The sequence below is a fragment of the Sphingomonas sp. UNC305MFCol5.2 genome (assembly GCF_000712135.1).
GTDB lineage: Bacteria > Pseudomonadota > Alphaproteobacteria > Sphingomonadales > Sphingomonadaceae > Sphingomonas.
The window spans coordinates 226,835-282,168 of record NZ_JOOE01000004.1; the positions used below are offsets into that span (position 1 = coordinate 226,835).

55 protein-coding genes (2 of these 55 running past the window's edge) are annotated in these 55,334 nt (G+C 65.8%); 27 read left to right on the forward strand and 28 right to left on the reverse strand.

The window, feature by feature from the left end:
- On the reverse strand, positions 1–1,033 hold the 5' portion of the coding sequence (locus tag BR78_RS0117175) for a DUF3419 family protein (RefSeq protein ID WP_025587058.1). The gene continues 212 nt to the left of window position 1, outside the view; the window shows 1,033 of its 1,245 coding nt (coding positions 1–1,033); its start codon is at positions 1,031–1,033; its stop codon lies beyond the left edge, outside the window.
- Positions 1,034–1,220: 187 nt separating this feature from the next.
- Positions 1,221–1,490, reverse strand: coding sequence for a hypothetical protein (locus tag BR78_RS0117180; RefSeq protein WP_025587056.1), 270 nt, complete (start codon positions 1,488–1,490; stop codon positions 1,221–1,223).
- A gap of 62 nt (positions 1,491–1,552) precedes the next feature.
- On the opposite strand from BR78_RS0117180, the gene rpiB reads away from it, so the two are divergent.
- The 5 genes from rpiB to BR78_RS0117205 all read left to right on the forward strand — a co-directional run bounded on the left by rpiB (position 1,553) and on the right by BR78_RS0117205 (position 4,798).
- Positions 1,553–2,005, forward strand: coding sequence for a ribose 5-phosphate isomerase B (gene rpiB, locus BR78_RS0117185; protein ID WP_025587054.1), 453 nt, complete (start codon positions 1,553–1,555; stop codon positions 2,003–2,005).
- Positions 2,002–3,312 (forward strand): serine hydroxymethyltransferase, encoded by a 1,311-nt coding sequence (gene glyA, locus BR78_RS0117190; RefSeq protein WP_025587053.1) that lies wholly within the window; start codon positions 2,002–2,004, stop codon positions 3,310–3,312. The genes rpiB and glyA overlap by 4 nt, the downstream gene beginning before the upstream one ends.
- Entirely contained in the window at positions 3,313–3,774 is a 462-nt protein-coding gene (gene nrdR, locus BR78_RS0117195) for a transcriptional regulator NrdR (RefSeq protein ID WP_025587051.1), read from the forward strand.
- On the forward strand, positions 3,771–4,490 hold the full coding sequence (locus BR78_RS0117200; protein WP_025587049.1) for an RNA methyltransferase: 720 nt from the start codon (positions 3,771–3,773) through the stop codon (positions 4,488–4,490). Before nrdR ends, BR78_RS0117200 begins: the two co-directional genes overlap by 4 nt.
- 83 nt (positions 4,491–4,573) lie before the next feature.
- Positions 4,574–4,798: a hypothetical protein gene (locus BR78_RS0117205; protein ID WP_025587047.1), complete on the forward strand. Its 225-nt coding sequence runs from the start codon at positions 4,574–4,576 to the stop codon at positions 4,796–4,798.
- An 11-nt stretch (positions 4,799–4,809) separates the two neighbouring features.
- Here the strand turns inward: BR78_RS0117205 and BR78_RS0117210 are convergent, their stop codons facing one another.
- On the reverse strand, positions 4,810–5,112 hold the full coding sequence (locus BR78_RS0117210; protein ID WP_025587045.1) for a chorismate mutase: 303 nt from the start codon (positions 5,110–5,112) through the stop codon (positions 4,810–4,812).
- Positions 5,113–5,322: 210 nt separating this feature from the next.
- On the opposite strand from BR78_RS0117210, the gene rpsD reads away from it, so the two are divergent.
- Positions 5,323–5,937 (forward strand): 30S ribosomal protein S4, encoded by a 615-nt coding sequence (gene rpsD, locus BR78_RS0117215; protein WP_025587043.1) that lies wholly within the window; start codon positions 5,323–5,325, stop codon positions 5,935–5,937.
- Positions 5,938–6,147: 210 nt separating this feature from the next.
- Positions 6,148–6,423 (forward strand): DUF6916 family protein, encoded by a 276-nt coding sequence (locus BR78_RS0117220; protein ID WP_029724471.1) that lies wholly within the window; start codon positions 6,148–6,150, stop codon positions 6,421–6,423.
- On the opposite strand, the gene BR78_RS0117225 is transcribed toward BR78_RS0117220, so the two are convergent.
- The 4 genes from BR78_RS0117225 to BR78_RS0117240 are packed head-to-tail and all read right to left on the reverse strand — an operon-like array spanning position 6,420 to position 8,489.
- Positions 6,420–6,911 (reverse strand): GNAT family N-acetyltransferase, encoded by a 492-nt coding sequence (locus BR78_RS0117225; protein WP_231478299.1) that lies wholly within the window; start codon positions 6,909–6,911, stop codon positions 6,420–6,422. The two genes, BR78_RS0117220 and BR78_RS0117225, sit on opposite strands and share 4 nt — an antisense overlap.
- A 20-nt stretch (positions 6,912–6,931) precedes the next feature.
- Positions 6,932–7,456, reverse strand: a complete 525-nt coding sequence (locus BR78_RS0117230) for a phage tail protein (RefSeq protein WP_025587038.1) — start codon at positions 7,454–7,456, stop codon at positions 6,932–6,934.
- A gap of 11 nt (positions 7,457–7,467) precedes the next feature.
- Positions 7,468–7,971: a phage tail protein gene (locus BR78_RS0117235; RefSeq protein ID WP_025587036.1), complete on the reverse strand. Its 504-nt coding sequence runs from the start codon at positions 7,969–7,971 to the stop codon at positions 7,468–7,470.
- An 11-nt stretch (positions 7,972–7,982) separates the two neighbouring features.
- Positions 7,983–8,489: a phage tail protein gene (locus BR78_RS0117240; protein ID WP_025587034.1), complete on the reverse strand. Its 507-nt coding sequence runs from the start codon at positions 8,487–8,489 to the stop codon at positions 7,983–7,985.
- Positions 8,490–8,898: 409 nt separating this feature from the next.
- Here BR78_RS0117240 and BR78_RS0117245 point away from each other — a divergent pair, with 409 nt between their 5' ends.
- From BR78_RS0117245 to aguB, 3 genes are read left to right on the forward strand one after another with little or no spacing between them, the layout of a single operon-like run.
- Entirely contained in the window at positions 8,899–10,527 is a 1,629-nt protein-coding gene (locus BR78_RS0117245) for a M28 family metallopeptidase (RefSeq protein ID WP_029937217.1), read from the forward strand.
- Positions 10,528–10,537: 10 nt separating this feature from the next.
- On the forward strand, positions 10,538–11,512 hold the full coding sequence (locus BR78_RS0117250; RefSeq protein WP_029937218.1) for an agmatine deiminase family protein: 975 nt from the start codon (positions 10,538–10,540) through the stop codon (positions 11,510–11,512).
- 9 nt (positions 11,513–11,521) lie between these two features.
- Positions 11,522–12,370 carry an N-carbamoylputrescine amidase gene (gene aguB, locus BR78_RS0117255; RefSeq protein ID WP_029724476.1) on the forward strand — a complete coding sequence of 283 codons (849 nt, stop codon included), beginning with the start codon at positions 11,522–11,524 and terminating at the stop codon, positions 12,368–12,370.
- A 196-nt stretch (positions 12,371–12,566) separates the two neighbouring features.
- Here the strand turns inward: aguB and BR78_RS0117260 are convergent, their stop codons facing one another.
- The gene (locus BR78_RS0117260) at positions 12,567–13,535 is read right to left on the reverse strand and encodes a family 43 glycosylhydrolase (RefSeq protein ID WP_029724477.1); all 969 of its coding nucleotides are present in this window, start codon (positions 13,533–13,535) and stop codon (positions 12,567–12,569) included.
- 92 nt (positions 13,536–13,627) lie between these two features.
- Complete coding sequence (locus BR78_RS0117265) at positions 13,628–16,381, reverse strand: TonB-dependent receptor (RefSeq protein WP_081855858.1); 2,754 nt, start codon at positions 16,379–16,381, stop codon at positions 13,628–13,630.
- A gap of 466 nt (positions 16,382–16,847) precedes the next feature.
- Here BR78_RS0117265 and BR78_RS0117270 point away from each other — a divergent pair, with 466 nt between their 5' ends.
- Complete coding sequence (locus BR78_RS0117270) at positions 16,848–18,380, forward strand: glycoside hydrolase (protein ID WP_231478300.1); 1,533 nt, start codon at positions 16,848–16,850, stop codon at positions 18,378–18,380.
- A gap of 103 nt (positions 18,381–18,483) precedes the next feature.
- Here the strand turns inward: BR78_RS0117270 and BR78_RS0117275 are convergent, their stop codons facing one another.
- The 6 genes from BR78_RS0117275 to gyrB all read right to left on the reverse strand — a co-directional run bounded on the left by BR78_RS0117275 (position 18,484) and on the right by gyrB (position 27,689).
- A complete protein-coding gene (locus tag BR78_RS0117275) occupies positions 18,484–20,559 on the reverse strand; it encodes a TonB-dependent receptor plug domain-containing protein (RefSeq protein WP_051683398.1) in 2,076 nt (691 codons plus the stop codon).
- Positions 20,556–21,431 (reverse strand): hypothetical protein, encoded by an 876-nt coding sequence (locus BR78_RS21055; RefSeq protein WP_025587248.1) that lies wholly within the window; start codon positions 21,429–21,431, stop codon positions 20,556–20,558. The genes BR78_RS0117275 and BR78_RS21055 overlap by 4 nt, the downstream gene beginning before the upstream one ends.
- A gap of 103 nt (positions 21,432–21,534) precedes the next feature.
- The gene (locus tag BR78_RS0117285) at positions 21,535–23,229 is read right to left on the reverse strand and encodes a M56 family metallopeptidase (RefSeq protein WP_025587247.1); all 1,695 of its coding nucleotides are present in this window, start codon (positions 23,227–23,229) and stop codon (positions 21,535–21,537) included.
- Positions 23,230–23,231: 2 nt separating this feature from the next.
- Positions 23,232–23,615, reverse strand: a complete 384-nt coding sequence (locus tag BR78_RS0117290) for a BlaI/MecI/CopY family transcriptional regulator (protein ID WP_029727454.1) — start codon at positions 23,613–23,615, stop codon at positions 23,232–23,234.
- Positions 23,616–23,803: 188 nt separating this feature from the next.
- Positions 23,804–25,066 carry a PQQ-dependent sugar dehydrogenase gene (locus BR78_RS0117295; RefSeq protein ID WP_025587245.1) on the reverse strand — a complete coding sequence of 421 codons (1,263 nt, stop codon included), beginning with the start codon at positions 25,064–25,066 and terminating at the stop codon, positions 23,804–23,806.
- Positions 25,067–25,139: 73 nt separating this feature from the next.
- The gene (gyrB, locus tag BR78_RS0117300; RefSeq protein ID WP_025587243.1) at positions 25,140–27,689 is read right to left on the reverse strand and encodes a DNA topoisomerase (ATP-hydrolyzing) subunit B; all 2,550 of its coding nucleotides are present in this window, start codon (positions 27,687–27,689) and stop codon (positions 25,140–25,142) included.
- A gap of 357 nt (positions 27,690–28,046) precedes the next feature.
- Between gyrB and BR78_RS0117305 the strand changes: the two genes are divergently transcribed.
- Entirely contained in the window at positions 28,047–29,051 is a 1,005-nt protein-coding gene (locus BR78_RS0117305; RefSeq protein WP_049810753.1) for a hypothetical protein, read from the forward strand.
- Positions 29,052–29,153: 102 nt separating this feature from the next.
- On the opposite strand, the gene recF is transcribed toward BR78_RS0117305, so the two are convergent.
- Positions 29,154–30,236, reverse strand: coding sequence for a DNA replication/repair protein RecF (recF, locus tag BR78_RS0117310; protein ID WP_025587240.1), 1,083 nt, complete (start codon positions 30,234–30,236; stop codon positions 29,154–29,156).
- Positions 30,237–30,306: 70 nt separating this feature from the next.
- Between recF and BR78_RS0117315 the strand changes: the two genes are divergently transcribed.
- Both BR78_RS0117315 and BR78_RS0117320 read left to right on the forward strand, forming a co-directional pair.
- Entirely contained in the window at positions 30,307–31,110 is an 804-nt protein-coding gene (locus tag BR78_RS0117315) for a hypothetical protein (protein ID WP_025587238.1), read from the forward strand.
- Positions 31,110–31,808 (forward strand): hypothetical protein, encoded by a 699-nt coding sequence (locus tag BR78_RS0117320; protein ID WP_231478301.1) that lies wholly within the window; start codon positions 31,110–31,112, stop codon positions 31,806–31,808. Before BR78_RS0117315 ends, BR78_RS0117320 begins: the two co-directional genes overlap by 1 nt.
- A 3-nt stretch (positions 31,809–31,811) precedes the next feature.
- Here BR78_RS0117320 and BR78_RS0117325 read toward each other — a convergent pair whose 3' ends face one another.
- Positions 31,812–32,573, reverse strand: a complete 762-nt coding sequence (locus tag BR78_RS0117325) for a Coq4 family protein (RefSeq protein ID WP_025587235.1) — start codon at positions 32,571–32,573, stop codon at positions 31,812–31,814.
- Between the two features lie 97 nt (positions 32,574–32,670).
- On the opposite strand from BR78_RS0117325, the gene BR78_RS0117330 reads away from it, so the two are divergent.
- Positions 32,671–33,015: a hypothetical protein gene (locus tag BR78_RS0117330; RefSeq protein WP_025587233.1), complete on the forward strand. Its 345-nt coding sequence runs from the start codon at positions 32,671–32,673 to the stop codon at positions 33,013–33,015.
- Positions 33,016–33,020: 5 nt separating this feature from the next.
- Here BR78_RS0117330 and BR78_RS21840 read toward each other — a convergent pair whose 3' ends face one another.
- The 4 genes from BR78_RS21840 to BR78_RS0117350 form a co-directional block, all read right to left on the reverse strand.
- Positions 33,021–33,182: a hypothetical protein gene (locus BR78_RS21840; protein ID WP_156022357.1), complete on the reverse strand. Its 162-nt coding sequence runs from the start codon at positions 33,180–33,182 to the stop codon at positions 33,021–33,023.
- Between the two features lie 93 nt (positions 33,183–33,275).
- Positions 33,276–34,388, reverse strand: coding sequence for a DNA polymerase III subunit beta (dnaN, locus tag BR78_RS0117340; RefSeq protein WP_025587231.1), 1,113 nt, complete (start codon positions 34,386–34,388; stop codon positions 33,276–33,278).
- A gap of 132 nt (positions 34,389–34,520) precedes the next feature.
- On the reverse strand, positions 34,521–35,174 hold the full coding sequence (locus BR78_RS0117345; RefSeq protein WP_025587229.1) for an outer membrane protein: 654 nt from the start codon (positions 35,172–35,174) through the stop codon (positions 34,521–34,523).
- Between the two features lie 174 nt (positions 35,175–35,348).
- Entirely contained in the window at positions 35,349–35,927 is a 579-nt protein-coding gene (locus BR78_RS0117350) for an outer membrane protein (RefSeq protein WP_025587227.1), read from the reverse strand.
- A gap of 157 nt (positions 35,928–36,084) precedes the next feature.
- On the opposite strand from BR78_RS0117350, the gene BR78_RS0117355 reads away from it, so the two are divergent.
- On the forward strand, positions 36,085–36,750 hold the full coding sequence (locus tag BR78_RS0117355) for a histidine phosphatase family protein (protein ID WP_025587225.1): 666 nt from the start codon (positions 36,085–36,087) through the stop codon (positions 36,748–36,750).
- The gene (locus BR78_RS0117360) at positions 36,747–37,205 is read left to right on the forward strand and encodes a hypothetical protein (protein WP_025587223.1); all 459 of its coding nucleotides are present in this window, start codon (positions 36,747–36,749) and stop codon (positions 37,203–37,205) included. Before BR78_RS0117355 ends, BR78_RS0117360 begins: the two co-directional genes overlap by 4 nt.
- 8 nt (positions 37,206–37,213) lie before the next feature.
- Here the strand turns inward: BR78_RS0117360 and BR78_RS0117365 are convergent, their stop codons facing one another.
- On the reverse strand, positions 37,214–38,113 hold the full coding sequence (locus BR78_RS0117365) for a LysR family transcriptional regulator (RefSeq protein WP_025587221.1): 900 nt from the start codon (positions 38,111–38,113) through the stop codon (positions 37,214–37,216).
- A 91-nt stretch (positions 38,114–38,204) separates the two neighbouring features.
- Here BR78_RS0117365 and BR78_RS0117370 point away from each other — a divergent pair, with 91 nt between their 5' ends.
- Positions 38,205–39,134, forward strand: a complete 930-nt coding sequence (locus BR78_RS0117370; protein ID WP_231478302.1) for an NAD-dependent epimerase/dehydratase family protein — start codon at positions 38,205–38,207, stop codon at positions 39,132–39,134.
- Positions 39,135–39,176: 42 nt separating this feature from the next.
- On the opposite strand, the gene BR78_RS0117375 is transcribed toward BR78_RS0117370, so the two are convergent.
- Positions 39,177–39,587, reverse strand: a complete 411-nt coding sequence (locus tag BR78_RS0117375; RefSeq protein ID WP_025587219.1) for a DUF4168 domain-containing protein — start codon at positions 39,585–39,587, stop codon at positions 39,177–39,179.
- A gap of 170 nt (positions 39,588–39,757) precedes the next feature.
- Here BR78_RS0117375 and rlmN point away from each other — a divergent pair, with 170 nt between their 5' ends.
- On the forward strand, positions 39,758–40,966 hold the full coding sequence (rlmN, locus tag BR78_RS0117380) for a 23S rRNA (adenine(2503)-C(2))-methyltransferase RlmN (RefSeq protein WP_025587217.1): 1,209 nt from the start codon (positions 39,758–39,760) through the stop codon (positions 40,964–40,966).
- Between the two features lie 7 nt (positions 40,967–40,973).
- Here rlmN and BR78_RS0117385 read toward each other — a convergent pair whose 3' ends face one another.
- Entirely contained in the window at positions 40,974–41,783 is an 810-nt protein-coding gene (locus BR78_RS0117385) for a hypothetical protein (protein WP_025587216.1), read from the reverse strand.
- A gap of 91 nt (positions 41,784–41,874) precedes the next feature.
- Between BR78_RS0117385 and BR78_RS0117390 the strand changes: the two genes are divergently transcribed.
- From BR78_RS0117390 to BR78_RS0117405, 4 genes are all read left to right on the forward strand, one after another.
- Complete coding sequence (locus tag BR78_RS0117390; RefSeq protein WP_025587215.1) at positions 41,875–42,633, forward strand: sulfite exporter TauE/SafE family protein; 759 nt, start codon at positions 41,875–41,877, stop codon at positions 42,631–42,633.
- A 160-nt stretch (positions 42,634–42,793) separates the two neighbouring features.
- Positions 42,794–43,507 carry a cytochrome b/b6 domain-containing protein gene (locus BR78_RS0117395; RefSeq protein WP_049810754.1) on the forward strand — a complete coding sequence of 238 codons (714 nt, stop codon included), beginning with the start codon at positions 42,794–42,796 and terminating at the stop codon, positions 43,505–43,507.
- Positions 43,504–44,235: a molybdopterin-binding protein gene (locus tag BR78_RS0117400; protein WP_025587212.1), complete on the forward strand. Its 732-nt coding sequence runs from the start codon at positions 43,504–43,506 to the stop codon at positions 44,233–44,235. Before BR78_RS0117395 ends, BR78_RS0117400 begins: the two co-directional genes overlap by 4 nt.
- Before the next feature lie 78 nt (positions 44,236–44,313).
- Positions 44,314–45,567 carry an SAM-dependent methyltransferase gene (locus tag BR78_RS0117405; RefSeq protein WP_025587210.1) on the forward strand — a complete coding sequence of 418 codons (1,254 nt, stop codon included), beginning with the start codon at positions 44,314–44,316 and terminating at the stop codon, positions 45,565–45,567.
- Here the strand turns inward: BR78_RS0117405 and BR78_RS0117410 are convergent.
- Positions 45,564–45,983 (reverse strand): DUF1801 domain-containing protein, encoded by a 420-nt coding sequence (locus BR78_RS0117410; protein ID WP_025587208.1) that lies wholly within the window; start codon positions 45,981–45,983, stop codon positions 45,564–45,566. The two genes, BR78_RS0117405 and BR78_RS0117410, sit on opposite strands and share 4 nt — an antisense overlap.
- Positions 45,984–46,078: 95 nt before the next feature.
- On the opposite strand from BR78_RS0117410, the gene BR78_RS0117415 reads away from it, so the two are divergent.
- Genes BR78_RS0117415 through BR78_RS0117430 form a run of 4 tightly spaced genes read left to right on the forward strand, consistent with a single transcriptional unit; the run spans position 46,079 to position 52,309 of the window.
- A complete protein-coding gene (locus BR78_RS0117415; protein WP_025587207.1) occupies positions 46,079–47,296 on the forward strand; it encodes an argininosuccinate synthase in 1,218 nt (405 codons plus the stop codon).
- Between the two features lie 34 nt (positions 47,297–47,330).
- Positions 47,331–49,064 carry a hypothetical protein gene (locus BR78_RS0117420; RefSeq protein ID WP_025587205.1) on the forward strand — a complete coding sequence of 578 codons (1,734 nt, stop codon included), beginning with the start codon at positions 47,331–47,333 and terminating at the stop codon, positions 49,062–49,064.
- Positions 49,061–50,614 (forward strand): hypothetical protein, encoded by a 1,554-nt coding sequence (locus BR78_RS0117425; RefSeq protein WP_029937222.1) that lies wholly within the window; start codon positions 49,061–49,063, stop codon positions 50,612–50,614. The genes BR78_RS0117420 and BR78_RS0117425 overlap by 4 nt, the downstream gene beginning before the upstream one ends.
- 9 nt (positions 50,615–50,623) lie before the next feature.
- On the forward strand, positions 50,624–52,309 hold the full coding sequence (locus BR78_RS0117430; RefSeq protein WP_231478303.1) for a hypothetical protein: 1,686 nt from the start codon (positions 50,624–50,626) through the stop codon (positions 52,307–52,309).
- A gap of 34 nt (positions 52,310–52,343) precedes the next feature.
- On the opposite strand, the gene BR78_RS0117435 is transcribed toward BR78_RS0117430, so the two are convergent.
- The 3 genes from BR78_RS0117435 to metC all read right to left on the reverse strand — a co-directional run.
- Positions 52,344–53,528, reverse strand: coding sequence for a GNAT family N-acetyltransferase (locus tag BR78_RS0117435; RefSeq protein ID WP_443027683.1), 1,185 nt, complete (start codon positions 53,526–53,528; stop codon positions 52,344–52,346).
- Positions 53,529–53,779: 251 nt separating this feature from the next.
- Positions 53,780–55,054 carry a mechanosensitive ion channel family protein gene (locus BR78_RS0117440; protein ID WP_029727443.1) on the reverse strand — a complete coding sequence of 425 codons (1,275 nt, stop codon included), beginning with the start codon at positions 55,052–55,054 and terminating at the stop codon, positions 53,780–53,782.
- Positions 55,054–55,334 carry the end of a cystathionine beta-lyase gene (metC, locus tag BR78_RS0117445; protein ID WP_029937225.1) on the reverse strand. Its footprint extends 904 nt past the window's final position, so only the last 281 of its 1,185 coding nucleotides appear in the window; its start codon lies off the right edge, out of view; it ends in the stop codon at positions 55,054–55,056. Before metC ends, BR78_RS0117440 begins: the two co-directional genes overlap by 1 nt.

A 55,334-nucleotide genomic window follows, 5' to 3' on the forward strand; every position in this document is an offset into this window, starting at 1 on the left:
TCCGGGTGAGCTGCGCGTCGGTCATCCAGTCCTGTGCGTCGAGCAATATGTAGCGGTCGAGCGACTGCGCCGGCATGTTTTCCAGATAGTCGGCATAGTTGGTGTGCCGGATCTCGACGCGATCGGCGCGCGCACGGACCGCGTCATAGTGCGCCTTCTGCAGATAGGGCGGCAGCGGCGCGTCTTCATGCTTGCCATAGCCGCGGCCGAACGCCTGCCAGGCGTAGAAATTATCCTTGATGTCGAAATCGCAGGCGAGCTTGCGCAGCCGGCTCTTGAGCGCACCGGTGATGCCCTGCGCGTCGTCGACCTTGAGCAGGTCGTACTGTGCGGGCGGGATGCCGAAGCCGAACAAAGCGGCGGGCTGATCGACCAGCCAGCGCAGAAACTTCTTCTCGAAGAAAGGGGCGTAGCGCGTCTCGAAGATCGCGCGCTGCTCCTCGATCGTCTGCGCCTTCAGAATCTCGCGCGGGTCGATCCGGTAGAGCCGCCCGAGGAAATGGACGAAGCCGATCAGATTGCCGAGCAGCCCGCGGCGATAAAAGCCCGTGGCAAAGCCCGAGATCCGGCGGCGGCCGCTCAGGTCACGGCCTTCCCAATAAGCGCGGGTCGTTTCATCGAGATGCGGGCGCAAATGGCGTTCGTACAGCGCAATATTCTCGGTGCGATCGGCATCGGCGAAGAACGCGCGGAAGCTGGCGTAGTCGGGAAGATGCAGCGCCGCCGCCTGCTTAAGCTTGTTGAGCGCGATGTGCGCGGGATTGAGATCGACCGCGGTGATTCGCTTCGGATCGGCGGTCAAATAGGAGAAGGCGTTGCAGCCGCCCGACGCGATCGTCACGACATGGCTGTCGGGAGTGATCTCCAGCGCCTCCATGTCGACAACCGGATCTTCCCAGATCTGGGCGTAGACGAGGCCGCGAAAGGCGAAAGTGAAGGCGCGTTCGAGCAGGCCCTCCTTGCTCAGATGCTCGTGGCGATGCACCGCACCGCGTACGGCGCCGTTCTTCGGCGTCTTGGCAAGAGTTCCCATGGCCGGACTCCAGATGTGCGCTGCCCGGACCGCCGGGCGAGGTCGCGCCCTGCTAGCCGGGACATGTGACATCCGCCGGTCAGTCAGGTCACCGTTTCGTGACGCCCTCGCCCGGTGCCTGGGTCGCGGCCGCGGTCGAAGGCCGTGCGCGGCGGCACCGGCTCCGCCCGCCGCCGCGTACGAGCGCCTAGCGGGTTGTGTTGTCGATCGCGTTGCCAGTGTCGCGGGCGCCTTTTGCAACCGTGTCGCCGACATCGTCCGCGGTGTTCTCGATGGCGCGACCTGCGCGGTCGGCACCGTTCTCGATCATGTCGCCGGTCCTGGCGGCGGCGTTCTCCAGGCTGTCGCCGGTATTCTCGACGGCGCTGGTCAGATTATCTTGTGTGCCTTCTGAGCATGCACCTAGGGCCAGGCCAAAAGCGAGCGCGGGCGCAAAAACGAGAATTGATTTACGCATTTCGGTCTCCAGGGGTTGTCTCAGTCTAGCCAGCACAGGTCCGAGGGCGTAGGGAGCGCGGCATGCCGCGCCGTATCGCCATCGCCTCGGATCATGCCGCCTTCGTCATGAAATCGGAACTCGCCATATGGTTGCGTGACGAGGGGCACGAAGTGCTCGATCTCGGCCCCGCCAACACCGACAGCGTCGATTATCCCGATTACGGCTATGCACTCGCCCGCGCGATCGAGCAGGGTGAGGCGGAGGCCGGCGTGGCGTTGTGCGGATCGGGGATCGGTATCTCGATCGCCGTCAATCGCAATCCCGCCGCGCGTTGCGCACTGGTTTCAGAGCCGCTCTCGGCGAGCCTTGCGCGCCAGCATAACGATGCCAATGTCGTGGCCCTGGGCGCGCGGCTGATCGGCCTCGAAATGGCGAAGGCTTGCGTCTCCGCCTTCCTCGAAACCGAATTCCTCGGCGATCGCCACCAGCGCCGCGTCGATAAACTCAGCGCACCGACAAGGAGCCCAGTATGAGTACCAACCCCCAGACGGCAGGGCTCCAGCCCGACGGCTTCTTCACCAAGGGCCTTTCCGAAGCCGATCCGGCGATCTTCGCCGGCGTCCGCCACGAACTCGATCGCGAGCAGCACCAGATCGAGTTGATCGCCAGCGAGAACATCGTCTCGAAGGCGGTGCTCGAGGCGCAGGGTTCGGTGTTCACCAACAAGTACGCGGAGGGTTATCCCGGCAAGCGTTACTATCAGGGCTGCCATCCTTCGGACGAAGTCGAGCAGCTGGCGATCGACCGCGCCAGGCAATTGTTCGGTTGCGATTTCGCCAACGTCCAGCCGCATTCGGGCGCGCAGGCCAACGGCGCGGTGATGCTGGCGCTTACCAAGCCGGGCGATACGATCATGGGGCTCAGCCTCGATTCGGGCGGGCACCTCACCCATGGCGCGCGTGCGGCGATGAGCGGCAAGTGGTTCAACGCGATCCAGTACGGCGTGCATCCCGATACGCATTTGATCGATTTCGACGAGGTCGAGGCCAAGGCCAAGGAGCACAAGCCGAAGCTGATCATCGCGGGCGGCTCGGCCTATCCGCGGATCATCGATTTCGCCCGCTTCCGCGCAATCGCCGACGAAGTCGGCGCGATCTTCATGGTCGACATGGCGCACTTCGCGGGCCTGGTCGCCGGCGGCGTCCACCCCACCCCGTTCGGCCACGCCCATGTCGTGACGACAACCACGCACAAGACGTTGCGCGGTCCGCGTGGCGGCGCGGTGTTCACCAATGACGAGGCGATCGCCAAGAAGATCAACTCGGCGGTGTTTCCCGGGCTCCAGGGCGGCCCGCTGATGCACGTGATCGCAGCCAAGGCAGTCGCGTTCGGCGAGGCGCTGCGTCCCGACTTCAAGAGCTATGCCGCGGCGATCGTCGAGAATGCCAAGGTGCTGGCGGCGACGCTCAACGAGCGCGGCGCCAACCTCGTCTCGGGCGGCACCGACACGCATCTTGCTCTGGTCGACCTCACACCGCTGGGCGTGACCGGCAAGGACGCCGACGAGGCACTCGAGCGCGCCGCGATCACCTGCAACAAGAACGGCATTCCCAACGATCCGCTGCCCCCGGTCAAGACCAGCGGCATCCGCGTCGGCTCGCCCGCCGGCACCACGCGCGGCTTCGGCCCGGCCGAGTTCCGCGAGATCGGCAACATGGTCGCCGATGTGCTCGAAGGGCTGCGCAAGAATGGCGAGCAGGGCGATGCGCAGATCGAAGCGAATGTCCGCGAGCGCGTCCGCGCTTTGTGCGAGCGCTTCCCCATCTATCCGGAGCTGTAATTGCGCTGCCCGTTCTGCGGAAATGAAGACAGCCAGGTGAAGGACAGCCGCCCCACCGAAGACGGGGCGGCGATCCGGCGGCGGCGGCAGTGCGAGGCATGCGCCGCGCGTTTCACTACGTTCGAACGCATCCAGCTGCGCGACCTGACGGTGGTGAAGAACCAGGACCGCCGTGAGCCGTTCGAGCGCGACAAGCTCATCCGCTCGGTCACGCTCGCCGCGCGCAAGCGTCCCGTCACCTCGGCGCAGATCGAGCGGCTGGTATCGGGCATCCAGCGCCAGCTCGAGACGCAGGGCGACAGCGAGATTCCCTCGCAGCGGATCGGCGAGATGGTGATGGACGGGCTGAAGGGCCTGGATTCAGTCGCCTATATCCGCTTTGCCAGCGTCTATAAGGACTTCCGCGAGGCGAAGGACTTCGAGGAATTCGCCGGCAATGTCAGCGAGGTGGGGAAGGGGTGAACCCCGTCATCGTCCTCGTGCGCCCGCAATTGGGCGAGAATATCGGCAAGGCGGCACGCGCGATGCTCAATTTCGGGCTGACCGAGATGCGCCTAGTGGCGCCGCGGGACGGCTGGCCCAATCCGTCGGCGGGTCCGGCAGCCAGCGGCGCCGACATCGTCCTCGAAAAGGCTCAGGTGTTCGGCAGCGTCGCCGAAGCGGTGGCCGATTGCGGCCAGGTTTATGCCACCACGGTGCGCAAGCGCGGGGTCACCAAGCCGGTGGTCACGCCCGAAGCGGCGGCACGCGCGATCCGTTCGGCCGCCGGGCGTTCGGCGATCCTGTTCGGGCCCGAGCGTTCGGGACTGGAAACCGACGATATCGCGCTCGCGCGGACGATCATCACCGTGCCGATCAACCCCGAATTCGGCTCGTTGAACCTCGCCCAGGCGGTGATCCTCGTCGCTTATGAATGGTCTAAGGGGGCTAGCCTCGCCAGCCCGCCCGCCACCGATATCGATCCGCCGGCGCCGCAGGACGAGCTGGAAGGGATGATCGGCCAGCTCGACGCCATGCTCGAGGGATCGGGCTATTACTTCCCGCCTGCTCGCGTGCCCACCACGCGACGGACGCTTCGCACGCTGCTGACCAAGCCGGGCTGGACCTCGCAGGAAGTCCGCACGATGCGCGGCGTGCTGTCGGCGCTCGCCGGGCGCAAGCTGTATCGCGACCGATGAGCCCTCCGGCTTTGCAGGATCGCGTCTGCGCGTCTAGAAGTTGCGCATGCGCCGACTCTGAGGTGCTTCCGGAGAGTTATTGAATGTTCACGAGCTTTTTCGCGCTGACCTTCGCCGCCGCGCTTCAGAATGCCCCTGCGCCGGAAGCCGCCAAGCCGGCCGCAGAGAAGAAGATCTGCAAGTCGGTGCCTGCAGTCAACTCACGGCTCGGCCACAAGCGCGTCTGCATGACCGCATCGCAGGCGAAGCTCGAAGAGGAGCGCGCCCGCGGCGAAGCCGAGCGCGCTACCCCTCCCGCCGGGCTCTGACTGCCGGCGGCTCAGCGCCGATCGAACGCTTCCAACTCGTACGCGATCGACGCTTCGACCAGCTGGTCCCAGAATTCGCCTACCGGCGCCTCGGGGATACCGGCGGCACGGGCGCTTGCGCGCGCGTTGGCGATGACCTGTGCCTTGCGCGCCTCATCGCGGACATGGCTGCGTTCGGGCTTGATGCGGGCGGCCGCATCCATGTAACCGAAGCGGCGCGCGAGCAAAGCGACCAGCGCGCGGTCGACCGCGTCGACTCCGGCGCGCACCTCGGCCATCGTCGTGCAGGCTTCGGGATCGAGAGTGTCTTGCATGCCCGACCCTTGGCGGGTGCCCACGCGCCTGTCCAGCTTGACTCGCCGGCACATGGCGGCTAACCGCGCGCCTTCGCAATGGCCCCGCACCCCGGTGAAGCGGTGGCCCTGCCCTCCCCACAAGGAATCAGCAGGCGGATACCGGGACCAACCCCGCGTTCCCGACAGGGAGAGCGGATTACGTCATTCTGTGATTGCAAAGGATTAGATATGTCGAAGCGCTCCAGCGCCAAGCACAAGCTCGACCGCCGGATGGGCGAAAACATCTGGGGTCGCCCGAAGAGCCCGGTCAACAAGCGTGAATACGGCCCCGGCCAGCACGGCCAGCGCCGCAAGGGCAAGATGTCGGACTTCGGCATCCAGCTTCGCGCCAAGCAGAAGCTCAAGGGCTATTACGGCGACATCACCGAGAAGCAGTTCAAGAAGTCGTACGAGGACGCGTCGCGCATGAAGGGCGATACCGGTCAGAACCTGATCGGCCTGCTCGAGATGCGCCTCGACATGATCGTCTATCGCGCCAAGTTCGCGCCGACGATCTTTGCCGCGCGCCAGCTGGTTAACCATGGCCATGTCCGCGTCGATGGCGAGAAGTGCAACATCGGTTCGCGCCGCATCAAGCCTGGCCAGGTCGTCTCGCTTTCGTCGAAGGCGCAGGAAATGGCGCTGGTGATGGAGGCGCAGAGCCTCTCCGAGCGCGACATTCCCGATTATGTCGTTCCGGAAGGCGCGTCGAAGATCACCTTCACGCGCGTGCCCACGCTCGACGAAGTGCCCTATCCGGTGCGCATGGAGCCGAACCTCGTCGTCGAGTTCTACTCGCGCTGATCCGGCTTCCCATCTGGGAACGAAGAGGGGCGGTCCTTCGGGGCCGCCCTTTTTCTATGGCGTCAGGGTAATGGCAGATTCGGAGGGTGGCCCTCAGGCCGGACTTGCAGGGGCGAGACCGCGCTGCCAAACTCGGCTTCGGTCTTATTCGTCAGGATGCCGTATGCGCTTCGTTTCGATTGCCGCCATTTCGGCGACCCGGCAAGCCGCATGAGCGGTCCTCGCCTCTCCGACTTCGTGGCGGGCACCGTCTATGACGTGCAGGCGGCGGATGCGACCTATCCGCTCACGCTCGACAAGGGGCAGGCACTATCCGATTCAGGGCGTGAGAACGGATCGTTCCGGCTCGAATTCCTCGGGCCCGTCGATCCGATCCTGCCGCAGGCGACCTATCGTTTCGCCGGCGGAGAAGAGGATCACGACATCTTCATCGTGCCCATCGCCCGCGATGCCGGCGGCGTACGGTATGAGGCGATCTTCTACTAGCCTGCGGCGCGCCATTCCCAGAGGTCATAAGCGCCCCGATCGCCATCCACGATCGTGAATCCGAGCCGCGCATAGAGCGTTCGCGCGGGATTGTTCTTCTCGACATGGATCGTGACGCTCTTGCCCAGCGGGGCGGCCTGGGCGAACACGTCGCGCACCAATGCCGCGCCGATACCCTGGCGCCGCGCCGCGGGCATCAGCGAGATATCGACGATCCGGATTTCGCCGGGCATGGCGTACAGATAGAGCCGCCCGATCGCCGCGCCGCCGCGCTCGACGATCATCGCCTGCATGCCCTGATAATGTTGCTCGTAATGTGCGTGCTGCGCGGCGTGCTGTTGCGCGAGGAATGCCTGCTTGGTCTCGGCAGGCCAAGGTACCGGCGCCAGCTCCTCGGCGCGCGTCGAGGCATAGAGCGCCGCAGTGAAGGGCAGGTCCGCGTCCGACATCGGCCGCAGCACAACCTTCAGCGCGGCAACCTCGCGCACCGGCAATGGCATGGCGGACGTCAGGGGCGCGCCGGGAACACGCCCTGAAGCGCAATGCAGAAAGACAAAGTGAGATAGGGCATCATGTTGTTGTGCGGCAAACCGCCGCCGGCGGGGCCGAGTGCTTGCGGCGCCGCCATCTGAACCAACGGAGTCAGCGTGGTCGAATAGACGAAGAGGTTGGAGCGACCCAGCACGTTGTTCGTCGGATCGTTCGACTCCGCCGGATCGCCGCTCGCGGTCATCAAAGAGTGATTGTGCCCCGGAATCTCGCTCTGGAGCAGAGTCACGTTCTCGGAACCGCCCGTCTGACCGAGATCATACAAAGACAGGCCGGGCCCCTGACCCGGATGCATCGGCACCGAACCTTCGAGATCCGGAAGCGCGAACGTGCTCTTGCCGTCGCCGCCATAGGTGGTGCCGAGCAGCGAAAAGAGCGCCGTATTCTGCGAAATCGGCAGGAGCTGCCCATTGCAAAACGCCCAGCCCGTCGGCGGGAAGTTGAATGGGAAAACCCGGATTTCGGCAACGAACGGATCGGCCAAGGCACGGCTCCTCAGGTTTGGCTGGGGTAGATCCCGAACAGCGAGATGATGAAGTCGACGCAAAGATAGGGCTGGATGTTGGTATGCGGCTGCGTGCCGCCGACCGGTGAAATTGATTGGGCGTTCAGCGGATCGCCGGCCTGGGCATTGACGAACGCGTCGATCGAAGTGGATTTGCCGATCACCGAATTCGTCGGCGTCGGCGAGGTGGCCGTGTTCGTCGACCCGAACATGGTATGGGTGTGGTTCGGGATCTGCTGGGTCGTCAGCGTGACTTCCTCGACGCCGCCGGTCTCCGCCAGAATGAAGCCGTTCCCCTGGTGCAGCGGAACGCGCCCGCGCAGGTCGGGCAGAGCGAAGGTGGACTGGCCATCACCGCCATAGCTGGTGCCGATCAGCTGAAACAGCGTCTCGTTCTCCGAGATCGCCAGGAGCTGACCTTCGCAGAACATCCAGCCATTGGGCGGGAAATTGCCCGCGAACATCCGGATTTCACCGACATAAGGTTGTGCCATCGGCTGGTTCCTCAGTTCTGCGAGGGGAAGATGCCCTGGAGCGCGATGCACCAGTTCAGCGTCAGGAAGGGCTGCATGTTCAGGTGTGCCTGGCTACCGCCCACGCTGCTGACCGCACTGGGCGCGAGCGCTGCCAGCCCCGCCGGACCCGTATAGAAGTCGTTCGGTGGCGAGCCGGAAAGGAGCGTGGTGTTGGCGGGGATGTTGACGGTGGCGTTCGCCGAGGTCGCCTGGAGAAAGTGGAAGTGCGTCGGCAATTCGTTGATGGTGAGCGTATGCGCCTGCTGCCCGCCCGCTTCGCCGAGCGTATGACCGTTGCCGCTGTGGATCGGCGCACGGCCCCGCAGGTCAGGCAAGGCGAAGGTCGTCTGACCATTGCCGCCATAAGTGGTGCCCAGCAGCGCGAACAGCGCCTGGTTCTGGTTGATTGGAAGAAATTGCCCGTTGCACAACGCCCAACCCTTGGGCGCGAAGCTAAAGGAAAAAAGCCTCAGCTCCGACAAATACGGTTCAGCCATGCCCGATTCTCCCCCGATGGCTTATGATTTACCCACGAAACGAAATTGGCAAGTCCTATTCTTCAAGGTCGTGCATCGACACCAAAGGATGATGCGTAATAGCTGCGTAAGATCAGTGTACTTTCGATGACAACTGCGCTGCAGCATAATCGAGGGGAAGGGCCAGTTGTCCCGATTTTGTGTCCGCCTCGATGCTGACGAAAGCCGATTTTACCGTTGGTTAGACCGACAAGTACCGCCGAAAACCTGGTTGCCGACAATCCTGCTCACCCGACGCCAAGCCGGTGAAGCGGCGGCCGCTGCGGGAAAGTTGCCCACGGGACCGACCCGGGCCGGGGCCCTGCCGCAACGCTTGCCGGTACCTCGGCGCGCTGTCACACTCGCGCCAATCCCATCGCCAGGAGTTTTCATGCGCCTCGCTCTTTCCGCCATTCTCTTGCTCGCCAGCACCTCCGCGGCAGCGCAGACGGCGCCGCAGATCTCGGTCGACACGCTGAAGCAAGTGACCGAACGGCTTTCGTCCGACGAATTCGAAGGCCGCGCGCCGGCGACTGCGGGCGAGGAGAAGACGCTCGCTTATCTGGTCGAGCGCTTCCAGAAGGCCGGGCTCAAGCCCGGCAACAAGGGCAGCTGGTTCCAGGATGTGCCGCTGGTCGAGATCACTTCGCAGAACGTCACGCCGCTCAGCTTCACGGGGGGCAAGACGCCGGTCAGTCTCGACTATCGCAAGGACGTGGTCATCGCGACCTATCAGGTCACGCCGAAGACCGTCGTCAAGGACAGCGACGTCGTGTTCGTCGGCTATGGCATCAATGCCCCCGAGCGCGGCTGGAACGACTATGCCGGCGTGGACGTGAAGGGGAAGACCGTGGTCATTCTCGTCAACGATCCCGACTGGCAGACGCAGGAGCTCAAGGGCGAATTCGGCGGCCGGGCGATGACCTATTACGGCCGCTGGACCTACAAATATGAGGAAGCCGCGCGGCAGGGCGCCGCCGCGGCGATCATCGTCCATGATACCGAGCCCGCCGCTTATGGCTGGGGCGTGGTGCAATCCTCGTGGACCGGGCCGCAGCTCGAGCAGGACACGCCGGGCGATCACATGGACCAGTCGAAGGCGATCGGCTGGATCCAGCAGGATGCCGCCAAAGCGCTCTTCGCCAGCGCCGGCAAGGATTATGCGGCTTTGCTGGAGGCGGCGAAGCACAAGGGCTTCAAGGCGGTGCCGTTGGGCGTCAAGGCGCAAGTGTCGTTCGACAACACCATCCGGCGGCAGGCATCGAAGAACGTCGTCGGCATCTTGCCCGGCAGCGAGCGGCCCGACGAGTATGTGCTCTATTCGGCGCATTGGGATCATCTCGGCCGCTGCGACGCAGTCAACGGCGACGACATCTGCAACGGCGCGCTCGACAATGCTTCGGGCACCGCTTCGCTGATCGCGCTCGCCGAGGCGCACGCCAAAGTGGGGCCGGCGAAGCGCAGCCTCGTCTTCCTCGCGGTCACGGCCGAGGAATCGGGGCTGCTCGGTTCCAAATTCTATGCGGAGAACCCGGTCTTCCCGCTCGCCCGGACGGTGGGCGGCGTGAACATGGACGGCGTCAACAATGTCGGCCGCGCGAAGGACTTCGTGCTGGTCGGGGTCGGCAAATCCGAGCTCGAGGACCTGGTGAAGCCGTTCGTGGCGGCGCAGGACCGGGTGATCGTCCCCGAGCCCACTCCCGAGCGCGGCTATTATTATCGTTCGGACCATTTCAGCTTCGCCAAATTGGGCGTGCCGATGCTCTACGGCGAAAGCGGCGAGGACCTGCGCGTCGGCGGCAAGGAAGCGGGCAAGAAGGCGGCGGACGACTATACCGAGCACCGCTATCACAAGCCGCAGGACCAATATGATCCGAGCTGGAACTGGGACGGCGCGCTGGAGGATCTGAGGATCTTCTATGGCCTGGGCCGGCAGCTCGCCGAGGGTACGACCTGGCCCAACTGGTATCCGACCGCCGAATTCCGCGCGATCCGAGACAAGAGCCGCGCGGGGAAGTAAGAGCGCGCGCATGATTCTGCCGCCTCCGCCCGAATGGGCATCGCACGACGCCGTCTGGATCGGCTTTCCGAGCCACCCCGAATTGTGGCTCGAGGACCTCGAACCCGCGCGGGACGAAGTCGCCGCCTTTGCCAAAGCGGTGCATGCCGACGGGCGAGGCGAACAGGTGATCCTGGTCGCCGCCGACGAGGAAGCGGCGGCGGCGGCGCGGGAGCATGCCGGCGACACGGCGCGCGTGGTGATCGAGCCGTTCGGCGACATCTGGCTGCGCGACACGGGGCCGATCATCGACGGCGCCGGCCGCGCGCATGATTTCCGTTTCAACGGCTGGGGCGGGAAATACGACCTCGAAGGCGATTCGGACGTCGGGCGGCGGCTGGCGGAGCGCGAGCAGCTGGGTGTCGAGGCGCATCGCTGGATTCTCGAGGGCGGCGCGATCGACGGCGACGGCACCGGGCTGTGCGTCACCACCGAGCAGTGCCTGCTCAATCCCAATCGCAATCCGAACCTGAGCAAGGCCGATGTCGAGGCGCTGCTCGCCGCCGATCTCGGCTATACCCGGGTGCTGTGGCTGGGCGACGGGCTGCTCAACGACCACACCGACGGCCATGTCGACAATCTCGCCCGCTTCGTCGGCGAGAACCGGCTGCTGATCCCCGAGGCGACCGAAAACGACCCGAACTGGCGAGTATATCAGGACGCCGCGGAGCGTGCCCGGGGCTCCGGAGTCGAACTGGTCCGCTTCCCCTCGCCCGGCCGGGTGCTGAGCCCCGAGGAGGAGATCGTGCCTGCAAGCTACATGAACTTCTATATCGGCAATGCCGCGATCGTGGTGCCGATCTATGGCCAGGAGAATGACGAGGCTGCGATCGCCGCGCTCGCGGCGCTTTTCCCCGGCCGGCAGGTTGTCGGCCAGCGCGCCGACCATATCTTGACCGGCGGCGGAAGCTTTCACTGCATCAGCCAGCAGCTTCCGCGGCTCTGAGGAATCCCAATGACCGAGATCACCGTCGCGGCGCTCCAGCTCGCCTTCACCAACGATATCCACGCCAACATCAAGGCGGTGTCCGAGCTCGTCCGCGAGGCGGCGGGCAGGGGCGCGCAGGTCGTGCTGCCGCCCGAATTGTTCGAAGGCGAGTATTTCTGCCGGGTCGAGGACGAGAGCCTGTTCGCCAACGCCAAGCCGGCGCACGAACACAAGGCGGTGCTGGCGATGCAGCATCTCGCCGCCGATCTGGGCATCCACATCCCGACCAGCTTCTTCGAGGCCGACGGGCCGCATCACTATAACAGCCTGGCGATGATCGGCCCCGACGGGCGGATCGAGGGCGTCTATCGCAAGAGCCATATTCCCGACGGCCCCGGCTATGAGGAGAAATTCTATTTCCGCCCCGGCAATACCGGGTTCAAGGTGTGGAACGGGCCCGGCGCCAAGATCGGCGTGGGAGTGTGTTGGGACCAATGGTATCCCGAGACCGCGCGCGCGATGATGCTGATGGGTGCGGAAATCCTGTTCTATCCGACCGCGATCGGCTCCGAGCCGCATGACGACAGCCTCGATACCGCGCGGCTGTGGCGCCGGGCGATGGTGGGGCACGCCGTCTCGAACGTCGTCCCCGTCGTCGCCGCCAACCGCGTCGGCACCGAGCACGGGCAGACCTTCTACGGCACGAGCTTCATCACCGACGAGCGCGGCGATATCCTGGCGGAACTCGACCGCGAGGAGACCGGGGTGATCGTGGCCAAGCTCGACCTCGACCGCGTCAAGCGCCACCGCGCCGCGTTCGGCTTCTTCCGCGATCGCCGGCCTGAGCTTTACGGGCGGCTAGTGCAGGACATCTGAAGCGACCCGTAAATTGACTCGGTTTGTGGCGGAGCTGCGCGCTAAGCACTGGAAGGCGCAGAATCGACTCCTGACCCTGCCGTGATATGCAACCGGATGGGCTGTCACGCTATCGAACATCGAGTTCACGCGAGAGCGCTTCGATCAGTGGATTCCGATCCCACAAGCAGCGCGTGTCCGGCGCAACATGCCGACTTTAACCTCCGCTAATGGGCAAAACGGGGTGCTCGACCGCTTTTGCTGGCCGTTTCACTTCCTGGATGCTGCCGTCCGGATTGTAGCGAAGCGGCGCGAAGGTAATGGACCGGCGCTCGCTCCCGCCGCCCGGCAGAAGATTGTCGTGGTAGAATAGCCAGGTATTTCCGCCATGCTCGATTATCGCCTGATGGTTGGTCGAGATCGACAGATAATCCAGTATGAGCCCCTGGTATCGAAACGGGCCCATGGGGCTTGTCGAAGTGGCGTAGACGATCTGCCCCGGCCAGCCGGTCGAAAAGCTGAAATAATAGGTTCCCCCACGCGCGTGCAGGAATGGCGCCTCGCCATACTTCTTCTTGGGGTCGTCCTGCGGGAATCCCTCTATGGCCAGATCTCGGATGGGACCGTCCAGCGTCACCATATCCGGACGTAGCTTGACGATCTTCGGCATGCGGGTGCCGAAGAACAGATAGGCCTGCCCGTCCTTGTCGATGAATACCGCCGGATCGATCGGCTCGGCACCAACATTCGCGTCCCGCGACTTGTCGACCAGCGCATCCGACCGGGCATCGTGGAAAGGTCCCTCGGGCCGGTCCGCAACGGCCACGCCGATCTTGTCTCCGCCGACCGGGGCGTAGAAGAAATATTTGCCGTGCCGGTATGCGACCTCGGGCGCCCACGCCTTGGCATCGGGTCTCGCCCATTTGAACACCGTGACGTCCAGCGGAGCGCCCTTGTCGACCCAGGTCCTCATGTCCTTCGATGCGTAGAGCCGCCACGCGGTGGAGTCCCAATATCTGCCGCTGTTCGAGGCATCATCGGTCGCATAGACATAATATTCACCGTCGAAGACATGCGGCGAGGGATCGGCGCTGAACCGGTTCGTTATGGGCTGCTGGCCAAAGGCCGCCGTCGGCGCGACAAGCGCCAGCGCGAGAAACACACTACTCAACCCGAACTTGATCATCTCAACCCCCATGCGGGATCAGTCAGCTGCCGCTGCCAGACGCCCCGCCGCATATCCTTCCTCACGGTTGCACGTCGTTCAAGCGGCGATGATCAGTAAGTCGCCCGCAACGAAAGCCCGAACCGGCGATCGTTGAGCTGATATTGCAGCGGCGCCGCGGGCGTGCCGATGTAAAGCACGTTCATCCGGTTGTTGATGTTGACCGCATCGATCGACACCGCGAGATGCTTGTTGAGGTCGAAGCTCAGCGAGGCATCGAGCGAGGCATAGGGCCGGGCATATTGCGGGATGCCGTTTGCGCCGCTGCCGGTCGTCTGGTCGAGATAGCTCGAACGCCAGCTCCACGCGACGCGCGCGGTGACCGGTCCCTTCTCGTACAGGCCGACGATATTGTAGCTGTGCTTCGACAGTTTCTCGAGCGGCACCTGTTGCGGGATGTTCGATCCCGGGGTCGAGAAGGGGTTTGAGACGCTGCTGTCGACATAGGTGTAATTGGCCTGGACGCCGAGGCCGCTCAACACGCCGGGCAGGAAGTCGAAGAATTGCTGGTAGCCGATCTCTGCGCCCTTCACTTCGCCGTTGCCCGAATTGACCGTGGTGCTCACGTCATAGTCGATGCCGTTGAAGCTCTGGACGATCGTGCCGCCGGCGAGGAAGCCATTCACCTTCTTGTAGAACAGCCCGGCCGTCAGCGATCCGGCGGGTGCGAAATACCATTCCGCAGTCAGGTCGAAATTATCCGATTCGATCGGGCGCAGACGCGGATTGCCTGAGCTCGCGCTCGGATGTCCGGTGACCGGATTGACCTGGTTGGGGTTGTTGAGCGTGAGATTGGTCGAGAGCTGGTCGAAATTGGGCCGCGCGAGGCCCTTCGAATACGCGAAGCGCATCTGGAACGCGTCGCTGAAGCGCGCGCGGAGGTTGAAGCTCGGCAAAGCGCGCGTGTAGCTGTTGTCGATCGCGATCGGCGTCGTGGTGCCGTCCGAATTGAACTGGGTGCCGCGCGAGGTCGCCTGGGTCCGCACCAGCCGGACGCCGGCGCCGCCATCGACCCGGATGCTGCCGAGCTCGAAGGCATAATCGGCGACACCCCAGGAAGTGAGGGTCTTCTCCGTCTGGCGGTTGAGGTCGCCCGGGGCGAAGCCGTCCTTGGTCTGCGCGCCGAGCAGCGCATAGAGCGCCTTGGTCTGCGCCCACACGCCGTCGCCCGCCGGGAAGGCCGGATAGAGCAGGCCGCCCTTCACGGTGTTGCCGTCGAACCAGTTGTCCGAAGGGCCGGGCATCGAGAGCTGGGGGTTCTGCGACAGCGGGACGAGCGGCGTTCCTGCCGGCGCCGAGCAGTTCGGATCGGCGCCGAGTGAGGTCACGCAGACGCCGTGCCACGTCCCGCGCAGGTCGATGTTGCTGTCGGCATAACGCAGGCCGCCGCGCAGCTTGGACAGGAAGCCTCCGCCCACATCATATTCGAGGTTATAGGCCAGAGCGAGCGTGTCGGCGTCGTTCCGCTGGAGCGAGTCCGCGATATACGGCGTGGTATAGTTGGCCGGATTGTTGAGCAGCCCCGGATCGCGCACGTCCCAGCGCGGATATTTGCCGGTAAGGTCGAAATCCACGACCGTGCTGTGCGGCGTAGTCAGGCCGGTCTGCCCCGATTGGGTGTAGAGCGACAGCACATGGCCGTTGCGATCTGCGTTGTAATAAGACTTCAGATATTGGGCATCGAAATTCATCTTGATGCGGTCGCTCGCCTGCCAATCGAGGTTCAGCGTGTAGTTCTGGCTCGCGCTCCACAGCTCCTGATCGTAGCGGCCGGTCTCGAAGGTCTGGTTGCGCAGTGAGCCTTTGGTCGCATAGCCCTCGTCGTTGAACTCGAAGGTCGCGCCCGGCAGCGGGTCGGTGCCGAAGCTCGTCACGTTGCCGCTGGCGTCGCGGACGTTGGTGCGGTTGTTATAGTCGTAATAATAAGCGCCGGTGCGGTTGAACCAATATTTGGTGCCCTGATATTGCGCGGTCAGCAGCACGTCGTCGCTCGCCTGCCATTGCAGCGCGGCGGCGACGCCCAGGCGCTTGCGATCGCCGGTATCGTCGTAGATCTCGAAGCCGTATGGAACCTGCGCGTTCGCCGGAGCTCCCGCGATCGAGCCGGCCGCGACGGTGTCGAACGGGCCGGCCAGCAGGCCGTCCTGGCGATACTGGCTCTTGCTGTACACGGCGTTGAGCAGCACGCCGATCTCGCCGATCCCGGTATCGAAGCGGTTGCTGTAGAGCGCCGACACCGCGCCGCCGAACTTGTCGACCCGATCATAATAATTGCCGCGCACCGTGGCGCTGATCACCTGACCCGGTGAATCGAAGGGCCGGCGCGTGCGCAGGTTCACTGCACCGCCGACGCCGCCTTCGATGATGTTGGCCGGGGCGTTCTTGTAGACGTCGATGCCGGCCAGAAGCTCGGGCGGGATGCCTTCGAGATCGAAGGCGCGGCCGCCCGACGCCGAATAGACCGCGCGGCCGTCGAGGAAGTTCTGCACCTGGGTCAGGCCGCGGACGGTAACCGCGGGCTGGGTGCGATGATCGAAATCGGTGGCGCCTTCGCCATAGCGGCGCTGGATCTGCACACCGGGGATGCGCTGGAGGGCTTCGGTGGTGTTGGCGTCAGGCAGCTTGCCGATGTCCTGCGCCTGGACCGAATCGACGACCTGATCGGCGTCGCGCTTGATCGCCTGCGCCGAGCGAATGCTCTCGCGCACGCCGGTGACGACGATATCGGTTGGACTATCCGCCTGGCCGGCAGCGGGCTGAGGAGCCTCCTGAGCCGCTGCCGTTGCGCCGAGACCCATCGTGGTCATGGCTACGATTGAGCTGCCAACCAGGAATTTGAATACCTGCACGCTTCCCTCCTCAATAACGCCCGGCCAGTCCCGGATCTGGATATGTCTGACTATTACCGGCGATTCAGATTAATATGACAAGTGGGGAAACTGCCGGCCGTTCTGGCCTCGCGACGAATTGAATGCCACGCCGGGCGCGCGCCCAACGGGGCCCAAGGAAAGCAGCACCCGCATCCGCAGATCGTGACTTGCTGGCTATCAGCTTTCGGGAGTCGAAGCTGTGAAGGCTGCCGTTCTGGGGGACCTCAGCGGAATGTCGGCATCGATCCGATAGCGGACATTTGGCTGTTCAGCTCAAAATTCGCTGATATGTGCATCTCCGGTGACAGCCAGGAAACGCATCTCTGGTGATGGAGTCAAAGCTTGAGACAATCGGAGTGCCGTACTTCCTGATGCGTGCGCCCCGATGTTTGCGCTGCGCAGCTTGACCGGTCGCCCGGCGGACGGTGCGCCGATGGGCCCAGGCCGGCGGCGTTCCGGGCGGCCACGCGCGATCGGCGGGATCATCGCCGCCATGGGACTTGTCGCCGCGGCACCGCTCCAGGCCCAGCCGGGCCAGGTCGCGATTACGATCCGTCCGGCGATCGATCGCCCCGGACCGACCTTCGAGGGCTGGGGTACGGCGCTGGCGTGGTTCGCCGAGGTGACGGGCGGCTATCCTGATGGAACGCGCGAGCGGCTCGCGGACCTCCTCTATGGCCCCGATGGGCTCGGCTGGACGATCGCGCGCTACAATATCGGCGGTGGCAATGCCGCCGATACGCCGTCCTATCTGCGTCCCGGCGCCGCCGTGCCGGGCTTCTGGCGACGGCCCGAAAACGCGACCGGCGAGGATTGGTGGAGACCCGATGACCCGGCGATGTGGGACTGGTCGGCCGACGCCAATCAGCGCTGGTGGCTGGACGCGATCCGAAAGCGGGTCCGCGCCCCGATCTTCGAGGCATTTTCCAACTCGCCACCCTGGTTCATGACGGTCAGCGGTCGGGTCTCGGGCGCGGAAAAGGGTACCGACGACAATTTGCGTGCCGGGCAGGAAGGCAGGTTCGCCACCTATCTCGCGCGCGTCGTCGGCGAATTGCAACGGCGCCATCATGTCACGTTCCGAACCCTGTCGCCGGTCAACGAGCCGAATACGGACTATTGGTTCGCCACGAATACACAGGAAGGCTCTCACTGGAGCCCCGCGCGGCAGGCGGCGATGATCGACGCCGCCGCGGCCGCCCTGACCGATCAGGGGCTGACGACGACGATCGCCGCGCCGGACGAGACCAATTCGCATCTCTTCGTGCGCGATTGGGCGGGTTATCCGCCCGCGACGCGCGCGCGCATCGGCCAGCTCAACGTTCACAGCTACGGCACTGTCCACCAGACCGCGGTGCGCGATATCGCCCGGGTGTCAGGCATTCGCCTGTGGATGAGCGAGAACGACACGCCGCTCGAAAAGGACCCGGAGGATTTCGACGACATGTCTTCGGCGCTCGCCTTTGCCGAGCACGTGATCCATGATCTCAAGCGTCTCGAGCCTTCCGCCTGGGTCTTCTGGCAGGCGATCGAGACGCTCAGCGCGAAGGATGGCGCGGGTGGCTCGAATTGGGGCCTCGTCAAGATGGACCTGCGCGCGGTGCCGGACGCGCCGCACCCGATCCACATCACGGCAAAATATTGGGCGATGGCGATGTTCAGCCGGTATATCCGCCCCGGCTATCGCCTTGTCCCGGTGGACGACGCCGATACCGTGGGGGCGATGGCGCCCGATGGCCGGACATTGGTGCTGGTCCATATGAACCCGGGACCATTCTCGCGCGCGCTGACGATTGCGGCGCCACGCGCGGCCGTGCGGGAGATCATCGTCACGGACGCGACGCGCCAGGCTTTTCACATCGCATCGAAACCCCGCCCTGCGCTCATTGCTTCGCCTGAATCCGTGACGACGATCGTGATGACCATTCCAAAGTGAAAGTTCGACCGTGGCACCCTGGCGCGGCGCCGGCAGATGTGGGTGCCCCTCGAGAACACGACAAAAGGTACCGCTGCGACATGTCAGATCGCCGCATGCGCATCTAGAAGGTTCCCTGAACGGTCAAAGTGAATAGCGGCCCGACCATCTGGTGCTGGCGCTCGTAGAAGCTCACCGGCGCGGTGCTGCGGCGGCCGGAATAGACCGTGCGGTAATTGCGCACATGGCCGTCGTTGAGGTTGAAGACCTGGAAGTTGACCTTGAGGCCCTTCACGTCCTTCAGCTCGATGAATGCGCTGGAATAGGGGCCCTCCCAGCTCTGGTTGATCTCATCGAGATAATAAGCGCGTCCGTAATGATCGAGGGAGAGGCCAAGGCCCCAGGCGACCTGCGTGCCGGGGATGTCGTGGCGCAGCGTCACATCGGCCCAGTGATCGCGGGTATTGCTGATCACCCGGTCTTCTCCGGTCAGCGGGTCGCGCACCCGGCTCCGCTCGAAACCTATTTGGGCGTCGAGCTTGGCGCCCTTCCAGCCGATCGGCTCGAACTGGATCGTGCTGATGCTCTCCATGCCCCATCGGGTCGCATTGGGCAGATTGCCCACCGCGTCGCCGTCGATCCCGACGGGAATGCGATCGACGATATCCTCCACCCAATGGCGATACAGCTTGAGCCGGGTCTTGCCCCATCGTCCGAGATTGCGGCCGAGCTCGCCGGTCAGTTCCCAGCTCTGCGGCGGCACGAGATTGGGATTGGCGTCATTCTCGCGATCGTTGGTGATGTCCTGGTTGGCGAGGAAGTCATAGAAGTTGATCTGCCCGACCTTGCGTTCGAACTTGAGGCTAGCGTCCCAGCCCGCCGCGGGACGCCACGCCAAAGCGGCGCTGCCCTTGGGGCGGAAGAAGCGGCGGGCCGGCTCGGTGCTCCCGAGATCGGCGAGCTCCGAATATTCGGCTCCGCCCGCCAGCTGTAGATCCAGCTTCGACGATAGCGGACGGCTCAGTGCGGCAATGGCTTCATAGCGTTTCTCCACCACCGTTCCGCTGCCCTGGGGGAAGGGAATGTCGACATAATCGCCGTCCGGCTGCAGGCTGGCCAGACTGCTCCTCTGCGCGAGCCGGTTGTCGGCGCGCTCCATCGAGAGCGTCCAATCGTTGCGCCCGCCTTTCCAGCGATATTCCAGCCGACCGATCGTCTCGCCGATCTTCGAATCCTGCCCGTAGCGCGTACCGGTCGAGGGCGCGCCGCTATCATAGTCGGTGCGCTGGTCGTAGGTCGCTGGCGCATGCTCGAAGTGGCGCAGGCCGATCAGCTTCAGTCGGCCGCCGCCCAAAGGCACAGAGATGTCGCCACCGACATCATATTTGAAACCATGAGTGCGGCGGCGGTTGTCCCAGTCATTGTCGTTGCGGTCGATACGCACGCGGCGCTGGAAATTGTCGCCGCGATTCCAATAGGGTTCAAAAGCGAGGTTGAGATTGGCGCGCACGGGGCCTTCGCCGCCATATTTGAGGATCGCGGAGAGCCGCGCCTGATCGAAGCTGTTCCAATATACCTGGTCGCGCTTCTCGATCACCACGCCGTCCGGCGACAATATGCGATAGTCGTTGCCGCCCATCGCCCCGCGCCCGGGATTGTTCGCGAGGGACAGCGTATAACCGAGCGCGCCGCTGGTCCCGCTATAGTTCACCGATCCGGCGAGCCAGCGCGGCTTGGCGAAATGGGGCCGCAACTGCGGGCTCCAACTATATGTGCCGCTCGCCTTGCGGTCGGCCTTGAGGATCACGTTTGCGACCTGGCCGGTGAGCCCCGCAATACCGAGCGAGGCCGCTTCCTTTATCTCGATGCGCTCCACATCGCCGGCGGGCACCTTCTTCAATTGCGCGGTCGCCCCTCCGCCCGATTTGTCGGTCACGCGCTGGCCGTTGATCAGCACATTCTCCGAAGCCTCCCCCAGTCCGCGCGTGTCGTCTGCACTGCGAATGGTGAAGCCCGGCACCTGGGTGAGCATGTCATAGGCGGTTCGGGGAGCGAAACGCGCAAAGTCCGCGGGGGTGAAAATCTTCGCGCTTGCGGCGGCCTGATCGATCTGGGCGTTCGCCGAAACCGGCGCGAGCAGGATCAAGGTCGCCGCGAGGCATTCGCCGGCGAGATCCCGGCTCGAAGATCGACGGCTCATTTGCCGCTATCCAGGTCTTTAGGTCCGATCCCGGCGATCCGCAATTTGATCAGGTCGCCGGCCTCGAGATCCCGTTTCTCCGAGGCGAAAGCGCGGACATATTCGGGAGTGACATCGAAGATGCGCAGCTGGATCAGCGTCTCGGGGGTGAGACCGCGCAGGCCCAGCGCGCGCATCGAGCGAACATAATCGGGCGTGACATTGTGGATGCGGAAGGCGAGCAGGTTTTCCCGGCTGATCCCTTTGTATCCGAGCGCGGCATAATCCCGGATCGCTTCCGGCGTGACGCCGTGGATCTTGAACGCCACCAGCGTGTCGATCGCGCCGCCTTTGTAGCCGGCCCTGGCGAGGCTGTGCACCAGGTCTCCGGTGATGTGGAAGATGCCGAGCTGGACCAGTCCGTCGAGCGTGGGCGTCGCCCAGCCCTCGGCGCGCAACACGTCGAGCACCTCGAGCGACACACCGCTCATGGTGAGCATGAAGCTCTGGTCACGATTGGGCCGGGCGATGCCGCGGGCGGCGAGCCGGTCCGCAAAGGCCGGGTTCGGCGTCATTGCGCAATTGCCGTCGACACGCCGGTCATGGCCAAGCCCTTCGCAGGCAAGCGTGCCGGCCGGCCGCACGAACCGGAACTGGACGCGACCGCCGCGATCGAACGCGTCGCGCGTCAGTCCCTCGAAATCGGACAGCGGTACCGACTGGGACCAGTTGTTGCGGTTCTTCGGGCCGGCATTGTGCTCGACGCGCAGCTCCACATCGGACGACCCCTCCAGATGTGCTTCAAAAGCGAGGCGATCATAGGTGTCGAACGGAGCGGCGGATGCGCAGCAAGTGAGCAGCACCGCCGCGGAAGCGAGCAGGGAACGAAGCATGAGCAGTCTCCTGGATGACGGGCAAAGGGGTGCCGTGCGCCCGCGACAGGGCGTTTTGGCGGTACGGTGCGGGAGGTAGACGGTGGCGCGAACGCGATGCCCGTTACGGGCCGTCGCTATCCTTGTCGGGATCGAAGCCCAGCGCTTTCAGCTCGGTCAGCTTGTCGGGCGAGGTGACGTTGATCCCGCGCGCGCGGAGCCTGCGCACATATTGGGGAGTGACGCCCAGGGCGATCATGCCTTGATAGTCGTCGATCGAGCCCTGAACCCCGAGCCTGCGCATCTCGCCGAGATAGCCGGGATCAAGCCGCAGCGCGCGCGCATTCAATATTTGCTCGAAGCTCTTCGCCATTCCGGCGGCGCGCATGTCGCGGACATATTCGGGCGTGACGTCCAGTGCTCGCGCCTGCATCAGCTGATCGGTCGTCAGGCCCGGCAGGCCCGCCTGCGCCAATGCGCGCTTATAATCGGGCGTGACGCCGACGGCGCGCATCTGGATGAGCTGATCGACATCGATCTCTTGCGATCCGCGGGCCGACGGGCTGGCCTGTGCCACCACCACCGGAAGGGCGAGCTGGACCGTCTGCGTGGATGCCAGAGGCGCGGCGACGGCCGCACCCGCAGGGTTCTCGGCAACAGTCGAAGGCGAAGCGTCGGTGCCCTGTGCACGCGCCGCCACGCCATGCGGCAGCGGACTCGCCGGTGATGCCGGTGCATCGGTCGCTGCGCGCTCCGGGCTCGCAGCAACCGATGCGGCCTGGCTGGGCGCGAGCGTCAACGCGGCAAGCGGCACGGCCATGGTGAGCATTCCCGCGGCGAACCCCGCCACCCACGATCTGCCCGAGGGCTGGCGCGCGGGATTGAGGTCGAGCACCCGCGCGATGCGCCGATGCAGCGAGTTCTTCCCAGGCGCCACGCCATGCGCGCCGAGCAGCACGCCGCGGCACTCGTGACGGGCCACGCCGATCAGCAGCTCGGCATAATCGGGGCCGTTGATATTCGCGGCGAGCACGGCGTCGTCCGCGGCTTCCTCGCGCAGCTGATGGGCTTCGCGCGCCAGAACCCAGGCGAGCGGATTGAACCAGAAGGCGGCGGTGGCGACACGCGCGAGCATCAGCTTCGCCCAATCGAGCTGGACGACATGCGCCAGTTCGTGGGCAATGATCGCCTCGGCCTGTTCGGGCGCGCGCGCGGCCGCGTCGCTGAGTAGGATCGTCGGGCGCATCAGCCCCCAGCTGATCGGCGAGGCGAGTTCTTCGCTTCGGAGCAACGCCGTGCCGCTTTTGAAGCCCATGCGCCGCTGGGCCCGGGCGAGCGCGGCCAGCCACTCGGGCTCGACCAGCACTTCGGCCCGCGCGCGCAGACCGACCAGGCGGAACAGCGCCGCCAAAGTGAGAAGCAGCAACGCCACGGTCGGCAGCAGATAGGCATGCCGCGCCAGTGCGCTCACGACGTCGCCGAGCACCGAAGGCTGGTCGGATACGGCCTGAACCGGTTGCTCGACGGCCGGTGGCGGAAACGTCGCCCCGGTCGTCTCCGCGATGCCCGCCGTCGATGGTGTCGCCGTAACGGGTGGCGTCGCCGCGCCGATCCCCAGGGCGTGCGCGATCGATTCTGGAACCGGCAACGACAGCGACGGCAGGGCCAGGCTCGCAAGCGGCAGCGCGACCAGTGCGAACAATCCGAGATGCGCGATCGTCGAGCGCTCCGCGGCGGAGCGGTGGCGGGTCAGGCGGAGCAGCAGCAACGTCGCGGCGGCGACGAAGAGCGACTTGAGCGCGAGAGGCAATATGGCCATCGTTATTCTCCGCCGGCCCGAGCCTGCCGCGCGCGCGCGATCATGGCCTCGAGTTCGTCGAGCTCGCGCGCATCGGGTTGCTGCGCCATCCCCAGCAGCGCGCTGGCCGCACTGATTGGCGATCCGTTGAAGAAGGTTCGCACCACTTGACTGAGCGCGGTGCGCCGGGCCTGGCTGTCGGGCAAAGTCGGCGAAAAAAGAAACCCTCGCTCGCTTTCGTCCCGGCGTACGAAGCCCTTGTCCTCGAGTCGCTTGAGCATCGCACGCACCGCCGATCCTGTGAGCCGGTCGGGTAGCGCGTCGCAGATATCCGAAACGGTGCGCGATCCCCCCTCATAGAGCAGGTCGACGATCTGACGTTCGCGGGGCGGCAATTGCGATAGCATGGCATACCTCTCGGGCTACATTTGTAGCGTGCTACATTTGTAGCGCGAACGCAAGCGGTATCTTCCGGCGCTTCTCCGCCTGCCCTCAAGCGCCATTTTCCGCTGGGCTTTGGATTTCTCGCATGTGCATCGCGGAGAAGGGCGACCGAAGCGGGACCATCATATATTGGTCTCGCGCTTCAAGATTATCACCCGCCACGGACGGACGTCAGGCGCAACAGTCGCCCTTTGCTGTCATCTTCCAGCAGCCAGAGCGCGCCGTCGGGGCCTGCCATGACGGCGCGTATGCGCGCGCCCATGTCCCAGCGCTCCGCTTCGCGGGCGGATGTGCCGGTGAAGGCGATCCGGATCAGGGCCGTCGATGCGAGGCCTCCGACGAATGCGGAGCCCCGCCACTGCGGAAACATGTTTCCGCTGTAGAACGCCAGACCGGCGGGCGCGATGATCGGATCCCAGTAGAGAGCGGGTTCGTGGAAATCGGGGCGCGTTGCAGGTTTGGCGATCGGCGTGCCGTCGTAATTCTCGCCATAGGATACCAGCGGCCAGCCGTAATTGCTGCCAGGTTCGATCAAGTTGAGTTCGTCGCCGCCCTTTGGACCCATCTCGGTCTCCCACAGGCGCCCTTCGGGATCGAAGGCCAGGCCATAGGGGTTGCGGTGGCCCGTCGACCAGGTCTCGGCGGGCGTCAGATTGGGGCCGGGCAGCGCCACCTTGCGCGCCTTGGCCTTTGCAGCCGCGCCGGTGTTCGCCGGCGGGTCGATCACGCTGAGCGTAGTCGCACCGGTCTTGCCGGCGCCGGGATTGCCGGGCGCGGGCTTGCCATCGAGAGTGAGGCGCAGGATCTTGCCCAGCGCCTGATCGGGATCCTGCGCCGGATCGAAGCGCTGGCGCTCTCCCGAGGTCAGAAACAGATATTTGCCATCGGGCGAGAAGGCGATGTAGCCGCCGAACTGCCCGCCCGCGCCGCGCGGAAGCTGGCGCCAGATCACCTTGAGGTCCTGCAGCACTGGCGTGCCGGCCGCCGTGCCGAGCGTTGCTCGGGCCAGCGCAAGCCCGTCGCCGCCCTCTCCCGGTTCGGAATAAGTGAGATACACCTGCCGGTCCTGCGCGAAGGCGGGGGAGGTGGCGACGAACAGCAGTCCCCCTTGCCCTTCATAATGGACTGTCGGCACGCCGCCGACTTCGGTCTTCGCTCCCGCCGGGCTGACCAGCCAGAGATGACCGGTCTTTTCGGTCACCAGCATCGTCTGATCCGGCAGGAAGGCAAGCGCCCAGGGCATATCGAACGTTGCGACGGGCGTCGTCTTGAACGGCTTGTTCGTGGTCGGTTTCGCAGCACCGTAATTGACCGGCGGCGACGCCTTCTCCGTCTTTGGTGCGGGATCCGTGGCGGAAGGACCGCATCCAGCCAGAGAAAGCAGAACAAGACCGGTCAGGGAAGGACGCAACATCGAGGGTCTTTCCTTGAAAATCGCCGAAGCGTACCTTGAAATAACTGCGGATTTTATTGCAAATCTACTGACCTCAGACGTCCAGATTGGCTACGCTCAGCGCATTCTCCTGGATGAATTCGCGGCGCGGCTCGACCACGTCGCCCATCAGCCGAGTGAAGATCTCGTCGGCGACGTCCGCCTGGTCGACTTGCACCACCAGCATCGAACGGTTGGTGGGATCGAGCGTGGTCTCCCAGAGCTGCTCGGCATTCATCTCGCCGAGACCCTTGTAGCGCTGGATCGACAGGCCCTTGCGGCCCGCGGCGAGGATCGCGTCGAGCAACTGGCTCGGGCGCGACACCAAAGCCTCGCCCTTGGCGACGGTCACCGGCTCGTCCTCGCCTTCGAGCGCGGCCGCGGCCTCGATCTCGGTGGCGGGGATCGCCTTCGAGGGCACCAGCTTCGACGGCAGCAGATAGCTCTCGGCCTGCTCCGAGGCGAGCGCGTGGAGTTTGCGGGCCTCGGCCGAGACGAGGAAGTTCGTCTCGACGATGTGGTGATCGGTCACGCCGCGCCAGCGCCGCTCGAAATGGTAGCCGCCATCCTCGGTCACACGCGCCGACCAACGGGCCTCGGCGTCGGCGGCGTCGAGCCGGGTGACGACGGTGGTGAGGCTCGCGGCACGCTGTTCGCGGGTCGCGGCGGGATCGAGTCCGTTGCCGAGCGCCAGTGCCTCGATGATCATCGGATCGTAGCGCCGCGGCACATAGCGCATGAGCGTGCGCATCCGTCGGGCATGCTCGACGAGGCTGCGCAGATCGTCGCCGCTCCGCGCGCCGCCGGGTCCTTCGAGCACGTTCCCGCCGACGCCGGCATCGACCAGATACTGATCGAGCGCGCTGTCGTCCTTGAGATAGACTTCGCTGCGGCCCTTGCTCGCTTTGTAGAGCGGCGGCTGGGCGATGTAGAGATGCCCGGCCTCGATGATCTCGGGCATCTGGCGATAGAAGAAGGTCAGCAGCAGCGTGCGGATGTGCGCGCCGTCGACGTCCGCGTCGGTCATGATGACGATCTTGTGGTAGCGGAGCTTCTCGAGATTGAAATCGTCGCGGCCGATGCCGGTGCCCATCGCCTGGATGAGCGTGCCGATCTCGCGGCTCGACAGCATCCGGTCGAAGCGCGCGCGCTCGACGTTGAGGATCTTGCCACGCAAGGGGAGGATCGCCTGGAAGTGGCGGTCGCGTCCCTGCTTGGCCGAGCCGCCGGCCGAGTCACCCTCGACGAGGAAGAGTTCGGACTTGGCGGGATCGCGCTCCTGGCAGTCGGCGAGCTTGCCGGGCAGCGAGGCGATGTCCATCACGCCCTTGCGACGGGTGAGCTCGCGCGCCTTCTTGGCGGCCTCGCGCGCGGCGGCGGCATCGATCACCTTCTGGATGATCATCCGCGCATTCTGGGGATTCTCCTCCAGATACTCGGCGAGCTTGTCGGCCATCAGGCTCTCGAGCGGCTGGCGGACTTCGGACGAGACGAGCTTGTCCTTGGTCTGCGAGCTGAACTTGGGATCGGGCAGCTTGACCGAGACGATCGCGGTGAGGCCCTCGCGCATGTCGTCGCCGGTGAGCGTCACCTTCTCCTTCTTCAGCATGCCCGACTTGTCGGCATAATTGTTGATCGTGCGGGTCAACGCCGCGCGGAACGCCGCGAGATGTGTGCCGCCGTCACGCTGGGGGATGTTGTTGGTGAAGCAGAGGACGTTCTCGTAATAAGAGTCGTTCCACTCGAGCGCGACGTCGATGGTGACGTCGTCGCGGGTGCCGGCGATCGCCACCGGATCGGGCATCAGCGGAGTCTTGTTGCGATCGAGATACTTCACGAACGCGGCGATGCCGCCCTCGTAGAAGAGTTCGATTTCCTTGACTTCCTCGTGCCGCGCGTCGCGCAGGAACAGGCGCACGCCCGAATTGAGGAAGGCGAGCTCGCGATAGCGGTGCTCCAGCTTCTCGAAATCATATTCGATCTGGTTCTTGAAGGTGCCGCCGTCGCCGGGGACCTTCTCGGTCGAGGCCATGAAGGTGACGCGCGTGCCCTTCTTGCCCTCGGGCGCCGTGCCGATCACCTTGAGCGGCGCGGTGGCATCGCCATAAGCGAAGCGCATGTAGTGCTCCTCGCCGTCGCGCCAGATGTTGAGATCGAGCCACTCCGAGAGTGCGTTGACCACCGAGACGCCGACGCCGTGCAGGCCGCCCGAAACCTTATAGGCATTGTCGTCGGACGTGTTCTCGAACTTTCCGCCGGCGTGGAGCTGGGTCATGATGACCTCGGCCGCCGAGACGCCTTCCTCGCTGTGGATGCCTGTCGGGATGCCGCGGCCGTTATCTTCGACCGAGACCGACCCGTCGGCGTTCAGCTGGATGATGATCTTGTCGCAATGCCCGGCGAGCGCTTCGTCGATCGCATTGTCCGAAACCTCGAACACCATATGGTGGAGGCCCGAGCCGTCGTCGGTGTCGCCGATATACATGCCGGGGCGTTTGCGGACCGCGTCGAGGCCCTTGAGGACCTTGATGCTGTCGGCGCCGTAGGCGTTTGCGTTGGGGAGATTTTCGGGAGTCTGGTCGTCGGTATTTGCCATGCCGAGCATATAGGGTCGGTGCCCGGGAAACGGAAGCGAAATGGGCGCGCGGCGCGGATGCAGCGCGGCCTCTCTTTGCCAGAAAGTGCTGGCGGCGGGCATATCCTCATTCGAAGCGGGTGATACCCAATCGGTCCGCGTGAAATATCGTCAATCAAAGTCGACAAGCGCCTAGTCGTGGGTGCGCGGAGGGGGAGTCCATTATCGGGTCTGTCAAGTAAACCAGCCCCAACTTGATGCTGGCAGTCTTCACGCCGGATGCGTACAAAAAGTGCTCGCCCGAGTTTGGTGCAGTCCGCGGGCCGGGCGTGTGCGTGGAGAGTGCCCAAGCGGCACTCATCCGGTTCAAATCAGGGGAGACTTGCAATGAAGCTGATCAGATATGCCGCGCTGTCAATCGTGACGGCGCCGTCATTTGTCGCGGCATTGGCGCTCATGGCCGCGCCGGCTCACGCCCAGGCCACCCGAACATGGGTTTCGGGCGTTGGCGACGACGTCAATCCATGCAGCCGGACCGCGCCGTGCAAGACATTCGCGGGCGCAATCTCCAAGACGGCTGATGGCGGTGAGATCGACTGCCTCGATCCGGGCGGCTTCGGCACATTGACCGTCACCAAGTCGATCACCGTCGATTGTACCGGAACCTTCGGCAGCACGCTCAATTCGGGCGGAATCAACGGATTCGTGATCAACGATTCGGCGACCGCTTCACCGGGCACGATTGAAGTGATCTTGCGGGGTCTCAGCATCGATGGCGCCGGGACGACGCCCGGCCTGAACGGTATCCGATTCGTTTCCGGCCGTTCGTTGTACGTCGAGAACGTCCTTATTCAGAACCAGCAAAGCGGCGCCGGCATCTCCTTCCAGCCGCAACAGACGGGCTCGGAGCTGAACGTCAACAATGTGACGATAACGGGTGGCAATAACGGTATCCTGATCCAGCCTACCGGCGCGGCGGGGAGCGCTGAGGTCGCCCTGAACAACGTCCGGGTTCAAAGAAATTCGGGAGTGGGGCTGAAAATCGACTCCACGGGAAATACCAACACAAGCGGCATCACCGTCGGCGTGGCGGACAGTCATTTCGATACGAACGGCGACGGTATTTCCGCGATCAATGCCGGGGGGACCAACCCGGTTGCGGTCATGATCGATAGGTCGACGCTCAATAACAACGCTGGCGCCGGGCTGATCGGCAACGGCAGCTCGATGATGATCCGGATGAAGAACAGCACCATCACCGGCAACGTCCTGGGCCTGATCGCATTCGGCGGTGCGGTGATAAGCACCTATGGAAACAATAGCGTGATCGGTAACCCGACCAATGGCTTCCCCAATAACGGGTCGTTCACGAACGCTATCCCGGCCCAGTAACCGGGACCGGGGGAACGCTTGCGGGGCAGCTTCCGGGGCTGTCCCGCAACGTCCGCGTCATGGTCCTCTCAAGGAGCGTCCGGCCGATTTGCCGGATGTCGCTTATCGGGTCGCGGTGGGCCTTGGTTCTACTATCCCGTGGGCCACGCAATAGCGCGTCGCGGAGCCGGACACGGCGTCGAACAACGCGGGCTCGGTGCCGGTCATCCACACCTGGCCATTGCCGGCGAGCCGTTCGAACAAAGCCGCGCGACGCCCTGGGTCGAGGTGTGCGGCCACTTCGTCGAGCAGCAGGATCGGGGCTCGGCCCATCCGGTCGGCGACCAGCTCGGCATGGGCGAGGACGAGGCCGAGGAGGAGCGCCTTCTGCTCGCCGGTCGAGCAGAGATGCGCGGGCTGGTTCTTGCTGAGATGGGTGACGAGCAAATCGGCGCGGTGCGGTCCGGCGAGCGTGCGGCCGGCGGCGGCGTCGCGGCGGCGGCCCTCGCGCAGTTCGCGGGCGAGCGTCTGCGCCTCGCCTTCCCACCCTTCGATCGCGAGGCCGGCGCGGGCAAAGACGCCTTCGGGCTGGGCTGTCAGCCGTTCGGCCAGTGCGGTCACCGTGTCGCGGCGGGCGGTGTCGATCGCCGAGCCATGTTCCACCATACGCGCTTCGAGCGCCGACAGCCATTCGGGGTCGGCGGGGGCTTCGTCGGCGAGCAGGCGGTTGCGCTGGCGCATCGCGGCTTCGTAGCGCGTCGAGTGGTGGGCATGGCCGGGCGCGAGCGCGAGCGTCAACCGGTCGAGGAAGCGGCGGCGTTCGCCCGGCCCTTCGACGAACAGGCGGTCCATCGCGGGCGTGAGCCACAGCATCGTCACCCATTCTGCGAGTGCGGCGGCCGCCGCGCCCGCACCGTTGATCCGCACCAGTCGGCGCTCGGGGGCGTCAGGTTGCGTGCCGGTGCCGATCTCGACATCGCCCAGCATCGCCGCGACGCCGAAGCCGCCGGTCGCGCCTTGCCGCACCATCTCCGACAGCGGTGCGCGCCGGAGCCCGCGGCCGGGTGCGAGCAGCGACAGCGCCTCCAGCACATTGGTCTTGCCCGCGCCGTTTTCGCCGGTGAGCACGACGAAGCCCGCTCCCGGCGCGAGGACGGCGTCGCGATGATTGCGGAAATCGGTTAGAACAAGTCGCGTGACGGCCATTTGATCGTTCTCTAGCGCAGCCACTTGCCGCCGGACAGCGCTTCGCCGATGTAGGCGCAAAGGAGACATCATGATCCGTATCTGCATCGCCGCCGTCGCGGCGCTCGCTCTCGCCGCTTGTTCGAAGGCGCCCGAAGACACCACTGCCCGCTACACGCTGGGCGGCGGCGTGGGGTCGATCACCGTCCAGGCCGCCGCCAATGGCGACGCGCGGGTCGAGAGCGGCCAGCAAGTGCTCGTCCGCAACGGCGGTACCGAATATCTCGTGCTGACCGACAGCAAGGGCAAGTTCGCGGCGAAGGTCCCCGATTTCATCGCGGTGATGGGCGAGATGATGCGCGAAGGCGGGATGAAGCCTACCGGGCTGGGACCCCAGAGCGACTATGAGCTGATCAAGAAAGGCACCGAGACCGTCGCCGGCATTGCGGGCGATGTGTGGAACGTGCGCGCGAAGCCGGCCAAGGACGCCAAGGCCGGCCCGCCGACCGAGACGATCGAAGCGGTGGTCAGCAGCGATCCGGCGCTTGCCGGAATCGGCAAGGCGCTGTCGATGCAGACGCGGCTCGGCACCGCGGGCATGCAGCAGGTCCAGGGCGGGCAGGGCAATCTCGAGAAGCGCGTCGAGGAGATGCTCGACAAGGGCATGGTGCTGCGCTTCGGTGACGCGCTCAAGCTCGACAAGATCGAGAAGGCGCCGATCGACGCCAAGACCTTCGCGCTGCCGGCGGTAATCGACAAGACGGCGCTCAAGGCGCGGCTCACTGCCGAACGCGATCGCGCCCGTGCCGCATCGGTGTCGCCGGGGGCAGTGCCGGTCGATCCGGCCGCGCCGCCGGTCAAGTCCGTGCCCGCTCCAACGACCAAGACGCAGTGATGCGCCGGGCATCCGTTCTTGGATTCGCGCTTGCGATGGCGCCGCTGCCCGCAGCGGCCGACGTCACCGCGACCTATTCGATCGGCAAGGCGCAGCTCACGGTCGAGGTCGACGATAGCGGCGATTATCGTGCCGAAGTGCCAGGCGCGTTCGCGCTGGTCCGCCGCGGCGGCGACGAATTCATCATGATCACGCACGATGGCAAGGTGAGTGCTACGCGCAGCGACGTGTTCTTTGCGCTTCTCAAGACGAAGGCGGCGAAGAACGCTCCGACCGGCGGCCCCGGCGCAACCACGCGTTTCGTCACGACGCAAGGAAAGGACGAAGTCGTGGCCGGCCGCAAGGGCAGCAACTGGCAAATCGCGCCGGAGGCGCAGGGGCCCGCTGCGCTGGTGCTGGTGGTGAGCGCCGACCCGCAACTCGCGCCGGTCGGCGGTGTGTTCCAGAGCGGTATCGCGCGTGCGCTCGATGGGTTCGCGCCGTTCTTCGGGAACAATATGAGCTTCCGCGACCAGATCGTTGCCGTATTCGCCAAGGGGACGGTGCTGCGCCTCGCCGGCCCCGAGAACATCGTGCTACAAAATGTGAGCGGCAACGAGATCGACGCCGGCCGTTTCGCGAGTCCCACGGAATTGCTCGACTCGGCGGCGTTCGATGCAGCGCTCAGCGAACCGGCGCAGCCGGCCGCCAGGCCCTGAGGCTCAGATCCCGGTGAGCCCCGCTTCGGCAAGACTGGCCTGCGCGATACGATAGGCCTTTGGCGGGGTGATGTTCAGCCGCTCCCGGACCACGTCGATCGGCTCGGCGAGCAGTGCCTCATAATCCTCACCATGGAGCCAGCCGGCCCGCTTGCCGTGGCGATAACCCTCGATCACCGCCCGGAGGAAATCGAGCTTTCCGGTGATGCGAATGCTCTTGAGCGCGGCGCCGGCGGCGATGAACGCCCAGCCGAGCCCGCCGGTCTGCGCGTAGGAGAAGGCGACGAGGCACGCCTCGCCGAGATGTTCGTCGGCCTTGTAGCCGGTGAGGACGTGCCAGAGATCGTGGATGTCGCGTTCGCGGCGGCCCATCCAGGCATAGGGATGTTCGATCTCCAGCGCGTCGGCACCGATCGCGTTCATGCTGACTTCCGCCAGTCCCTTGGCGGAATAGCCGGTGGCGTCGAGAAAGGCGCGATAGGCGGCACCCACGGTGCCCTCGGCGAAGCCGTCGATCCATCTACGATCCGTCAGCCGCTCGGCCAGCTCGAGCCGCCGATACGCGAGCTTGCCGCCGCCGGGAACGGTGAGCAGCCTGCGGTAGTTCTTCTGAGTCACGTCGCCGTTCAGCGCGCGCATGATGCGGAACACCTGCTCGGTATCGTCGCCGTTCGACAGCAGCCGGCGCAATGCCGAGAGCGCAGTGCCCCATTCGCGCTTCATCGGGATGCCGGGATTGAAGGGCTCGGGTGCCTGGGTCGCCATGATCCGCCTGCTCAACTACTGACAACAGTGTAAATAGCAAACATTGCCGGAAAGTTCAATTCGGTCCATCCTGTTTGGCGAGCAGGGAGAGAAACAAATGCGAAGCCGGATCGTACCCGCCGCGTTTTTCGGCCTGCTGCTCGCGGCTTGCGGCCCGAAAACGCCCGAACAGGCCCAGATCGACGATATCCAGCAGGCTGCCGAGGCGGAGGCCGATGCGATCAAGTCCGCCTCCGGGAACGAAGCCGCCGCGATCCGCACCGAAGCCGACACCATCGCCGGCCAGGCCGAGATCGCCAACGGCTTCGATGCCGAGCGGCTCGAGACCCGTGCTGAGGCGCTGCGCAAGGAAGCGCGGATCGTCGAGCGTCATGCCGATGCGCGGATTCGCGCAGTGCGCGATCGCGCGCGTGCCGACGTGAGTGCCCTCAAGGCACAGTGAAGATATTACTGGAGCAGCCGCTTGCGGACTTCGGCGCGGCGCTGGAAAATCGACGCCATTTCGAGGTGGAGTGCCCGCTCGCGGGCATTGGCCGCACGTTCGGCCCGCTCGCGTTCTTCGCGCGCGCGCCGGTCGTTGAACGACACCAGAGCTTCGAGTCCGTGCATGACAACGTTGTAGCACGGCGGGTGAAAACAAACCCCTACGTATTGATGCGACTCGCGGAAATACGTGGATAACTCGCTTCGATTCGTCGCGATTCAGACACGCATCGGCATCAGCACGTAGAGCGCCGGTGCGGCGTCATTTTCGCGGATCAGCGTCGGTGCCGCGGCGTCGGCGAGATGGACCTCGACGAGATCGCCTTCGATCTGCGCGAGGATGTCCATCAGGTAGCGGCTGTTGAAGCCGATCTCGAACGCCATCGCGGCATATTCGCCCGGCACCTCTTCCGCGGCCGCGCCGTTCTCGGGGCTGGTGACCGAGAGGATGATCTTGTCGCGATCGAGCGCCATCTTCACGGCGCGGGTCTTCTCGGTGGCGATCGTCGAGACGCGATCGACGCCCTGCATGAAGCTTTTCGGGTCGATCTTGAGGATCTTGTCGTTCGCGGTCGGGATGACGCGGCTGTAATCGGGGAAGGTGCCGTCGATCAGCTTCGAGGTGAGGATCGCCTGACCGAGATCGAAGCGGATCTTCGAGCCGGAGAGCGACACGCCGACCGAGCCGTCGACTTCGTCGAGCAGCTTCCGCAGCTCGGCGACGCACTTACGCGGCACGATCACGTCGGGCATGCCGTCGGCGCCGTCGGGGCGCGCCACGGTGACGCGCGCGAGGCGATGGCCGTCGGTGGCGGCGGCGCGCAGCAGCGGCTGGGCGTCGTCGGTGACGTGGAGGAAGATGCCGTTCAGATAATAACGCGTCTCTTCGGTCGAGATCGCGAAGCGGGTCTTGTCGATGATCTGCTTGAGCGTCTCGGCGGGGAGTTCGAACGTCGTCGGCAGCTCGCCTTCGGCGATCATCGGGAAATCGTCGCGCGGCAGCGTCGCGAGCGTGAACTTGGCGCGGCCGGCATTGACGGTGATCCGGCCCTCGGCTGCGGCGAGCTCGACCTGCGAGCCTTCCGGAAGCTTCCGCACGATGTCGAACAGGGTGTGCGCCGAGACGGTGATCGCGCCCGGCTGGTCGACCGCGGCGGCGATCGTCTCGTCGATCTGCAAGTCGAGATCGGTCGCCATCAGACGCATCGTCCCGCCGGCCTGCGCCTCGATCAGCACGTTGGAAAGGATCGGGATCGTGTTGCGCCGCTCGACCACCGACTGGACGTGGCTGAGGCCCCTCAACAGAGTTGCGCGTTCGATCGTCGCCTTCATCACTCAAAACCCCCGGTGCCGCGCTCGAATCCGGGCGCTGACGATTGGCTCGGATATAGTGTCTAACGGCAAAAAGGGCCGGGGCAAGCGCCCCGACCCTCCTTTTGCACACCAAAATTGGTGTGGGCGGCTTCAGAAGCGGAAGCCGACGCCTGCGACGATCTGGTGACGATCGGTATCGACGTCGAACGTGTCGGTCACCGCGCCGTTGGCGAACTGGAAATCCGCCTTGGTGTAGTTCGAGTAGCGATACTCGAGCTTGGCATAGGTGTTGCTGCTGAGCGACTTCTCGACGCCCGCGCCGACGCGCCAGCCGTCGAGCTGGAAATTCTCGTCGGTCGTGGCGGTGCCATTGTCGGCGGTCACGTCCAGCCGGGCGTTGGTGTAGCCGCCCTTGGCATAGAGCAAGGTGCCGGTGCCGACCGGAACGCCGACACGCGCGCCGACATAGATGTCGCGGCCGGCCTTGACGCGGCCATAGCCGAAGAAGTTGGGATCGCTGGTGTCGGTGGTGACCTTGGCGGTCGAACCACTGAGCTCGCCCTCGACGCCGACCACGACGCCGCCAAGCGGCAGATCATAACCGGCCTCGACGCCGTAAAGGGCGCCCTCGATGCTCTGATCGTCGCCACGGATTCGCGAATCCTCGCTGCTGCCGGGACGAACGATGTCGAGTCCGCCGACCACGCCGACGCGGAAGCCGCCGGGGGCCGCATCCTGTGCGAAGGCAGGGGCGGCCAGCGCCGACGAGGCGACGAGGGCGGCGACGAATACAAGCTTACGCATAACTACTCCTTGGGTACTGGCCCGCCTTGTTCGAGCGGGCCGGGCCATAACTGGGGAGCCGAGTCCGCAGTTGCATGAACCTCAGATAAACAGGAAAAAGCGTGATATTAGAGCAACAGCGAGGCGAGTGTTGCGACTCACGAAATCCTCCCCCTGGCGGGGGAGGATAAGGACTCAGAACCGCACGCCGACGCCGCCCAGCACCTGATGGCGCTCGCCGCTGACGCCGCCATAATTGGTGTAGCGATACTCGCCCTTGAGATAGGCCTTGTCGGTCAGCTTGAGCTCCGCGCCCGCGCCCAGCCGCCAGCCTTCGAGTGTATCATGGTCCTCGATCGTGCCCGTGGTGGAAGTATATTCGGAGTTGAAGCGGGCATTGTCGTAGCCGCCCTTGGCATAGATCAGCGCTCGTTCGCCGACGACGACGCCGGCGCGGACGCCGGCATAGAGGTCGCGGCCGGTCGAGCTCTTCAGCCGGTCTCCGGCGACGAGCACGCCATTGGCGGTGTTCTTGGCGGTCGAGCCGGTGACTTCGCCCTCGACACCGAACACGGCCTTGCCCGTCTGATAGTCATAGCCGAGCTGGCCGCCATAGACGACGCCGTCGCGCGAGCCGTTGTTGATCGAATCGTCGCTGACATGATCCCAGCCGACGATCGCTTCGGCGCGCGGGCCGGTGAAGGTGGCGTCCTGGGCGAAGGCGGGGGTCGCCGCGGCGGATGTCGCCAGCGCTGCGAGAATAAGCTTACGCATGAGGTTACTCCATTTACTGATACTGAGCCCCGATGACGGAGCCGGTGTGCTGATGCCGTAAGTCACCTGTTTGTTGCATGAACGAAACGAGGCGGAATCGCGGCATGCCGCAATTCCGCCATTGCCTTTGGCGCCGGGAGCCGCTGAGGATGGGCGCATGCCAGCCAGCAAACGCCCCGTCAGCAATCGGAAGGGCCGCGATTTCATCGCCCGCCACGGCGAGACGGTGTTCAACATCGCGCGCCGGATGCAGGGCGATCATCCGCATACGCCGCTCACCCGCGCCGGCTTCGCACAGGCCGATGCGATGGGCGCGGCGCTGCGCGAACTGCTCGGCCCGAAGCCGAAGCTCACCTTGTGGTCGTCGAGCGCGGGCCGGGCGCTCCAGACGCTGGCGGTGATCGCCGAGCATCTCGAGCTCGATTGGCATCAGGCGAAGACCGACGATCGCCTCGTCGAGATCGGCATGGGCGCGTGGAGCGGCCGCTATTATGCCGATCTGCAGAAGGAGGTGGGGATTTTCCTCGATCTGGAGCACGGGCTCTACACGCGGCCGCCCGAAGGGGGCGAATGGTATGACGCGATCGCAGACCGGGTATCGGGCTGGCTGCGCGATACCGACGAGGATCCCGGCGATCGACTGGTGATCATGCACGGCATGTCGAGCCGTATCCTGCGCGGCGTGATGACCGGCGCGGACGCGATGCCGCAGTTCGGTGCGCCGGTGGCACCCGATTTGCCGCAGGGATCGATCGTGCTGATCGAGCAGGGCGTCGAGCGCGTCGTCCATCTCGGCACCGGGCACGGCGCGGCGCCGGCATGATCGCGCTTGCCTTGGCGCTGGTGCTCCAGCCGCGCGACGCGCTCGGGACGTTCGGGAGCTGGGGCGCGTTCCGCGATCCCTCGCCGCTGCGCTGCTTCGCGATCGCCAAGCCGATCACGCGCGCGCGCGACGCTCAGCCCTTCGCCAGCATCGCCACCTGGCCGGGCCAGGGTGTCCGGAACCAGCTCCATATCCGGCTGAGCCGCGCGCGTGCCGCCAATGCGCGAGTCACGCTGGCGATCGGCGAGCGCCGCTTCGAATTGCGCGCGGGCGATATGGACGCCTGGGCGCCCGATCCGCGCACCGATGCCGCCGTGGTCGCGGCCATCCGCGACGGGCGCAGCATGAGCGTCGAGACGGTTTCGACCAACGGCACCGCCTTTGCCGACACCTACAAGCTGGGCGGCGCGGCGACTGCGATCGACGCGGCGGCTCTGGGGTGTGCGGGGCGATAGAGTGCCCGTTAACTGCCGGCGACATATTCCCTGAGCCCCGCGACCAGCGCGTCGAACACTGCGCGCACCCGCGCCACGCTGCGCAGATCCTCGTGGCAGACCACCCATGTCTCCAGATCGAAGCCGAAGCCGGCGGGCACCAGCCGCACCAATCCGTCGCGCGCCGCGAGCGGTACCTGGCAGACACCGATCCCGAGGCCGGCGCGGAGCGCGGCGAGCTGCGCGAGATCGCTGTCGCTGCGAAAGGCGAAATCGTCGCGGCGGATCGGCAGGCCTCCGGCCTGCAGCGCGCGCAGGATCGGCGTGTCGTGCTCGACACCGATCAGCGTGTGGCTGCGTATCTCCTCCAGCGATGATGGCGTGCCGCGCGCCTTCAGATAGGCGGGATGCGCATGCAGCCCCAGCGCGATCGCGCCGATGCGCCGCGCGACCAGCGCCTCCTGCTGCGGCGCAACCATCCGCACCGCGACATCGGCTTCCCGCCGGAGCATATCCTCGTTGCGGTTGCTCGGGCTCAGCTCGATCACCAATGCCGGATGTCGGCGCGCGAGATCCGCGAGGATCGGCGGGAGCACTTCGATCGCGATCACGTCGCTCGCCGAGATCCGCACGCGCCCGGCCACGTCGCTCGCCTCCCCCGACGCCGATCGCGCGAAAGCTTCGGCCGCGAGCGCCATCGTCCGGACATGCTCGCCCAGCGCTTCCGCGCGCGCGGTCGGCAGGAGCCCGCTGGGCGATCGCGTGAACAAGGGCGCGCCGATCTCGGTTTCCAATGCCTCGATCCGCCGCCGCACCGTCGGCTGGGCGACGCCGATCCGCCGCGCGGCGGCCGACAGGCTGCCTTCGGTCATCACGGCAAGGAATGCGCGCTGGCGCTCCCAATCGATCCCGGCGTCGAGCGAGCTCATCCATTTTGTATAGGCTAGCTGAACATGTTCGACAATTTTCTTCGAGTGGCATCGCGCGCATCTCTCGCCCGTCCACACAATGGAGGCGGCGATGGAAAAGACGGCTTTGGTACTCGGCGCGACCGGCGGCATCGGCGGCGAGACCGCGCGGGCGCTGATGGCGCATGGCTGGAAGGTGCGGGGGCTGGTGCGCAGGGCGCGGCCCGGGCTCGATGCGGGGATCGCGTGGATCGAAGGCGACGCGATGGATGCCGCGGCGGTGCTCGACGCGGCGCAGGGAGCCGCGGCGATCGTCCATGCCGTCAATCCGCCGGGCTATCGCGATTGGGCGCGGCTCGTGCCGGCGATGCTCGCCAACAGCATCGCGGCGGCGCGGGCAGTCGACGCGCGGCTGGTGCTGCCGGGGACGATCTACAATTACGATCCCGCCGCCACGCCGGTGGCCGAAACGGATTCGCCGCAGCAGCCCGCGACGCGCAAGGGACGGATTCGCATGGAGATGGAGCGCAGTATCGAGGCCTCGGGCGTCCGCGCGCTGATTCTCCGCGCCGGCGATTATTATGGTCCGCGGCCCGGCAATAGCTGGCTGTCACAGGGGATGGTGAAGCCCGGACGCGTGCGTTCGATCCTGTATCCGGGCGGCAACGGCGTCGGTCACGCCTGGGCCTATCTGCCCGATGTCGCCGAGACCTTCGCGCGGCTGCTGGATCGCGACGCCGCACTGTCGCGCTTCGCGCGCTTCCATTTTGCCGGCTTGTGGGATGCCGACGGCACGCGCTTCACGCGTTCGATTCAGGAGGTGCTCGGCAGGAAATTGCCCGTGCGCGGCATGCCGTGGTGGGCATTGCCGCTGGTCGCGCCGTTCAATCCGACGATGCGCGAAATGATCGAGATGCGCGCTTACTGGCGGCACCCGGTGCGGCTCGACAATCGCGCGCTTGTCGCTTTCCTCGGCGAGGAGCCGCATACGCCGCTGGCGCAGTCGCTGGCGACCAGCTTCGCCGCGCTGGGCATTGCCTGAGCCGATGCGGGCGGCGATTCGCACCGCCGCCCGCTGGTCGATTTACTTCGGCGCCGCGGCCGGCGCGGCGGGCTGCTGTGCCGCTGCGGCGTCCTGGATCTTCTTGTTCAGTGCCGTGTCCGATTGCATCGCCTGAGCGATCTCATTGAAGCGCTTGGCCGGCAGACCCGTCGCGGTGATCGCCTCGACCATCTTGGCGTTCTTCTCCGCGTCGGGAACGGTGGCGTCCTGGCGGACCTTGGCGACGGCGAGCGCCGCGGTGGCGAATTGAGTCACTTCGGCATCGCTCACCGCAGTCGCGGTGCTGGCGGTGCCGGCACCGGTGGTGCCCTCCTGTGCCGGCGCAGCGGGTGCGGGCTCGGCGGGCGCGGGGGAGGTCTGGGCAGTCTGTGCCATCGCCGCGGGCGCGCAGATCAGCGCCGCGGAGAGGATCATCGAGGTACGAAACTTCATACTAACGCTCCGAATTGGGTATGCCCCCAACGCCAAGCTGGACGGCGGGGTCCCGCCGCGGCAACCGCTCCGCGACGCGGCGTGGCAGAAGCGGGATGGAGCAGTTCCATTCCGGCGGGATTCGCCACTGGGAGTGGAATTCGCGCGCGAAATCGACTAGATGCGCTGCCATGCAGACAGAGTCGGCCGCCCTCATGCCCATTCCGGGGCACATCGATCCCGTGCCCGTTCCGCGGGAATTCAAGCCGCGCGCCGACGGCCGCATCGACTTGCTCGGCCTTTCGAAGGCCGATTTGCGCATGGCGCTGGAGACCGCGCAGCTCGAGCCGAAACAGGCGAAGCTGCGCGCCAAGCAGCTCTGGCACTGGATATACAATCGCGGTGTCACCGAATTCGCGCTGATGACCGACATCTCGAAAGCGATGCAGCCCTGGCTCGAGCAACGCTTCGTGATCTCGCGACCGGAAGTCGTCGAGGCGCAGGTCTCGACCGACGGGACCCGGAAATGGCTGCTCCGATCGGACGACGGCCAGGATTACGAGATGGTCTTCATCCCCGATGCGGACCGCGGGACCTTGTGCGTCTCGTCGCAGGTCGGCTGCACGCTCAATTGCCGCTTCTGCCATACCGGCACGATGCGGCTGGTGCGCAACCTGCTGCCGGGCGAGATCGTCGGGCAGGTGATGCTCGCGCGCGACGCGCTCGGCGAATGGCCGAGCCAGCCCGAGGGGCGGATGCTCACCAACATCGTGATGATGGGCATGGGCGAGCCGCTCTACAATTTCGACAATGTCCGCGATGCGCTCAAGCTCGTCATGGACGGCGACGGGCTCGCGCTGTCGAAGCGCCGGATCACGCTCAGCACCTCGGGCGTCGTGCCGATGATGGCGCGCGCGGGCGAGGAGATCGGCGTCAACCTCGCAGTGTCGCTCCACGCAGTGACCAAGGAAGTGCGCGACGAGATCGTGCCGCTCAACCGCAAATACGGAATCGAGGAGCTGCTCCAGGCCTGCGCCGATTATCCCGGCGCCAACAACGCCCGGCGGATCACTTTCGAATATGTGATGCTCAAGGACAAGAACGACAGCGACGACGAGGCGCGCGAACTGGTCCGACTGATCAGGAAGTATCAGCTGCCGGCCAAGGTGAACCTCATCCCGTTCAACCCCTGGCCGGGCGCGCCGTACGAATGCTCGACCCCCGAGCGGATCCGCGCTTTCTCGAGCATCCTCTTCGAGTCGGGCTATTCGGCGCCGGTGCGCACCCCGCGCGGGCGCGACATCGATGCCGCCTGCGGACAGCTCAAGACCGCGTCGGAGAAGAAGAGCCGTGCCGAGCTGGACCGCCAGGCCGAAGAGAAGCAGGCGGCGCTGGGCTGACGCCCCACTAGAGGTTCGGCCGGCTGATCAGCTGGATCGAGAAGGTTGCGACGCTCCGCACCGCGTTGCCATCGGGCGCGCGGGCAGGCGCGAACAGCTTTCGGCCCTTTACCGGTGCGCAGGCCGATTTGGGCAGCCTGGGGTTGCCGCCGTCGTTGATCGCGTCGCAGCTGTCGATCGTGCCGTCCGTCGCGACGCCGACCTTGAGCAGCGCGTCGATCTCCGATCGTCCGCCGGTGAGACCGACGAGCTGGCTGTTGGTCAGCCACTTTTCGCGCGGGGTGAGCGCGACCGGCATCGCCCCTCCCGGCTGGAACTGCGCGGGATCGGCACCCCATTCGATGAGCTGGTCGGCGTTGCATCGGCGAAGCGCCGCCACCGCCTTCGCCGCGCTGGCCAGCGCGAGGGGGCCGCTTTCGCGGTTGCGCCGTCGCAACGCGATCGTGCTTGCGCCGGCGAGCCGATCGAGCAGCTCCGGTCCGATGCCGCCCATCTGTACGGCGGTCGAAAGCGCGCCATCGAGACGGGCGGCGCGCGCGAATACCGCGATCTTGTCCGCGTCCGGGAAGACCAGTTCGGCGGGCTCGATCTGCGAACCCGCGATGCCGCGAAGGCCGGGGCCCGCCAGCGTCAGCTGATAGGCGTCGCTACCGGGAACCGTCTGGATCGATATCGCGGCGGGTTCCGCCCCGGCGAGGTTCCGGCTGAGCCGGCATTGCGCGGGTGCGACGTCGACTTGCCACTGTCCGGACTGGGCGACGGCGGGTGTCGATGACATCGCGACCAGCGCGCATGCGATCCATGCCTCGATTCTCAAGCGCGTTCCCCCTGTGCCGCCGGCTATTGCAGCAGGGTTTGCCCGGCCTTTGGTCACTCGACAAGGCGGCGCGCCACGGTAAGGAGCGCGCATGATCGATCCCGCAGCTCTGGCGCTCGCCGCGCTTGCCGGCGTCGTCGGCGGCGCGATGAACGCGCTTGCCGGCGGCGGCACGTTTGCGACCTTGCCCGCACTGATCGCGCTCGGGCTTCCCGCCAATATCGCCAACGCCACGTCGAACGTCGCCTTGCTGCCTGGCGCGGGGACCAGCGCCTGGGCGTATCGCGACGAGTTGGGGCCGGTGGCGGGCATGTCGGTCAAATTGCTTGCGGTGATCACCTTCGCGTTCGGGCTGGTCGGCAGCCTGTTGCTGGTGCTCACCCCGAGCGAGACGTTCGACATACTCATCCCGTGGCTGCTGTTGTTCGCCTTCGCGGTGATGGTGTTCGGTAAGCGCGCGGCCGACTGGCTCCACGCCCGCGTCACGATCGGGCGGCCGACCCTGCTGATCACGCAGGCGTTCCTCGGCATCTATGGTGGCTATTTCGGCGGGGGCGTCGGGCTGATCACCACTGCGGTCTATGGCCTGCTCGCCAATATCCGCCCGCGTGAGCTGTTCGCGATCCGCACGCTGATGCTGGCGGTCGCCAATTTCGCCGCGGCGTTCATCTTCATCGGCTTCGCGATGGTCTGGTGGTGGGCGTGCCTGCCGATGCTGGTCGGATCGATCGCCGGCGGCTGGCTCGGCGCAGTGATCGGCAAGCGGCTCTCGCCCGGCATGGTCCGCGCCTGGACGCTGCTGGTGACCGGCGCCACGACGATCGTCTTCTTCGTGCGCGCGTACGGTTGAGTTCCCAATCCTCCCCCGCAAGGGGGAGGTGGCATGCGCAGCATGGCGGAGGGGGAGGAAGCACGACGGCGAGTGGGTCGCTTCCCTCCCCCTCCGTCGCCTTCGGCGCCACCTCCCCCTGGCGGGGGAGGATCAGGGGGCTTTGCCGCTGGCGCGCGCGATGCGTCCTCGGCATAATGCGGCCGTGACCAAGCGCATCTATCGACACCGGCTGTTCACGCGGATCTGGCACTGGATCAACGCGCTCGCGATCCTGATCCTGATTCCCAGCGGGCTGATGATCTTCAACGCGCATCCGCGGCTCTATTGGGGGCAGTACGGCGCCAATTTCGACCATGCCTGGCTCGAGCTGCCGCGCTTCCCGGGCTGGGTGACGATCCCGAGCCATTACAGCCTCGCCGGCGCGCGGCACTGGCATCTGTTCTTCGCCTTGGTGCTCGGCTTCGGGCTGCTGGCGTACATGCTGTTCGGGCTGATCAGCCGGCACATCCAGCGCGACCTGCGGATTCGGGGGGCCGAACTGGCGCCGCGCCACCTCGCCGCGGACTTCAAGGCGCATCTCGCATTGCGCTTCCACGATCCCGCCAATCCGGGCGCGTACAACATCTTCCAGAAAGCGAGTTATGCCGGGGTGATCTTCGTGCTGCTCCCGCTGCTGATCGCCTCGGGCCTCGCCATCTCGCCGGGCATGTGGCCGTGGCTGGCGGACCTGTTCGGCGGGCGCCAGTCGGCGCGCTCGATCCATTTCATCGCGATGGCGTGCATGACCTTGTTCATCGTCGTGCACCTGACGCTGGTCATCTTGGCCGGGCCGATCAACGAAGTGCGATCGATGGTCACGGGCTGGTGGCGCGTGCCCGAGGATCCTTCGTGATTACCCGGCGCACCCTCCTCGTCGGGACCGGCGCGACTTTGCTCGCGGGCTGCGATTCGCTCACCGACAGCCCGGTGCTGATGTGCGCCGAGGATGCGCATCGGTTTCTGCAGCGCTCGATCAACGGCCGCGCCGCGCTCGCCCGCCAGTTCCGTCCCGAGCAGCGCAGCCCGATCTTCCGCGTCAACGGGACGGCCAATCCGAACACGCCCGAGTACAACGCGCTCGCAGCGAACCGCTTCGCCGACTGGCGGCTGGCGGTCGACGGCCTCGTCGTGCGCCCGCTCAGCCTCAGCCTCGCGCAAATCCAGTCGCTGCCGCAGCGTGCGCAGATCACCCGGCACGATTGCGTCGAGGGCTGGAGCGCGATCGGCAAGTGGCAGGGGCCGCGGCTGGAGACCCTGCTCCAGCTCGCCGGAATCCGCGACAGCGCACGCTACATCGTCTTCCACTGTGCCGATCGCTTCGGCGGCACGCCCTTCTACGAATCGATCGATCTGATCGACGCGTTCCACCCCCAGACGATCCTCGCCTGGGCAATGAACGACGCGACTCTCTCGGTCGGTCATGGCGCGCCGGTCCGGCTCCGGGTCGAGCGGCAGCTCGGCTACAAGCAGGCGAAGTATATCATGCGGATCCAAGCCGTCGCCAGCCTCGCCGGGATCGGCGCGGGCAAAGGCGGCTATTGGGAGGATTCGAACGGCTATGAATGGTACGCCGGCATCTGATCGGGCATTTTCCGCATTGCAGAAAGTCGTTACGCTTCTAACTTAAGAGGCGGTGGGGGCTGTTGACGGGTACGGCCTATGGCGTTGATCGATACGTTTTTTACGCGCGCTGTGAAGCGCGGGCTTCTCACTGTTTTCCATGCGGACGGCACCAGCCGCAGCTTCGGCGAGCCCGATCCGCACCTCAAGCCGGTCACGATACGGTTCGCGCGCGGCGCCGCGGCGGCGATTCTGCGCGATCCCAGCCTGGGCGCCGCCGAATGCTTCATGGACGGCCGGCTGACGATCGAGCAGGGGGACATCCTCGACCTGCTCGTGCTGATGACGAGCAACAATCGCTGGGAAGACGCGACGGCCGCGCTCGATCCCAAGCCGCTTGCCCGCCTCGCCAACACCATCGCCCACCGCATCGGCCGCTACAACATGGCGCGCCGCGCGAAGCGCAACGTCGCGCATCACTACGATCTGTCGCGGCGGCTCTACGATCTCTTCCTCGACGCCGACCGGCAATATAGCTGCGCCTATTACACCGATCCGGCCAACAGCCTCGAACAGGCCCAGCTCGACAAGAAGGCGCACATCGCCGCCAAGCTGGCGATCGAGCCCGGCATGCGCGTGCTCGATATCGGCTGCGGCTGGGGCGGGATGGCGCTCTATCTCCACGAGAAGACCGGCGCCGAAGTCGTCGGCATCACGCTTTCGGAAGAGCAGCTCAAGGTCGCCCGCGAGCGCGCCGCCGAGCGCGGCGTGCACGGCAAGGTCCGCTTCGAGCTGATCGACTATCGCGAGATGACCGGCCAGTTCGACCGGATCGTCTCGGTCGGCATGTTCGAGCATGTCGGCACGCCGCAATACCGCACCTTCTTTCACAAGTGCCGCGAGTTGCTCACGCCCGAGGGCGTGATGCTGCTCCACACGATCGGGCGCGCCGGCGGCCCCGGCGTCACCGACGCATTCACACTGAAGTACATCTTCCCCGGCGGCTATATCCCCGCGCTGTCGGAGATCGCGCGCGGCTATGAAGGACTGCGCATGTTCCCGACCGACATCGAGGTGCTGCGGCTGCATTACGCGCATACGCTCAAGGCCTGGTACGATCGGACGGTCGCCGCGAAGGACGAGATCGTCGCGCTGTACGACGAACGCTTCTTCCGGATGTGGACCTTCTATCTCGCGGGGTCCTATGTCGCCTTCGTCAATGGCGGGCTGGTCAATTACCAGCTCCAGTTCTCGCGCTCGCGCACGGCGCTGCCGATCACGCGCGATTATATGATCGAGGCGGAGCAGGCCTTGCGTGAGACCTCCGACGTGCCGGCGCGGCTGTCGGCCTAACGCGGATAGCGCGCGTCCATCGAGGCGAGCTTGTCGCGCACCAGCGTCTCGAGCACGGCCATGTCCACATCGGCGAGCTTTTTGACGTAGAGGCAGCCCTTGCCGGTCCTGTGCTTGCCCAACCGGGCGAGCTGCGCTTCCTGTTCGGGACTGGCGTTGAGCACATAGAGGACCAGCTCGGCCTTGCGCGGGCTGAAGCCCAGCCTGCACATCTCGCCTTCGCGGCCGCTTTCGTAGCGATAGCGATAGCTGCCGAAACCGATGATCGACGGCCCCCACATTACCGGTTCCTCGCCGGTCACGTGCGCCATCAGCGCCGCGAGCGCCTTCGCATCTTCGCGGCGAACCGGATCGGGAGCGGCCTGAATGAAGTCGGCGACGCTTGTCGAGGTGGGTTTGGTCTTGAGTTCGGCCATCGCGGTCCCTCCGCCGCGCGTCATACCATGGTTGCGCCGCGGTTGCAGGAACCCTAGAGCGCCCCGGTTTCCCGTACCTTCGGAGTCGCAATTCCATGTCCGACAAGATCAATCGCGTTGTTCTCGCCTATTCGGGCGGGCTCGACACCAGCGTGATCCTGAAGTGGCTCCAGCAGGAATATCAGTGCGAGGTGGTGACCTTCACTGCCGATCTCGGCCAGGGCGAGGAGCTCGAGCCCGCGCGGCGCAAGGCCGAGATGGCCGGCGTCAAGCGCGAGCACATCTTCATCGACGATCTCAAGGAGGAGTTCGTCAAGGACTTCGTCTTCCCGATGATGCGCGCCAATGCGATGTACGAGGGCCTGTATCTGCTCGGCACCTCGATCGCGCGGCCGCTGATCGCCAAGCGCCAGATCGAGATCGCGAAGCTCGTCAATGCCGATGCGGTCAGCCACGGCGCGACCGGCAAGGGCAATGATCAGGTCCGCTTCGAGCTCGGCTATTACGCGCTCAATCCCGACATCAAGGTGATCGCGCCGTGGCGCGAATGGGACCTGACCAGCCGCAGCCGGCTGATCGAGTTCGCGGAAGCGCACCAGATCGAAGTCGCCAAGGACAAGCGCGGCGAAGCGCCGTTCTCGACCGATGCGAACCTGTTGCACACTTCGTCCGAGGGCAAGGTGCTCGAGGATCCGTGGGACGAAGTCCCCGATTATGTCTATTCGCGCACGGTCAATCCCGAGGACGCGCCCGACAAGCCCGAGACGATCACGGTGGATTTCGAGCGCGGCGACGGCGTCGCGCTGAACGGCGAGGCGATGTCGCCTGCGACCTTGCTGACGGCGCTCAACGAACTCGGCCGCAAGCACGGCATCGGCCGGCTCGATCTGGTCGAGAACCGCTTCGTCGGCATGAAGTCGCGCGGCATGTACGAGACGCCGGGCGGCACCATCTATCATCTCGCCCATCGCGGGATCGAGCAGATCACACTCGACCGCGGCGCAGCGCATCTCAAGGACGAGCTGATGCCGCGCTATGCCGAGCTGATCTATAACGGCTTCTGGTTCGCGCCGGAGCGCGAGATGCTGCAGGCGGCGATCGACCACAGCCAGGAGAAGGTGACCGGCACCGTGCGGCTCAAGCTCTACAAGGGCAATGTCATCGTCACCGGCCGCAAGTCGCCGTTCAGCCTGTACAGCGAGAAGGTCGTGACCTTCGAGGACGATCAAGGCGCATACGACCAGCGCGACGCCGCGGGATTCATCAAGCTGAACGCGTTGCGGCTGCGGCTGCTAGGTCGCCGCGACGGCTAACGCCGCCTTAACCATGCGGGGCTAGGCCGGAGCCATGCCCACGCATGTACAGGATCGGCATTGGGGCGACCTTGGCGTCGCCCTGCTCCTCGCGGGGCTGCTGACGCTCGCTTGGACCGTGCAGGGCTGGGCCACTCTCTCCGCGCTGCGCCTGCCCGATACCGATGATGTGGTGCGCCTGCAGCAGATCCGCGATTGGCTGGGCGGGCAGGCGTTCGGCGATCTCGCGCAGCATCGGCTCGGCTTGCCGCCGGGTCTCGAAATGCATTGGTCGCGGCTGCCCGATCTCGTGCCTGGCGCGCTGATCGCGCTGTTCTCGCCGCTGCTGGGCGCGCATGCCGCCGAACTGGTCGCCGTCATCGCGTGGCCGATGCTGCTCTTCGCCGCCGCGTTGGCGCTCGTCGCCCGCATTGCGCGCATTCTGGGTGCCCAGGGCCCCCTGGCTGCGGTGCTGGTGGCGCTCGCCTATCCGGCGACGACCTTGTTCATGCCGGGCCGGATCGACCATCACGGGCTGCAGATGGTGCTTCTGCTGGCGGTGGTGCGGGCGGCGGTCGGAGGCGGCTCGCTCGCCGCGGGTGCCGCCGCGGGAATCGCCACCGCGGCCTCGCTCGTCATCGGGGTGGAAACCGCGCCTCTGCTCGCGATCGGCTGTGGCGCCATCGTCGTTCGGTGGATCTTCGGGGCGCATGAAGGTCAGGCACGTCTCGCCGGCTATGCCGCGGCATTGGTCCTGTCGCTCGCCGCTGCATCCGCCCTGTTGCGCACCAGCGGCTGGAATTGGCCCGGCTGCGACGGCTTCACTGGCCAACTCTGGCGCGTTGCGCAATTCGGCGCGCTGGTACCGATGGCACTGGCCGTGTTCGGGTTCGCCTCGAGAGAAACGGGCGCGCGATCGATTGCCGCGCTCATCGGCACCGTGGCCGCCATCGCCGGTGCGCTGGCGATCGCGCCCGGCTGCCTGCGGCCCTATGGCGAAGTCGATCCGCTGCTCGCGCAGCTCTGGCTCGCCAATGTCGCCGAGGCGCAGCCGCTATTGGGCGCACCGGCCTCGCAAGCAATCGGCTATGCCGGGCTCATGCTCGCAGGGATCGGCGCGGGCATCTGGGCGTGGCGCTGCTCGCGCGACGGTCGCTGGCTGATGCTCCTCGCGTTGCAGTCCACGGCGCTGGCGCTGACTGCGGTCCAGCTTCGCGGGGCTTATGCCGGCGCGCTGCTCGCCGCGCCCGCGCTCGCGGCGCTCATTGCCGGGGCGCGCACGAAAGGCCTGGTCGCCTTGCTTCCGGCCTGGCTCGCCTCCGCCGGGCTGCTCTATCCGATCGCCGGAAACATGCTCGCTCCCTTGACCGCCATTGGCCAGGCAAGCCCGGACTGTACTCGCCCCGCTGCTTTCGCGCGCCTCGCCGCGCTGCCGCCCGGGACCTTGATGGCGTCGATCGATACCGGCGCCTGGGCCGTCTCCGCGACACCGCACCGCGTGGTCGCCGCGCCCTATCATCGCAACGGTGCCGGCAACACGGCGATGTACCGCTTCTTCCTCGGCTCGATCGAGAATGCGCGGCCGATCGCGCGGGAATGGGGGGTAGACTATGTCGCGCTCTGTCCCGGCGACTTCGACGAACTCGGTGCGCGGACGGGCAATGCCGCCCGACTGAGCGGCGCGCTACGCAGCGGCACGCCGCCGGCCTGGCTGCGGCCGATTTCGCCGCCGGGCGAGGCCCCGGCGCTGTTCGCCGTCGTTTCCAATCCGCTGGAGCCCCGCCCTTGAACCGTACCCAGAACGCTTGGTGGGAAACCCGAACCTTCGTGCTGGCGGCGGTTTTGCTGTCGATCGTCCCACTGCTGCTCCCGGCCGTCCCTCCGCTCACCGATCTTCCCGGCCATATCGCGCGCTACCGCGTGATGCTCGGCACCGACGCCGCGGTGCTCTCGCAATGGTACCAGTTCCATTGGCGCATCGCCGGCAATCTCGGTGTCGATCTGCTGGTCGCGGGCCTCGCTCCGCTGTTGGGGCTCGAGATCGCCGTCAAGCTCGTCATCCTCGCCACCGCCGGTCTCACCGCCAGCGGCATATTGTGGATCTCGCGCGAGGCGCATGGACGGGTTCAGCCCTGGGCATTGTTCGCGCTGCCTTTCGTTTACAATTATTCGTTCCTGTTCGGCTTCGTGAACCACGCGCTGTCGATGGCGCTGGCGCTCAACGCCTTCGCCTTGTGGCTGCGGCTCGGCCGATTGCACCGAATCGGGCTCCGTGCCGTGCTGTTCGTGCCGCTGTCGGTGCTGATCTGGCTCGCGCATGTCGTCGGGTGGGGCGTGCTCGGCATCATGGCCTACGGCGCCGAACTGGCGCGTGCGCGCCAGCAGGGGCGCGGCTGGCTCATCACGCCCGTCGCGGCGGGCTTCGCCTGCCTGCCGCTGGCGTTGCCGATGGCGCTGCTGTTCGTCTGGCGATCGAACGAGGGCGTCGGCGCCACGGGCCGCTTCTTCGAGGTCAGGCTCAAGCTCGGCTTCCTCGCGATGGCGCTGCGCGATCGCTGGGCGGCATTCGATATAGCCGCGGTCGGGCTGATCGCGATCATGCTCTTCCGCGCGCTGCGTGACCGACGGATCGAGCGCGCGCCGAGCCTTGCCGCCGCGTCGCTGCTGCTGCTCGCCGCCTTTGCATTATTGCCCTTCATCCTTTTCGGCTCGGCCTTCGCCGATATGCGGATCGCGCCGTTCATGGTGATCCTCGCCTTGCTGACGTTCCGGCCCGGTGAGGCTTTTCCGGCGCGCGAGCGGGCGACGCTGGCGATGATCGGGCTCGCCTTCTTCGTCGTGCGTACGGCGGGTACTACCGTCGGCTTCTGGATGGTTGATCGCGAATGGAACCGGCATCTGGAGGCGCTCGACCACATCCCGCGCGGCGCCCGGCTGGTGACGTTCGTGGGCTCCAATTGCATCGATCCCTGGGCGCACCGGCGCGAGTCCCATTTGTCGGGGCTGGCACTCGCGCGGCGCGCCGCCTTTTCCAACGATCAGTGGCGCCTAGCCGGCAGCACGCCGATCACCGTGATCGCTCCGGGACTCGGCAAATATGCCACCGACCCCTCGCAGCTGGTGTTGCTCGAGCCTTGCCCCTTCCAGACCGATTTCATGACCATGAACGCCGCCCTGGCCGGCCTGCCGCGCAATCGTTTCGACTATGTCTGGCTGATCAACCCGCCGCCGTTCGACCCAGGCCTGACGACCGGAATGCAGCCGCTGTGGCGCAATCGTACCGATATCCTGTACCGGATCGACAACCACCGCTTGTCTGAGGCTCGCGCTACGCACTAAAGCGGCGCGATGGATCGGGGCGACAGGTTGCATTGGTGGCAGACACGATGGTTCGTGGCGCTCGCCACGTTCATGGCGATCGTGCCTTTGCTGTGGCCCGACATTCCGCCGCTCGTCGATCTGCCGGGGCATATGGGGCGCTACCGCGTCCAGCTCGATTATGCGCAATATCCGCATCTGCACGACTGGTATAATTTCAACTGGAGCCTGATGGGCAATCTCGGGGTCGACCTGCTCGTCATCCCTTTGTCCAAGGTCTTCGGGCTCGAACTCGCGGTCAAATTGATCGTCATCACCATCCCCGCGATGACCGTCGCCGGGCTGCTGATGATCGCGCGCGAAGTGCATGGCCGCATCCCCGCCACGGCCTTGTTCGCGCTGCCGCTGGCTTATGCCTTCCCCTTCCATTTCGGCTTCGTCAATTTCGCGCTGTCGATGGGGATGGCGATGCTCGGTTTCGGCTGGTGGCTGCGGCTCGCGCGGCTCGGCAAGTTCCAGTTCCGCAGCCTCATATTCCTGCCGATCTCCGTGCTGATCTGGATCACGCACACGTTCGGATGGGGCGTGCTCGGCGTACTCGCTTTCTCGGCCGAACTGGTCCGCCACCACGACGCGAATCGCGGGCAGGGCTTCGTCCGCGAATGGCTGCTTCCCTGGTTCAAGGCCGGTATCCAGTGCCTCGTGCTGGCGCCGCCCGCCTTGCTGATGCTGATGTGGCGCAGCGGCGGCCATGTCACCGGCCAGACCGCAGACTGGTTCAACTGGCGCGCCAAGATGATGTGGATCGTCCAGGTCTTCCGCGACCGCTGGCAGCTGTTCGACATCGCCTCGGTCGGCGTGCTGTTCCTGCTGCTGTTCAAGGCGATCCGCGACCCCAATCTCCAATATTCGCGCAATTTGAGCCTGTCCTTCCTGTTCCTCGCGGCGGTCTATGTTCTGCTGCCGCGGATCGTGTTCGGATCAGCCTATGCCGATATGCGGCTGGTGCCGTTCCTGATGGCGATCGGGATCATCGCGATCCGCCCCAAGCCGGGTCTGTCGATGCGCGGCGCGGCGGTGGTGGCGGCGATCGGCATGGCGTTCTTCACTGCGCGCATCGCCGCGACGACGTGGAGCTTCTTCCTCTACGACAAATCCTATGATCGCGAGCTGAAGGCGCTCGAGCATCTGCCCGAAGGCGCGCGGCTGGTCAGCTTCGTCGGCGAGACCTGTTACAACGAATGGAAGATGACGCGCCTCCAGCACGTTCCCGCGCTCGCGCTCGAACGCAAGCTTGCCTACACCAACGATCAATGGTCGATGCCCGGCGCGCAGCTGCTGACGGTACGCTACACCGATGCCAAGCGCTTCGCGCACGATCCCTCGCAGATCGTCACCGACGTCCAGTGCCCGCGCGAATGGTGGCGCCCGGTGGCCTGGGCGCTGACCCGCTTCCCGCGCGACGCGTTCGATTATGTCTGGATGATCCGCCCGCCGCAATTCGACCAGCGCTTCCTGCAGGGGCTGGTGCCCCTCTATATCGACGATCACAGCCATAGCGGGCTCTATCGCGTGGATCACAGCGTCCCCGCGCCGATCATCCGCCCGGGCGAGCTGCCGCTCCCCAAATGGGAACGCGAGATCATCCTCAACGATGGCCGCCAATTCACCAGCAACCTGCCCGAGCCCGAGGCGTCGCCTTCGCCGGTGGAATAACAAATTCCCCTCCCTTGCAGGGAGGCGAGGTCTGTCAACCGCCCCGCCGGAACGGCGTCATCTCGCCCAGCCATTCCTGCTCGCGCTCGATCGCCTCGCGCTCGCGCTGAAGGAAATCCGCCACTGCGCGGCGGAAGCCCAGATCGGGGATGTAGTGCGCCGACCACGTCGTCACCGGGGCATAGCCGCGCGCGAGCTTGTGCTCGCCCTGCGCGCCCGCCTCGACGCGGGCCAGCCCGCGCGAGATCGCGGCGTCGATCGCCTGATAATAACAGAGCTCGAAATGGAGGAACGGGACTTCCTCGGTAGCGCCCCAATAGCGCCCGTACAGCGCGTCCTCGCCGATCAGGTTGAGCGCCCCCGCAATCGGTACGCCGTCGCGTTCGGCGAAGATCAGCAGCACCTTGTCCGCCATCTCCTCGCCGAGCAGCGAGAAGAATTCGCGAGTCAGATAGGGCCGACCCCATTTGCGCGAGCCGGTGTCCTGATAGAATTCCCAGAACGCGTCCCAATGCGCCTCGGTAATTTCGGTGCCGGTCAGATGGCGGACGGTCAGCCCCTCGAGTGCCGCCGCGCGCTCCTTGCGGATCGCCTTGCGCTTGCGGCTGGAAAGCGCGGCGAGGAAATCGTCGAAGCGCGCATAATCGTGATTCTGCCAGTGGAACTGCGTGCCCGCGCGCACCAGCCATCCGGCGGTCTCGAACCAGTGCAATTGCGCCGTCTCGACAAAGGTCACGTGCGCCGAGGACAGCCCGTTCTGATCGGTCACCGCCTCGATCGCCGCGATCAGCGAAGGGGCGAGTGCCGGCTCGCGCAGCAACAAACGGGGTCCGGGCACCGGCGTGAACGGCACCGCCACCTGGAGCTTGGGATAATAGTTGCCCCCGGCGCGCTCCCACGCATCGGCCCAGCCGTGATCGAAGACATATTCGCCCTGGCTGTGCGCCTTCACATAGGCCGGCGCGATACCCGCGGCGCAGCCGCCAGCGCCGTCGATCACGATCGGCAAAGGCTGCCAACCGGCACGCGCGGTCGCCGATCCCGAGCGTTCGAGCAGCGAGAGAAACGCGTGGCCTACGAACGGATTGGCGGTGCCGGCGCAGGCATCCCATTCCGCGGGACGAATCGAGGCGACGCCGTCGGCGATGCGGGCGGTAATCGGCTGGGAACTCACGGGCGCCAAGATAGGGACAGAGTTCGGCCAGCGGGAGGGGGACATGCACTTATCCTCCCCCTGGCGGGGGAGGTGGCGCCGAAGGCGACGGAGGGGGCGGACTCACTACGCTCCATGCTTCCTCCCCCCCCCCCCCCCCCCCCCCCCCCCCCCCCCCCCCCCCCGGGGGGGGGGGGGGGGGGGGGGGGGGGGGGGGGGGGGGGGGGGGCGGACTCACTACGCTCCATGCTTCCTCCCCCTCCGTCAGCTTCGCTGACACCTCCCCCTGGCGGGGGAGGATTGAAGGCTCGTGCCGCTCAGGCTTCCGGCGATCCCGGCCACTGTGTCACACGCACGTCGCGGATCGGATAGGGGATCTGGATGCCGTTGTCCTTGAACAGCAGCCACAGCCGGTTGAGCACGTCGCTCTTCACATTGCCCACGCCGCTTTCGGGATCGCTGATCCAGACGAGGATCTCGTGCTCGGCACCGGTCTGGCCGAACGCCATCAGCCACACGTTCGATTTCGGATTGTCGAGCACGCGCGGGCTCTCGGCGGCGGCGCGCAGCATCAGTTCCTGCGCGAGCTTGAGATCGCAATCATAAGCGACGGTCACCGGGATTCGGACGCGGACGTTGCGATCGGTGTACGACCAGTTCTCGACCTCCTGCGTCATCAGATTCTCGTTCGGAATCAGATGCTCCTTGCCGTCCCGGGTGACCACCGAGACCGCGCGCACGCCGATCTTGTTCACCCAGCCGAAGCTGTCGCCCACCACGATCACGTCGCCCGGCTTGATCGAGCGGTCCATCAGCAGGATGATTCCCGCGATCAGATTGCCGATCGTCTTCTGCATTCCGAAGCCGATCGCGAGCCCGAACGCGCCCGAGAAGACCGTGAAAGCGGTCAGATCCACTTCGAGCAAGTCGACGCCGATGAAGAAGGCGAGCACCACCACGGCGATGCCCGCCAGCTTCTGGACGAGCAGCTTCTGCGTCGGGTCGAAGCCGCGCGCGCCGCCGATCGAATGGCTCAGCAATTTGTTCGCGAGCCGCACGCCGGCGAACAACAGCAGGATGGTGACGCCGATGGTGAGCGCCGAGAGCAGAGAGAAGCGCCGCTGACCGATCTGGATGCCGACGCGATCGAGCGTGACCTCGACCACCGAGAAGCCGCCGATCGCATGGCTGAGCACCGCGACGAAGGCGAGCGCCGCCAGTGTCCAGGCCGCCCAGCGCGGCAGATTGAGGCCGCGCAGCACGGCGACCACCAGCATCGCCACCGAAAAGGCCTGGACCAGCCCGACGACCAGCGCGCCCAGCGGCATCCACGGCCAGCTCACGGCGATCAGCCCGAGCAGGATCGCCGCCGAGCTCCAGCGCACGATCGCGCAGGCGCGCAGGTGGAAGGTCGCGGCGTTGCCGTTGATGCGCTCTGCCCAGGCCGCGGCGATCCGCGAGCCGATATGCCGTCCGGCGAGCCAGCCGAGGATCATCGCGATCGTAGTCAGCCCGCCGGCGATGGCGGCTTCCGAAAGCTCGGCGGTGCCCGGCAGATTATGTCCCGCCAGCCAGGCCCCGAGCCGCTCCATCAGCCGCAAACCTCGGCGAAGCGGGTCAGCCCCGCTTCGAGATCGGCGATCAGATCGTCGGCATCTTCGAGTCCGATCTGGAGGCGGACCATTGGACCTTCGGCTTCCCACTTCGTCGCGCTGCGATAGCGCTGCGGATCGACCGGGATGGCGAGGCTCTCGAATCCGCCCCAGCTATAGCCGATCCCGAAATGCCTGAGCCCGTCGATCAGCGCCGAGCGCGCCTTGTCGGTGCCTCCGTTCAGCACGAACGAGAATAGTCCCGATGCACCCCGAAAGT

Coding starts and splice junctions, on each gene's coding strand:
- aguB (WP_029724476.1), top strand. CDS start 11,522: ATGACCGAGATCACCGTCGCGGCGCTCCAGCTCGCCTTCACCAACGAT.
- BR78_RS0117180 (WP_025587056.1), bottom strand. CDS start 1,490: ATGCGTAAATCAATTCTCGTTTTTGCGCCCGCGCTCGCTTTTGGCCTG.
- glyA (WP_025587053.1), top strand. CDS start 2,002: ATGAGTACCAACCCCCAGACGGCAGGGCTCCAGCCCGACGGCTTCTTC.
- BR78_RS0117430 (WP_231478303.1), top strand. CDS start 50,624: ATGGATCGGGGCGACAGGTTGCATTGGTGGCAGACACGATGGTTCGTG.
- BR78_RS0117390 (WP_025587215.1), top strand. CDS start 41,875: ATGATCGATCCCGCAGCTCTGGCGCTCGCCGCGCTTGCCGGCGTCGTC.
- BR78_RS21840 (WP_156022357.1), bottom strand. CDS start 33,182: ATGCACGGACTCGAAGCTCTGGTGTCGTTCAACGACCGGCGCGCGCGC.
- BR78_RS0117210 (WP_025587045.1), bottom strand. CDS start 5,112: ATGCAAGACACTCTCGATCCCGAAGCCTGCACGACGATGGCCGAGGTG.
- BR78_RS0117320 (WP_231478301.1), top strand. CDS start 31,110: ATGCGCCGGGCATCCGTTCTTGGATTCGCGCTTGCGATGGCGCCGCTG.
- BR78_RS0117235 (WP_025587036.1), bottom strand. CDS start 7,971: ATGGCACAACCTTATGTCGGTGAAATCCGGATGTTCGCGGGCAATTTC.
- BR78_RS0117355 (WP_025587225.1), top strand. CDS start 36,085: ATGCCAGCCAGCAAACGCCCCGTCAGCAATCGGAAGGGCCGCGATTTC.
- BR78_RS0117325 (WP_025587235.1), bottom strand. CDS start 32,573: ATGGCGACCCAGGCACCCGAGCCCTTCAATCCCGGCATCCCGATGAAG.
- BR78_RS0117395 (WP_049810754.1), top strand. CDS start 42,794: ATGCGTCCTCGGCATAATGCGGCCGTGACCAAGCGCATCTATCGACAC.
- BR78_RS0117350 (WP_025587227.1), bottom strand. CDS start 35,927: ATGCGTAAGCTTATTCTCGCAGCGCTGGCGACATCCGCCGCGGCGACC.
- BR78_RS0117410 (WP_025587208.1), bottom strand. CDS start 45,983: ATGGCCGAACTCAAGACCAAACCCACCTCGACAAGCGTCGCCGACTTC.
- BR78_RS0117205 (WP_025587047.1), top strand. CDS start 4,574: ATGTTCACGAGCTTTTTCGCGCTGACCTTCGCCGCCGCGCTTCAGAAT.
- BR78_RS0117285 (WP_025587247.1), bottom strand. CDS start 23,229: ATGGCCATATTGCCTCTCGCGCTCAAGTCGCTCTTCGTCGCCGCCGCG.
- BR78_RS0117405 (WP_025587210.1), top strand. CDS start 44,314: ATGGCGTTGATCGATACGTTTTTTACGCGCGCTGTGAAGCGCGGGCTT.
- BR78_RS21055 (WP_025587248.1), bottom strand. CDS start 21,431: ATGCTTCGTTCCCTGCTCGCTTCCGCGGCGGTGCTGCTCACTTGCTGC.
- dnaN (WP_025587231.1), bottom strand. CDS start 34,388: ATGAAGGCGACGATCGAACGCGCAACTCTGTTGAGGGGCCTCAGCCAC.
- BR78_RS0117440 (WP_029727443.1), bottom strand. CDS start 55,054: ATGGAGCGGCTCGGGGCCTGGCTGGCGGGACATAATCTGCCGGGCACC.
- BR78_RS0117330 (WP_025587233.1), top strand. CDS start 32,671: ATGCGAAGCCGGATCGTACCCGCCGCGTTTTTCGGCCTGCTGCTCGCG.
- BR78_RS0117420 (WP_025587205.1), top strand. CDS start 47,331: ATGCCCACGCATGTACAGGATCGGCATTGGGGCGACCTTGGCGTCGCC.
- BR78_RS0117415 (WP_025587207.1), top strand. CDS start 46,079: ATGTCCGACAAGATCAATCGCGTTGTTCTCGCCTATTCGGGCGGGCTC.
- BR78_RS0117375 (WP_025587219.1), bottom strand. CDS start 39,587: ATGAAGTTTCGTACCTCGATGATCCTCTCCGCGGCGCTGATCTGCGCG.
- BR78_RS0117220 (WP_029724471.1), top strand. CDS start 6,148: ATGAGCGGTCCTCGCCTCTCCGACTTCGTGGCGGGCACCGTCTATGAC.
- BR78_RS0117265 (WP_081855858.1), bottom strand. CDS start 16,381: ATGACCACGATGGGTCTCGGCGCAACGGCAGCGGCTCAGGAGGCTCCT.
- recF (WP_025587240.1), bottom strand. CDS start 30,236: ATGGCCGTCACGCGACTTGTTCTAACCGATTTCCGCAATCATCGCGAC.
- rlmN (WP_025587217.1), top strand. CDS start 39,758: ATGCAGACAGAGTCGGCCGCCCTCATGCCCATTCCGGGGCACATCGAT.
- BR78_RS0117345 (WP_025587229.1), bottom strand. CDS start 35,174: ATGCGTAAGCTTGTATTCGTCGCCGCCCTCGTCGCCTCGTCGGCGCTG.
- rpiB (WP_025587054.1), top strand. CDS start 1,553: ATGCCGCGCCGTATCGCCATCGCCTCGGATCATGCCGCCTTCGTCATG.
- BR78_RS0117315 (WP_025587238.1), top strand. CDS start 30,307: ATGATCCGTATCTGCATCGCCGCCGTCGCGGCGCTCGCTCTCGCCGCT.
- BR78_RS0117305 (WP_049810753.1), top strand. CDS start 28,047: ATGAAGCTGATCAGATATGCCGCGCTGTCAATCGTGACGGCGCCGTCA.
- BR78_RS0117370 (WP_231478302.1), top strand. CDS start 38,205: ATGGAAAAGACGGCTTTGGTACTCGGCGCGACCGGCGGCATCGGCGGC.
- BR78_RS0117360 (WP_025587223.1), top strand. CDS start 36,747: ATGATCGCGCTTGCCTTGGCGCTGGTGCTCCAGCCGCGCGACGCGCTC.
- BR78_RS0117250 (WP_029937218.1), top strand. CDS start 10,538: ATGATTCTGCCGCCTCCGCCCGAATGGGCATCGCACGACGCCGTCTGG.
- BR78_RS0117275 (WP_051683398.1), bottom strand. CDS start 20,559: ATGAGCCGTCGATCTTCGAGCCGGGATCTCGCCGGCGAATGCCTCGCG.
- BR78_RS0117295 (WP_025587245.1), bottom strand. CDS start 25,066: ATGTTGCGTCCTTCCCTGACCGGTCTTGTTCTGCTTTCTCTGGCTGGA.
- BR78_RS0117435 (WP_443027683.1), bottom strand. CDS start 53,528: ATGTCCCCCTCCCGCTGGCCGAACTCTGTCCCTATCTTGGCGCCCGTG.
- BR78_RS0117290 (WP_029727454.1), bottom strand. CDS start 23,615: ATGCTATCGCAATTGCCGCCCCGCGAACGTCAGATCGTCGACCTGCTC.
- BR78_RS0117365 (WP_025587221.1), bottom strand. CDS start 38,113: ATGAGCTCGCTCGACGCCGGGATCGATTGGGAGCGCCAGCGCGCATTC.
- BR78_RS0117245 (WP_029937217.1), top strand. CDS start 8,899: ATGCGCCTCGCTCTTTCCGCCATTCTCTTGCTCGCCAGCACCTCCGCG.
- BR78_RS0117260 (WP_029724477.1), bottom strand. CDS start 13,535: ATGATCAAGTTCGGGTTGAGTAGTGTGTTTCTCGCGCTGGCGCTTGTC.
- rpsD (WP_025587043.1), top strand. CDS start 5,323: ATGTCGAAGCGCTCCAGCGCCAAGCACAAGCTCGACCGCCGGATGGGC.
- gyrB (WP_025587243.1), bottom strand. CDS start 27,689: ATGCTCGGCATGGCAAATACCGACGACCAGACTCCCGAAAATCTCCCC.
- BR78_RS0117240 (WP_025587034.1), bottom strand. CDS start 8,489: ATGGCTGAACCGTATTTGTCGGAGCTGAGGCTTTTTTCCTTTAGCTTC.